Source organism: Undibacterium sp. Ren11W, assembly GCF_049340485.1.
Taxonomy (GTDB): Bacteria; Pseudomonadota; Gammaproteobacteria; order Burkholderiales; family Burkholderiaceae_D; genus Undibacterium.
Window position 1 is genome coordinate 125,155 of the sequence record NZ_JBMPPB010000001.1, and the last position, 45,759, is coordinate 170,913.

The following is a 45,759-nucleotide window of genomic DNA, read 5'->3' on the forward strand; positions in this document are numbered from 1 at the left end:
CAATCGCATCATCAATGCTGTCATCAACCACATCATCGACCTCTCTGCAGAAGGCATACAGGGCGGTGATGGCACGCCGCCTTTCTACAGGTAGGAATAAGAAACTGTAATAGAAGCTGGAGCCGCTCTGGGCGGCTTTTTGTTGGCAATATTCGTCTGGTGACATGCTGGCTGAAATGGCTAGGGCGGTTGGCTACCCAAACTCGGTAGCGATAATTCAGTATGTTAACCGAAGTAGCTCCAGCGCAGTGCGTCTGCGAGCAAAGTAGAACACATCTTCACTAGATGTTTGCACTAGGGTGAGGCGAGGAGCTTGCTGTACAATACTGAGAGCTCAGTATTTGATGTGACTATTTAAGCTTGGCGGCACTTGCGCGTTGATGAATTTTCCGCATGCCGTTGGCGGCTATTAGTTTTTAAGGCGATCTCTCACTTTCGGTTTGTGTAGTGACAGTTGCCACAGTCTATTTTAAAGGCAGAATTTATCTTGGTTACAGTAAAAAATCTCACAAAAAATAAGGCCCTGCTGATCGGCATGGGCGCAGTCTTGAGTCTGGCCGCTTGCGGTGGTTTTGTGTACACCACGGTAGGTGGTAATGTGACCGGACTCACAAAAGGCAGCTTATTAATACTGCAAAATGAAGGAAATTATACTGTTAACATGGTGGATAGTGGTCCGTTTAACTTTAAAGCGGCTAGTAATGCGGCCTATGTCATCAGCGTGAGAACCCAGCCAAATACCGATAATTGCACAGTGTTAAATGGTAAAGGGCAAATGACAGGTGATACACCCGTGACGAATATTGAAGTTAAATGCGTGCCGAATGTACCTATTTCCGGCAGCATCACAGGTTTGGTAGCAGATACCCGTTTGACGTTGGCCACTAAGAATGCACCGGTGATTGATGCAACGATTTTGCCTGTTAATCAAGGCGTTTACACAAAAAGCGACGGGATCACCTTGCCATACTTCATGGTGAGCGGATATAAATACGCAGTTTCTGTGTTGTATCAGCCCGCAGCGCAAGTCTGTAGCGTACAAGGTGGGGAAGGTACTGCCGACAACGCTAATATCGCTGGCATGCCTAAATTTGCTGTCAGCTGTGTTCCAGCTGTGACTGTTGGCGGCACCGTGACTGGCTTAAAAGCGGGATTATTTTTGACTTTGACCAATACGGCTAATCTGAATGGTGTTGCAGCCACTTACACTATGAGCACTTTTGCCGCCACTACTGCTGCTACGGCCTATGTGTTTAACGATAGCGTGCTTGATAATACTAGCTTTGATGTGAAGGTGACTACGCAACCAGTCGGTCAAACTTGTACGGTTACTAATGGCAGCGGAGTTGCTAAGCTCCCAAATTCGACAACAAATATCGCCTCAACTATTGCTGTGAATTGTATTTAAATTAGATTTTGATAGGAAAAAGAGGCTAAGCACATAGCGCTTAGCCTCTTTTTCCGTCTCGCATCGCAACTCACGTTTGCGTTAGAGCACCTCCAGCATCCCGGCCTGATTGAAAAAAAACACATCTTCATGTTTAAAGCCCCAGTTTCCCCCTTTTAGTCGCACGAAAGGTTCAAAACTGAAGAAGGGAATATCCCCCAGTTTTACCTGATTATTCGCCTCGATAAATTGACGGTCTTCTTTGCGCAGCGCAATGCTGTGTCCGACATTGCTTCTATAATCTAAATTGACGAAGCCACTTTCCCGAATGCAAACATTGCTCCATTCAAAGAGTTGCCCAAAACTGGTATCTGGATGCACTTGCTTTAGCATCTTGTGATGCAGTTGTTCTAGGAAACGCATGCCATTCATGAATTCAATATTTTCAGGTCGTACGGCAACTCTGCCATGCTCAACTGGAAACGAGCGTGCGCAATCGCCCCAGTATTGTTCATGCGTAGGACTAAGGTCGATGGTGATCAAATTGGATAAACCAACTTTTTCGTCACTGGGTTGATACGCTTTGCCCGATACCGACAGGCAACTACGCGAACCAAGTAGAACTAACGCAGGGCAGTGGTAATACCAGGTGTCCGGATAGCCCAACTCTCTGAGCATCTCATGCGCCTTGGTCGCTATGCTTTGTTCGCTGTCACGCGCAGTAATGACCTCTGGTAATCTGTCGAGTACAGATTTGGCCGCATTCTGGGCTTTGCGATGTTCGGCAATTTGCTGGGCTGTCGGCATAGTGTAAAAAATAGGGTAGAGGTAAACGCTGAGTTGGTATGACTATTTACTACTGCCGGTGACCGCGCCTACCCCAGCCTTGGTGACATCAATGGCCGTTCCTACTACTGCTCCGCCTAGTTTAACTGTTGTCGATACTGCTACATCGGCAATCGCTATGACCGTGCAGGCGTTTAGAGATAAGCTGCATATTAGTAGTGCAATATGGAATATACAAGTGCGCACGTAAATTACCCTTGATTTGCAAAAGTTGATGAGGAGCTAGTGTAAGTCGGGAGAGTTGTTTAAAGCAATGTGATTTTTTACAGTTTGTAAATGATATAAATCCACTTCTAAACCTGTCTTAATCTCAGGTCTTAGTGTTGGAGTTAGATTTGTCGCAGTGTTAGTTTTTTGATGACGTAATTACATTCTGATCGCACGCAACATGAGTAAAATCCAGTCGATCTTCCCCAATCTGGGGCGCTGTTTGAATATGTCGCCATCGATCTGATCGAGTCGTTCTAGTATTCGTAATCCACCTTGCACAACCAGGCGTAATTCCCAACCTATTCGACCCGGTAAGCGCTGGCAAAGCGGACTCCCTTGGATAAGCAAGCTGCGCGCTCTGTTTGTTTGAAAACGCATCAGCGCTATCCAGCTCGCATCGATTTTCGCTGCAGCGATTTGTTGTTCGCTTATGCCAAAACGTTGCAGATCTTCTTGCGGCACATACACACGCTGCTTTTCCCAGTCGATAGCAATGTCTTGCCAAAAATTAATGAGTTGTAATGCCGAGCAGATGGCATCCGAATCGCGCAAGTTTTCTGTGCTGCATGCACCATACAGGCCGAGCATGATGCGACCGACTGGATTGGCAGATCGATTGCAATAATCCAGTAATTCGTCGAAATTTTGATAGCGGGTCTTAACGACATCTTGCTTGAATGCTGAAATCAGGTCTCGAAATGGTGCTAGCGGTAAATGATGTTGCTCAATGATGTTACTTAAGTTTTTAAATAACTGAAGTTCGCTATCCTCACTGCATTCTATTTTGCTCAATTCACTTTCATATTGCTCAAGCGCGAATAAACGTTGTGTCGACGCGGCATCGCCTTCATCGGCAAGATCGTCGGCGCTTCTGGCGAAGGCGTATATACCCGCGACTGCTGGTCGTAAATGTGCGGGCATTAAAAGCGATGCTACTGGGAAATTTTCGTAATGATCTACGGACATGATTGGAATAAATAAATTAATGACTCAAAAGTCATTGAGGAAAAAAGAACACGCCCTTATAATTACTAACCTCTGAGTCAGTAATTTGATCTTGGTAAAAATTTAGTCGGCTGCTGGAAGTACACTTCATCCCATCAATAAGTAATCTCGGTTCTGTCACGATGTTTATTTGGTCACTGATTATCATTGATTAAGTGCTGTATAACATACGCTAAAGCCGGAATAGTAAAGGAAAACTCTCGTGCTCACATCACTAAAAGCCTTGCCACGCAAGCTAATACAAGAGCAAGACTATCGTCAGAGCTGCTTGCGCTACTCTTCCGCATTAAGTATGGCCGGCTTGTTAATGTTGACTGCCTGTTCTAAACAAATCGAGAAGGCCGAGGACATTCGCCCGGTTCGGGCGATTAAGGTAGCAGCGGACAATGCCGAGATAGCTGCAGAGTTCTCGGGCGAGGTACGTCCTCGCATTGAGTCAAAACTTGGTTTTCGTGTTGGTGGGAAAATTATTGCGCGCAAAGTTGACCTGGGTAGTGAAGTGAAACGTGGTCAGGTGCTGATGCAGTTAGACCCTCAGGATCTCGGTTTGGCACAAGCGCAAGCGAAAGCCGGCTTGAGTGCGGCAGAAAGTAGCCGTGATTTGGCAAAAACTGAAATGAAGCGCTATCAGGATTTAAGAGAGAAAAATTTTGTTGGTGCCGCCGTGCTAGATGGTAAAGAAGGTGCATACAAAGCGGCCCAAGCTAATTATGAGCAAGCATTGGCGGCGTTTAAGAATCAATCTAACCAGGCTGGTTATGCCACATTAGTGGCTGACGTTGATGGCGTTGTGACTGCAGTAGACGCCGAGACGGGTCAGGTAGTGGCGGCGGGCGTGCCAGTATTGCGCATCGCGCAGGCCGGAGAGATGGATGTCGTCATCGGAATTCCGGAAGATAAGGTGAACACTATCCGGCAAATCAAAGATATCAGGGTTCGTCTCTGGGCCAATCCGAATGAGTTAATTGCAGCAAAAATGCGTGAACTCTCACCAATCGCAGACCCGGTGACGCGTACTTATACCGCCAAATTGGCTTTGCCGGCAAGTGCTAAGGATGTCAAATTAGGCATGACAGCAGCGGTTACATTTGCCACTAAGAATCCCAGTGCCATGATTAAATTACCAATGACGGCTTTGTTTCAAGATAAAAACACGACCTCGGTTTGGATCGTGGAGAGTGGCGCCGTGAAGTTGGTGCCGGTTCAGTTGGCTGATGCTTCGGGGGCGGATATTTTACTGTCATCTGGGGTCGCGATAGGACAGACCGTGGTCACAGCTGGCGTGAATTTGCTCAAGCCTGGGCAAAAAGTAAGTGTGCTTGGGGTCGATTCTGTGCAAAGTACGACAACACCTAGCCCATCGAAAAAGCTTGCCATTGATGGCGCGAATGCTGGAGTGGCTAAATGAGTGACTCTTCCCGTGGGTTTAATTTGTCGCGTTGGGCGCTCGAACATATCCCGCTAACGCGTTACTTAATCGTCGCTTTGTTGCTGGGTGGGATTTTTAGTTATGCTCGGCTTGGGCAGGACGAAGATCCTCCGTTTACTTTTCGAGCAATGGTGGTGCGGGCGGTTTGGCCGGGTGCGACGGCTTTGCAAATGGCTGAGCAAGTCACTGACAAACTAGAAAAAAAACTTCAAGAAGTACCTAACGTAGACAAAATTCGCAGCTATTCAAAACCTGGTGAAACCCTGATTATTCTACAGGTGCGTGAATCTACTTCTCCAAAAGATACGACGCAATCCTGGTACCAGACCCGTAAGAAAATTGGCGATATTCGGCCTACTTTGCCGCCTGGCGTGCAGGGACCATTCTTCAACGATGAGTTCGGTGATACCTATGGTTCTATATTTGCCTTGTCTGGCGATGGTTTTACTTATGAGCAAGTGAAAGAGTATGCGGATTTCGTGCGTCAGGAATTTTTGCGTATTCCTTCGGTCTCTAAGGTCGAGTTGTTTGGTGTGCAGGATGAAAAAATCAATATAGAATTTTCGCAAAAAAAGTTCTCGCAATTAGGCGTTCCTTTTGATGCCATCGTCGGTCAAATCAATTCTCAGAATACGGTCGAGGCCACCGGTGTACTGACCACTGCGACCGATAACTTGCAAGTGCGCGTATCAGGCGCTCTGATGGGTGTGAAAGATCTAGAAAACTTGCAATTACGTGCTAACGGGACGACTTTCCGCTTGGGCGATTTTGCGACGATAAAGCGCGAATATAAAAACCCTCCGCAAGACAAGATGCGTTTCAATGGGAAAGAGGTAATCGGCCTGGGTATTTCTATGGATAAAGGCGGCAATATCATCGACCTTGGCAAGAATTTACAAGTTTCCATGAGTGCTTTAAAGGCCAAATTGCCAGTTGGAATACAGATAGAGCGGGTCTCAGATCAGCCAAAAATGGTGGCATCTTCAGTCGGCGAGTTTGTCAATACATTGATAGAGGCGGTAGTGATTGTGCTTGCGGTCAGTTTTCTGGCCTTGGGTTTGCATACCAAACCATTTCGCCTGGATATGCGTCCGGGTTTGGTGGTCGGTTTAACCATCCCTTTGGTGTTGGCGGTCACTTTTTTGTGCATGCGCTTCTTGGATATTGATTTACATAAAATTTCTCTGGGTGCTTTGATTATCGCCTTGGGTTTGCTGGTGGATGATGCCATCATCGCGGTTGAAATGATGGTGCGTAAGATGGAGGAGGGTTTTTCACGTTTTGATGCTGCGACTTTCGCCTATACCTCAACTGCCATGCCTATGCTGACGGGTACCCTGATTACCGCTGCTGGCTTTTTGCCGATCGGACTTGCGAAGTCTTCTGCTGGCGAATACACCTTTTCTATGTTCTCGGTAAATACTCTGGCGCTGATTATCTCGTGGTTGGTCGCCGTTTTGTTTACTCCGTATCTTGGTTACTTGTTGTTGAAAGTAAAACCCTCTGCTATGGCTGATGGTCATCACGAATTGTTTGATACCCCTTTTTACAATAGTTTTCGCTCTATCGTAAATTGGTGTGTTGAATGGCGTAAGACGACTATTGCGATCACTTTGATGATCTTTGGTTTGGGCGTGTTTGGATTTAAATTCATCGAACAACAATTTTTCCCTGATTCGAGTCGTCCCGAATTAATGGTGGAGCTTTGGCTGCCCGAAGGTTCCGCCTTCGCAGCCAGCGAGGCTCAGGCTAAAAAGTTTGAGGCCTTCATACAAAAACAAGACGGTGTAGAGAGTATCACCAGTTACGTCGGCACCGGCAGCCCTAGGTTCTATTTGCCGCTAGATCAGATTTTCCCGCAAACCAATGTTTCACAAATCGTTGTATTGCCTAAGGATTTGAAGGCGCGTGAGGCTTTGCGTTTGAAAATTACGCAGGCGTTCAAGACTGATTTTCCCGAGGTTCGTGGTCGTGTTAAGTTGCTGCCAAACGGGCCGCCGGTTCCTTACCCGGTTCAATTTCGGGTGACCGGATTGGAAGTAAGTAAGGTGCGTGAAATTGCGGATAGAGTGAAAGAAGTGATGCGCGCCAATCCGAATGCGATCGGTGTCAACGATAACTGGAATGAGTCCGTCAAGGTGATTCGTATCGACATGGATCAGGATAAGTTACGTGCACTGGGTGTGACCTCGCAAAGTGTGATGCGTGCCGCAAATACTATTTTGACCGGGACAACGGTAGGCCAATTTAGGGATGGGAATAAACTTATCGATATTGTTGTGCGTCAACCCGTGGAAGAGCGTTCTACTGTCACGGCCTTAGGTGGGGCGAATATTCCCACTGCGAGCGGCAAGTCGGTGCCGTTGTCGCAATTGGCTCGCATTAAGTTGGTCTGGGAGCCAGGCGTGGTGTGGCGCGAGGGACGGGAATGGGCTGTTACAGTTCAGTCGGACGTCGTTGATGGGATACAAGGCCCAACTGTTTCATCGCAAATTTCTCCAAAACTCGATGCAATACGAGCCAGCCTGTTGCCAGGTTATAAAATTGATCTGGCCGGCGCTGCAGCCGACAGCGGAAAAGCGCAGGGCGCCATTGCAGCGATTTTCCCCCTGGTTATTTTTATTATCTTTACTTTGCTGATGTTGCAACTGCATAGTTTTTCGCGCTCGCTGTTGGTATTTTTAACCGGACCATTAGGGATTGCAGGAGCTGCTGCCGCTTTGCTGATTTTCCAAAGACCCTTTGGCTTCGTCTCTCTTTTAGGTGTGATTGCTTTGTTTGGCATGATTATCCGCAATTCGATTATTTTGATTGATCAGATTGAGCAGGACATTCAAGCCGGTGCTGCGCCTTGGGATGCAATTGTCGAGTCTGCCGTAAGGCGTTGCCGGCCGATTATCCTTACCGCTGCGGCAGCAGTGTTGGCTATGATACCCTTGTCGCGCTCTGTTTTTTGGGGGCCAATGGCGGTGGCTATTATGGGCGGCTTGATCATTGCTACTGCCTTGACTCTGCTGTTTTTGCCCGCTTTGTACGCGGCTTGGTTTCGGGTAAAGCGAGCTGTTTAAGTTAAGTAAATTAGCCTATTCCATTGAGGAATAGGCTTGCTTAGCTTGCTATATTAAAATCTAAGCTTAAAGCGAAGAAAAATAGTGACGCGCCAGTTTAAAATCCAGTAGAATATGCGGCTGGAGTTGAAATGCAATAGTTACAGTTCTGGGCGACACTTGAATTTTAGGTCGCCCTTTGCTTTTGTGCTGGTTTTACGCCAGTAAGTATCTCATCCTGCGAGGATGGCGAAATTGGTAGACGCACCAGGTTTAGGTCCTGGCGCCAGAAATGGTGTGGGGGTTCGAGTCCCCCTTCTCGCACCACAGAATTTTTTTTATTTGGACGATTTTCATGGCAATTGCAGTCGAAACTTTAGATAAATTGGAACGCCGCCTTACTATCTCTTTCCCTGTTGCAGAAGTGCAATCTGAAGTGGAAAAACGTTTGAAAGTGCGTGCGCGTACCGCGAAGGCTCCTGGTTTCCGTCCTGGAAAAGTGCCTATGAAAATGGTTGCCGCTCAATACGGCTACCAACTCGAAACAGAAGTGCTGAATGATAAAGTTGGTCAAGCATTCAGCGCAGCGGCTAATGAGAATAAATTACGTGTAGCTGGCTATCCACGGATAGAGCCTAAGTCAGGCGAGGCTGCAGTTGAAGGCACTCTGGCGTTTGAAGCGACTTTCGAAGTTTATCCAGAATTCACAGTCGGCGATTTGTCTTCGGCAGAAGTCGAACAAGTTAAAACTGAAGTGTCAGATGCTGAGATCGACAAAACTATCGATATCTTGCGCAAACAACGTGTGCATTATCACGTAAAAGGCGAACAAGGCGAGCACGGTGATGGTGGTGCTGATTTGTCCGCTCAAACTGGCGACCGCGCTACCGTAGATTTCATCGGGACACTGGACGGTGTTGAGTTCGCAGGCGGTAAAGCAGAAGGCTTTGCGTTTGTCTTGGGTGAAGGTCGTATGTTACCTGGGTTTGAAACGGCAACAATCGGTTTGGTAGTCGGTGCAAGTAAGACTTTTCCCTTGTCGTTTCCTGAAGATTATCATGGTAAAGATGTTGCCGGTAAAACTGCAGAATTCACGATTACATTGAAGCAGTTGGAGTGGGCGCATTTGCCAGCAGTTGATGCTGAATTCGCGAAAACTTTGGGTGTTGAAGATGGCGATCTGGTTAAGATGCGTACCGACATCAAAGAAAACCTGGAGCGTGAAGTTAAAGGTCGCGTAAAAGCCAAGACTAAAGACAGCGTAATGGATACTTTGGTTAAGGCTGTTGAATTTGATGTGCCTAAATCATTAGTTGAGCAAGATGGTCAGCGTTTGGCTGAGATGACACGTCAAGACATGGCGCAACGTGGTATGAATGTTAAAGACGTACCATTTCCACCAGAATTGTTTACTGCGCAAGCAGAGCGTCGTGTGCGTTTAGGTTTGATCTTGGCTGAATTGGTTAAGTCAAATAATTTGCAAGCGACTCCTGAGCAAATTAAAGCACAGGTAGAAGATTTTGCTCAAAGTTATGAAGATCCTCAGCAAGTAGTTAAATACTATTTCAGTGATCGTAGCCGTTTAGCTGAAGTTGAAGCCCTTGTGTTAGAAGAAAACGTCGTTACTTATGTACTTGGTAAATCGAAAGTGACAGAAAAAATTCTGCCTTTTGATGAGTTAATGGGTAGTAACCAAGCGTAATTAATAAGGAAATCACATGACAGGTATCATCCGTAATTCTGCACTGGACACCAATATGCTGGGCATGGTGCCTATGGTGGTAGAACAAAGTGGTCGAGGAGAGCGTTCTTACGATATCTATTCTCGCCTACTTAAAGAGCGTGTGATTTTTTTGGTTGGTCCTGTTAATGATCATGCCGCAAATTTAATCGTTGCTCAGATGTTGTTTTTGGAGAGTGAAAATCCGGATAAGGATATTTCTTTCTACATTAATTCACCTGGCGGTTCGGTGTCAGCTGGTATGGCGATTTTTGATACGATGCAATTTATCAAGCCAGATGTTTCAACTTTGTGCACTGGTTTGGCTGCATCTATGGGTGCTTTCCTGTTAGCTGCTGGTGCAAAAGGTAAACGTTTTTCTTTGCCAAATTCACGCATCATGATTCATCAGCCTTCAGGTGGTGCGCAAGGTCAGGCCACTGATATCGAAATTCAAGCGCGCGAAATTTTATATTTGCGCGAACGTCTGAATGGTATTTTGGCTGAAAAAACTGGCCAAACTATAGAACAGATTGCTAAAGATACTGAGCGCGATAACTTTATGTCTGCTGAGTCTGCTGCAGAATATGGTTTAATCGATAAAGTTCTGACTCATCGTTCTTGATGAATTGAAATATCCAGAAACGCCCGCATCTTTGAGTTGCGGGCGTTTTTCTATTCTGCCCTATAATTGCCTTTCATCGCAAAGATGCCTGTATCTCTCATGACGAATCATGAATTTGCAGGTAATATTACATCCACTCCGTTAAATAATATTCCGTACCATGCCCGATAAAAAATCCTCCACTGGCGAAAAACTGCTTTATTGCTCATTTTGTGGCAAGAGCCAACATGAGGTTAAAAAACTGATTGCTGGGCCATCTGTATTTATTTGCGACGAGTGTATCGATCTTTGCAATGACATCATTACTGATGAAATAAGCAGTCTTGATACTATTGCAAGTGCAAAGACCGAATTGCCAACGCCGTCTGAAATTACCGGATTGCTAGATCAGTACGTGATTGGGCAAACCACCGCAAAAAAAATTCTAGCGGTTGCCGTGTACAACCATTACAAACGCCTAAAGCATCTCGGTAAAAAAGATGATGTGGAGCTGTCAAAGAGCAATATTTTATTAGTTGGTCCAACTGGATCTGGTAAAACCTTATTGGCGCAAACCTTAGCACGCATGTTGAATGTGCCGTTTGTGATTGCTGATGCGACTACCTTAACTGAAGCCGGTTATGTTGGCGAGGACGTAGAAAATATCATTCAAAAATTGCTGCAAAATTGTAATTATGAAGTTGAGCGTGCACAGAAAGGCATAGTCTACATTGATGAGATAGATAAGATTTCCCGGAAATCTGACAATCCTTCAATTACCCGTGACGTTTCGGGCGAGGGTGTGCAGCAAGCTTTGCTGAAGTTAATTGAGGGCACGATGGCTTCGGTGCCACCGCAAGGTGGTCGCAAGCACCCAAATCAAGATTTTATCCAAATTGATACGACTAACATCATGTTCATTTGTGGTGGTGCATTTGACGGCTTGGCTAAAGTCATCTCTGATCGCTCAGAACGCAGTAGTATAGGCTTCTCGGCTAGTGTAAAGAGTCAAACTGAAAAGAGTGCTAGTCAAATCATGCAAGATGCTGAGCCACAAGATTTGATTAAATTTGGCTTGATTCCTGAATTAGTTGGTCGTTTGCCTGTGATTGCTACGCTCAATGAATTGGACGAGGCTGCTTTGATACAGATTTTGCTTGAACCGAAGAATGCTTTAATCAAGCAATACTCCAAATTATTGGAGATGGAAGGCGCTGAACTGGAGATTCGTCCAGCCGCCTTGCAAGCGATAGCCAAAAAAGCGATAGCGCGCAAGACTGGGGCACGCGGTTTGCGCTCTATTCTTGAGCATGCACTGCTCGATATTATGTACGAATTACCAAACGAGCAAAATGTCGTCAAGGTAGTGATTGATGAAAATACCATCGCTAACGGAGCCAAACCATTGTTAATTTACGATGAGCAACCTAAGGTCTCTGGCGCCAAATCTTAAATGTTGAATGTTGAATAGTAGTCGGTAAATTTTTTTGCCGACCGCTGATTTAAATTAGCGGTACAATTTGTTTAAATAATAAAATTCAGGCTTCAATCGAAAAAGCTGCACGGAGCCCTCTCTGCGTGGCTTTTTTTATTGTTTTTTGGATGACGGGCTTGTGTTTTGGCCTAGTGCGCCAATCTAACTGTTAGAAATTTTGAAAAAGGTGCGCCATGACAACTTCCATAATTACAGAACGAACTGAATTGCCCCTGCTGCCTTTACGCGACGTTGTCGTGTTTCCGCATATGGTCATTCCTCTCTTTGTCGGTCGTCCTAAGTCGATTAAGGCCTTAGAGGCTGCGATGGAGCAAGGCAAGAGTATTATGCTTGCGGCTCAAAAGGCCGCTGCTAAAGATGAACCTTCGGCAGATGATATTTATGAAATTGGCTGTATTGCCAATATTCTGCAAATGCTGAAATTGCCTGATGGCACGGTTAAAGTGCTGGTCGAAGGCGTGCAACGTGCGCGAATTCACAAAATCACTGAAACCGAATCGCACTTCACCGCAGATCTGACACCTGTCGAGACTGAAATTGGCGACGACAGTGAAATCGAAGGAATGCGCCGCGCTATCGTTCAGCAATTCGATCAATACGTTAAATTAAACAAAAAAATCCCTCCTGAAATTCTGGCATCTTTGTCTGGAATTGATGATGCTGGTCGCTTAGGCGATACCATTGCAGCCCATCTTCCTTTGAAGTTAGAGCAGAAGCAAGTGATACTGGAGATTTTTAGTGTCGCGAAACGTCTCGAGCATTTGCTGGGGCAGTTGGAGGGTGAGCTAGATATCTTGCAAGTTGAGAAGCGTATCCGTGGGCGTGTGAAGCGGCAGATGGAAAAGTCACAGCGTGAGTACTATTTGAATGAGCAGGTAAAAGCGATTCAAAAAGAGCTGGGCGAAGGCGAAGAGGGCGCCGATATTGATGAGCTTGAGAAAAAAATTGTTGCGGCGAAAATGCCTAAAGAGGCGCGCGATAAGGCAATGAATGAGCTGAAGAAGCTCAAAATGATGTCTCCTATGTCGGCTGAGGCGACCGTGGTGCGTAATTATATTGACACTATCGTAAATTTGCCTTGGAAGAAGAAATCTAAGGTGAACAATGATTTAACCAATGCCGAAAAAGTATTGGAAGACGACCATTACGGTCTAGATAAGGTCAAAGAACGCATCTTGGAATATCTCGCCGTACAGCAACGTGTCGATAAGTTGAAGGCGCCTATACTTTGTTTCGTTGGTCCTCCTGGTGTCGGTAAAACGTCCCTTGGCCAATCCATTGCTCGCGCTACAAATCGTAAGTTTGTGCGTATGGCGCTCGGTGGCGTCAGGGACGAGGCCGAGATTCGTGGGCATCGGCGTACCTATATCGGCTCTATGCCAGGCAAGATCTTGCAGAGTCTGGCAAAGGTAGGTGTGCGCAATCCTTTGTTCTTGCTCGATGAAGTCGATAAGATGGGGGCTGATTTCCGTGGCGATCCGTCCTCTGCTTTGCTGGAGGTCTTGGATCCAGAGCAAAATCATACTTTTTCGGATCATTACATTGAGGTTGATTTCGATTTGTCAGATGTGATGTTCGTCGCTACTTCAAACTCATATAACATCCCGGCCGCGCTGCTAGACAGGATGGAAGTGATACGTTTGTCTGGCTACACTGAGGATGAAAAGACCAGTATCGCACAGCGTTATTTGTTGCCGAAACAGATAAAAAATAACGGTCTTAAAGAAGAAGAAATTACCATCGCAGAAACCGCAATACGCGACATTATTCGTTATTACACACGTGAAGCAGGGGTGCGTTCACTTGAGCGCGAAATCTCCAAGATCTGTCGCAAGGTCGTGAAGATGTTGTTGCTTAAGAAGACCGAAAAGAAAGCCACCATCAATTCGAAAAATATCGACAAATACCTTGGTGTGCGTCGTTATGATTTCGGTGTGGCAGTCAAAGACAATCAGGTTGGGCAAGTTGTGGGTTTGGCGTGGACTGAGGTCGGCGGTGATTTATTGACGATAGAAGCCGTAGCAATGCCGGGTAAGGGGGGCGTGATACGCACTGGCACCTTGGGTGATGTGATGAAAGAGTCGATCGAAGCTGCCCGTACAGTGGTGCGTAGTCGCGCTAAGCGCTTGGGGATTAAAGCGGATGTGTTCGAAAAAAGTGACATTCATATTCATGTTCCTGAAGGTGCTACGCCGAAGGATGGACCTTCGGCCGGTATCGCGATGACGACCGCTTTGGTTTCTATCTTCACTGGCATACCTGTAAGAGCTGATGTGGCGATGACTGGTGAGATTACCTTGAGAGGCGAGGTCTTGCCTATTGGTGGGCTGAAAGAGAAATTACTAGCAGCTCATCGCGGCGGGATCAAGACAGTGTTAATACCTGAGGAGAATGCGAAAGATTTGACTGATATCCCGGACAATGTCAAAAATAAACTGGAAATTATCCCAGTGCGTTGGATAGATAAAGTCTTGGAAATTGCCTTGGAACGTCAACCTGTGGCATTGACTGATGAGGACGTGGCGCTCGCCGCTACTGCAAAGCCAGATGCTGCAGTCGAGGCTTCGACAATTAAGCATTAATGCCGTATTGGGTCTGTGCTTGTATTGGCATAGGCATCAATGCCTAATAAAAAACGCCCGATAATTTATCGGGCGTTTTTTATTGACAGACTTACTTCTATTGAATGGATTGCTGTTTTAAAAGCGGCATGTCCGAAGCGCAATCTGCATGCGGGCCGCAGCATGCCTGGCTCGAAAGCCGCATGGATAGGGCGCCTTGGCGCTATGCCTCTTTAAGACCAACTGCGCAGTAGCCCAACGGCCAAGCCTTCCAGTGAAAAATCGGTTTCGGTGTCGCTGACTTTGATAATTGGATAATCTGGATTTTCTGGGATTAACTCTATGCCAGTGCTGGTTTTTTTGTAGCGTTTGACGGTGACGTCATCCCCTAGTCTGGCAACCACGATTTGTCCATTGCGGGCCGTATCTGATTTTTTCACAGCTAATAAATCGCCGTCCAAAATACCCGCGTCACGCATTGACAAGCCACGTACTTTAAGCAGGAAATCCGGTTTTGCGGAAAAAAGAGCTGGATCCACATTGTAGGTGGCCTCTACATGCTCAGTAGCGAGTATTGGTGAGCCAGCGGCAACTCGCCCAACCAATGGCAGGCTCAATTGCATCAGGGCTGGATGTGGCAATGCCATTTGTATTCCAGGCATGTGGCTAGATAGTTCGGATTCTAGGAGTCGTATGCCACGTGAGGTGCCTGCTGCTATTTCGATTACGCCTTTTCGCGCTAGTGCCTGCAGGTGTTCTTCTGCTGCGTTGGTCGAGCGAAATCCAAGTTCTGTTGCGATTTCTGCTCGCGTCGGCGGGAAGCCTGTGTTTTGAATGGCATCCTTGATCAGGTTCAGGATCTGCTCTTGGCGAGCGGTAAGTTTCAGCATGATGGTTCTTTCAATTAGCTGTATGTATATGCAGACTGTATTTTTATACAGTAAAGTCACTTATGCAAGTAAAACCTGTTAAAAACTCAGGAATAAATGATTTAACTGATACAGGCTCTGCTAGGGTGCTAGTTGAATTCTCCTCATTCATAGAACTAATTGTACAAAATTTGAAAATCGGTTACTATTGTCGGCTTTCCTCTTCCCGCACTCGTCTTGACGCCGAGGCGGGCATCTTTTTATTGTCCACAAGGAGAATATATGCGTCATTATGAAATAGTATTTATCGTACACCCGGATCAAAGCGAGCAAGTGCCTGCAATGATCGAACGCTACAAAGCTAGCGTTACTACACGTGGTGGTCAAATCCATCGCGTTGAAGACTGGGGTCGCCGTCAACTTGCCTACATCGTTCAGAAATTGGCTAAAGCTCACTATGTTTGCATGAACATAGAGTGTGATGCTGAAACTTTGCTTGAGTTGGAAACAGCATTCAAATTTAACGATGCCGTTTTGCGTCACCTCACAGTTAAAATGAAAAAAGCTGAAACAGCGCCATCTCCAATGATGAAAGCAGTTCAGAAAGAAGATGCAGCTAAGACGCAACGCGTTGAAGCACCTGCAGCTTAATAGTTTTAACGAAGGACGCGTAATTATTTGTGAATGAGCTTAAAGTCGTTGCTAGCATTGCAGAAAAATCAGCGCTGCGTTATACGCCAGCCGGAATTCCGATAGCAACTGCGGTATTAATGCATCACTCTAAGCAAGAACAGGCGAGCACCCAGCGCCAGGTTGAATTTGAAATCACTGCAGTTGCTGCAGGCGCTATTTCTAAGCGATTCCTGGAAATACAATTGGGTGTCACGATGTTATTCACAGGTTTTTTAGCGCGTAAAAATCGCAACAGCAAAAGTCTCGTTTTTCATATCACTGATTTTCAGGAAAATGAGTTCGAGACACCTTTACTAGATTAGGAGCCTAAAATGGCATTCGGTAAAAAATTTGATAAAAGCAAACTGAAGCAAAAGCGTCAGCAACAAAATCCATTGTTCAAACGCAAGAAGTTCTGCCGTTTTTCAGCAGGACATGTAGCTGCAGTTGATTATAAAGACATCGATACACTGAAAGACTTCGTGCAAGAAAACGGCAAAATCATGCCAGCACGTTTGACTGGCACTGTAGCCTTGTACCAGCGCCAAGTTGATACAGCGATCAAGCGTGCACGCTACCTTGCGTTGCTGCCGTACACTGATCTGCATACAGCGTAATTAGGAGAAAAATATGCAAATTATTCTGATGGATAAAGTCGTTAATCTCGGCAATCTGGGTGATGTAGTTCGTGTTAAAGATGGTTATGCACGTAACTTTTTGATTCCACAACGTATGGCTCGCCGTGCAACTGCTGCTGCAATCGCTGAATTCGAAGCGAAGCGCGCTGAGTTGGAAAAAGCTGCTGCTGCTAAATTGGCTGCCGCACAAGCGCAAGGCGAAAAATTGAGTGGTTTGACAGTTCAAATCTCACAAAAGTCTGGTGTTGATGGTCGTTTGTTTGGTTCCGTAACCAATTCAGACATCGCAGATGCATTGACTAAGCAAGGTTTTGCAGTTGAGAAATCACAAGTGCGTTTGCCATTGGGTCCTTTGAAGACTGCTGGCGATCACTCTGTATCAGTTGCGTTGCACACTGATGTCGTAGTAGATGTCATCGTTGCGGTATTGGGCGAACACGCTTAATTAATATACTTAATTAAGTACGCAAAAAAAAGCCGGGTTTTCCCGGCTTTTTTTATTTTTAGCTTTGATCTTGCGTAAATGCTTAAGTTTTTAATTGCAGAAAGTATTCAGATTTTCTCATTAATTTGTCAATTAGGTATTGCATAAATTTTTGCCGCAATGCATCTTTTTCCTTTTCTAATTTAGGCTAAATTAGGCCTACTTTCATTTGCTTTCGAGGGGGAATAAAAAGGTATAATGCGCGCCATGAAAGCACCTTCCGATCCGCAATTAGATAATCTTCGCATCCCGCCGCACTCCATAGAATCAGAGCAATCTGTTTTAGGTGGCTTATTACTGGATAACGCTGCTTGGGATAGAATCGCCGATTTTATCAATGAGGGTGATTTTTATCGTTATGATCACCGCATTATTTTTCAGGCTATCGTTAAACTGATTAATGCCTCGCGACCAGCCGATGTCATTACCGTCTTTGATGCGCTCACTGCCATCAATAAAGCGGAGGATGCAGGTGGATTGAGTTACCTGAATGCACTGGCGCAAAACACGCCATCGGCAGCAAATATACGTCGATATGCAGAGATTGTTCGGGATCGTGGCGTATTGCGTAAGCTTATTACGGTTTCCGATGAGATAGCCGGACAGGCATTCAATCCTCAGGGTAAAGAAGTGAAACAAATGCTGGACGAGGCAGAATCAAAGATTTTTGCGATTGCCGAGGAGGGCTCGCGCGGAGCCCAAGGTTTTAACGCGATTCAGCCTTTATTGACGCAAGTCGTCGAGCGTATTGATGAGTTGTATAACCGTGACCATACCAGTGACATCACAGGTGTACCCACCGGTTTTACCGATCTCGATAAAATGACTTCAGGCTTGCAGCCTGGTGACTTGATTATTGTGGCGGGTCGTCCTTCCATGGGTAAAACGGCGTTTTCCATCAATATCGCTGAAACGGTCGCAATTGAAAGTGGCTTGCCGGTAGCGGTATTCTCCATGGAGATGGGGGGCGCTCAGCTGGCTATGCGTATGCTGGGTTCGGTCGGACGTTTGGATCAGCATAGGTTGCGCACTGGTCGCCTGATCGATGAAGACTGGCCACGCCTGACTCATGCGATACAAAAAATGAATGATGCCCAGCTTTACATTGATGAGACACCTGCGCTTAGCTCAATAGAATTACGCGCCCGTTCCCGCCGTTTAGCAAGGCAATGCGGCAAGCTCGGTTTGATCGTGATCGATTACTTGCAATTGATGTCGGGCAATACTCAGGGCGAAAACCGCGCCACAGAAATTTCGGAAATCTCACGAAGCTTAAAGGGGTTGGCAAAAGAATTGCAATGCCCGGTAATCGCACTCTCACAGTTGAACCGCTCATTGGAGCAGCGCCCGAATAAGCGGCCAGTTATGTCCGATTTGCGCGAATCTGGCGCGATTGAGCAAGATGCCGACGTGATTTTATTTATTTACCGCGATCAGGTGTATAACCCTGATTCACCTGATAAAGGTACGGCCGAGATTATTATCGGTAAGCAACGTAATGGCCCTATCGGTAGCGTGCGCTTGACCTTTTTGGGCGAATATACCAAGTTTGATAATTACACCGGTTCCTTGTCTATTTACGGTGATAGTGAGTAAAAATAAAACGCAAGCGGAATAGAGAATTAATTTATTGATTCATTGGCTTCGTAAAATTTTGTAGTCCTTAGTAGTCGCAATGCGTGTGGTATAGCAGTATCCGGGAAGTCAGGTGATCCTTGCACTTTTCGGATCAATTCTAGAAATTTTCTATTTTCAGTGAGAAAAAAATGTTTGGACGATTCATGCCCACCGAGGGTAAATTCTTTGACTTATTTAATCAGCATGCGGAGTTATGCGTCAAAGGATCGAAAGAGATGGTCGCTTTGATGACCAATTTTGACGACTTGGAAATCCGGGTTCATGCAATAGAAGGCATAGAAAAACAAGCGGATACTGTCACTTACAATACGATAGAGCTGCTGCATAAAACATTTATCACGCCGCTGGACAGAGATGACATTCATAAGCTCATTACGCGCATGGATGATATTCTGGACTTGTTGGAAGACGCTGCACAGACAATCTCGCTCTACGATATCCGCGAAATCACTCCGGAAGCCAAGCGTCTGGCCGAACTGTGTCTGGCTTGTGCAGAGAAGGTGAAAGCAGCGGTTGCTCTGCTACACAATATGGATAACTCTCGCCAGATTTTGGCGATCTGCGAAGAAATAGACCGGTTAGAATCGGATGCTGATCACGTGATGCGTGCGGCTATGTCGAAGTTATTCCGTGATGAACCAGATGTACGAAATCTGATCAAGCTCAAAGCGATCTACGAAATTCTGGAAACGGTCACCGATCGTTGTGAAGATGTCGCGAACATCATTGAAGGTATCATCGTCGAAAACGCATAATTTTTGCGACGGCAAGCGGTCACAGGCTTGCCTTAAAAACGAGAGTATTGATTAGTATTAGCTCTATCTGAACTGATAGAGCTTAAAAGAGAAGTGATCCCTATGCAAACCTTCCATATGAGCATGTATGTCATTGTATTTCTGGTGATATTGGCTTTGTTATTTGATTTTATGAACGGCTTCCACGATGCGGCAAACGCGATTGCCACCGTGGTTTCTACTGGCGTACTCAAGCCGCAACAAGCGGTGGCTATGGCTGCCTTTTTCAACGTGCTGGCAATCGTCGTATTTCCTCTGACGGTAGCAACGACGATAGGTAAGGGTACCATTGACCCTGCAATCGTCGATCACTATGTAATTTTTGGTGCCTTGGTAGGCGCCACGTTTTGGAATTTTGTTACCTGGTATTTTGGTATTCCTTCGTCCTCATCGCATGCCTTGATCGGCGGCATGGTCGGCGCAGCCGTTGCTAAATCGGGTACTAGTGCCTTGATTTCAGCCGGTCTCTACAAAACGATTATTTTTATCGTGGTATCGCCATTGCTAGGGTTTTTCCTTGGGTCTTTGATGATGCTGATCGTTTCCTGGTTGTTCGTTAAATCAACGCCGATGAAGGTCGATAAATGGTTTCGTCGTCTACAGCTAGTATCTGCCTCAATGTTTAGTCTTGGTCACGGTGGAAATGACGCGCAAAAAACCATGGGCATTATATGGATGTTATTGATCTCGGCTGGTTACTCTAATCAGGCGGATAAAATGCCACCGTTGTGGGTAGTTATTTGCTGTTACACCGCAATCGGACTTGGTACCTTGTTTGGCGGTTGGCGCATAGTTAAAACTATGGGGCAGAAAATCACTAAGCTCAAACCCGTTGGTGGGTTCTGCGCAGAAACCGGCGGCGCCATTACTTTGTTTATGGCAACTGCTTTGGGTATTCCAGTATCGACTACTCATACCGTCACCGGTGCGATTGTTGGTGTTGGTTCGGCGCAAAAGATGTCGGCGGTGCGTTGGGGTGTGGCGGGGAATATTGTTTGGGCATGGGTCCTGACCATTCCAGCCTCAGCCTTTGTCGCTGCTATTGCATGGTGGGTGGGGACGAAGATTTTGTAAGGCCTGAATCACCGTGCGAAAAAGCCACTCAGTTTTGCTGAGTGGCTTTTTTATTGATAGTAATTTTTATAGTAATTTTGATAGTGCATTTTTGATCGTAGCCCCAGCGCGCAATAGGCATGCGGGTTTGCGGGGTGCCAAGTCTGAGAGCCGCATGGATCATGCGTGATACGGGTGCCTTGTTTGAAAAGCGCATGGAATATGCGTGTTCGGCGTATGCACCTTTTTTACTTACATTTGCTTGAAAAGGTGGACGAAACTGCGACTCACTTCCAGTTTCTCCGTTAAGCCTTTGATCTGTACCAGATGGCGGCCGCGCATGTCGCGCACGACGCCGGCGATGGCTTTGGCGTTGACCAAGGTGGAACGATGTATTTGCCAGAACAAGGCGGGATCTAGTTCTTCGCATAAGTCGCGCACCGGTTTGCGGATCAGGGCTTCGTAGTTGGCGGTCTGCACTCTCGTGTATTTTTCATCCGACTGAAAAAAAAGAATTTCCTCCGTTGGAATCAGGCGTAACTCCTGACCTATCGAGGCTTGTATCCATTGCAAATAGACGGGCTTGGCAGCGATTCCCATCTGCTTGGCTAACTGCGACAGCATAGCGCTCATATCATTGGGGTTGCTGGCCACGCTCAAGCGGGCCTTGAGCCTATCGACGGTGCGACCGAGCCGCTCTACATCGGCTGGTTTTAAAACATAGTCCACAGCACCCTGGTCAAAGGCTTCAATCGCATATTGATCGTAGGCTGTGATGAAGACGATGTGTGCTTTGCTGCCGATTTCTCTGGCGGCTTCCAATCCGGTTTTGACAGGCATACGGATATCCAAAAAAGCCAGGTCAGGTTGATGTGTTGTTACCATCTGTATGGCTTCCTCACCGTTCTTGGCTTCGGCAAGTATTTCTAGTTCGGGCCAGACCTGTTCCAGGCGTGACCGTAACTGGTCACGCATCATTCTTTCGTCGTCGGCAATAATCGCGGTAGGCATAGATAGTCGTATTTAGTTGGCTAATTCGTAAGGGATTTCTATGGTAACGCAAACGCCCGTCGGTTGGTTGGGTGTGATGATCATCTGTGCTTTTTCTTTGTAGATCAACTTGAGTCTTTCACGAATATTTTGCAACCCGAGACCCGTTCCGTTACTTGGTTTTGCGCCAAAACCAAGGCCAGTGTCCGAGACGGTGACACGTAATTTATTGTGAGCTACTTCTGCTCTAAATTGCAGCGTACCTCCTTCGGCTTTGACTTCCAGGCCATGTTTGATGGCATTTTCTACCAGGGATTGCAGCATCATCGGTGGGAAGGAGGCGCTACGTAAGCCATCAGGCATGATGAAATCAATCTCTAGCCTTTCTTCCATGCGCATCTTAAGGAGATCTAGGTAGGTTCTGACCATGTCGGCTTCACGTCCGAGATTCGTGGTGGTGGCATTTTCTCGCATCTGCGGCAACACCGCCCGCAAATACGAGATCAGACTACGTTGCATGGCGGCGGCACGCGGGGGATCGGTTTCGATCAAATATTCCACTGAGGCTAAGGTGTTAAAGAGAAAATGCGGTTCTACCTGCGCCTGCATCATCTGCATTTGGGCTTCGCTGACTTGGCGCAGTAAGGCTTCTTTTTCGGCGCTGTTATTCGCTTCTTTAGCTTTCTCTTCTGCGCGAACCTTGCCGCCCATTAAAGCTTTCATCCCGAACAAACCGAAAATGGCGAGCAGGACAAAATTAATAAACCATTGCGATGATTTTTTCTGGTAGCTGCGAACTTCCTGATCCGCTGCGTCAGCCACCGCGTCGTCGATTTCATCGCTAATTTTTTGCGCTATTTCCGGTGGCATTCTAATGTGGATCTCGTCTTGCCCTATGCTGACACCCGGGGTGTTTGGCATGTTAGGTACATTAGGTACATTAGGTACATTAGGTACATTAGGTACATTAGGTACATTAGGTAGGTTTGGAACGTTAGGCGCATTCTGCGTGCTTGATGTGACAGGCGATTTCGCCGAGTGATTGGAGTCTTTACTAATATGGACACCGTCGCCGTCGATTTCTATCTGCTTAGCGCCGCCAGTCGGATTGTTTTTGCGTATATGTATTCCTGTGGCATCAATTTCTACGTTGGTGTCACCGTCTATCGTGTGTTGCGATGTCAGTGGTTTTTTAGGACCATGTTTTTTGCTAACAATTACACTTTCTTCGCTTGTGAAAAAGGTGTCTTGCATAATCCCGCCAGCGGCAATGGTGAGGGTCGCAAAGATAAAAAACTTCCACCAGGATAGTTTGGTGACCCACGCGGCTGTAGTGTCAAAAGCTTTGCTGAGCCAGAGTAGGAAATTCGCACTGACTTCTTTGGCCGTTTGGAGGGTGTCTTGATTCATGATGGGCTTCTTTAAAAAAAATCCTAGGTTGTCACTTACTAGGTGGCTTATTTTGCGAGTCTTTAGTGCATGTAGGCACTCTAAAGTGCTAAGCAACATTTGGCGACTCGGTTGCGACAGTCTGCAAAATACTAGGAATAGAATGATTAAAATCCTTGCTGTGGCGAAAGTTGCGGTAAATCTTGGCGTAAGAATAGCTGCACCAACAATAGTCGTCAGAATGAAATGATGGGGTTAGCCACAACAGTGTCCGATTGACACTAGATGGTATGGCGTAGGTGCCAGCGGAAAATGAAATACACAAGACAAAGTGCAGTGAATTTCATTTCCTTTAGTTTGTCGCGTTAGTTTGTCTATTCAGCGATTGAAAAGCCAGACTGCCGCTTAGGCTAAGTTTTTTTGATTGTCCAGCCAGGGATAGAGGTCTTCTCTCGTCATAGGTTTTGCGTATAAATAGCCCTGCGCCAGGTAGCAACCGAAAGAAAGTAGGGTGTCGGTCTGGGTTTGGGTTTCTACGCCTTCTGCAATGATTGCCATTTCCAGGCTTTGTCCTAATTGCACCACCATTTTGGCAATACTGCCATTGCCACTGGCACTGTCTATTTCATTGACAAAAGCCCGATCAATTTTGAGTTTGTCTACATTGAGTTTTTGAAGGTGACTCAGGGACGAAAACCCTGTACCAAAGTCATCAATGGAAATGCGGATTCCTAATTGTTTAATCTGATGCAGGGTTTTGATCAGCAGCTCAGGATCTTTCATCGCCATTGACTCAGTGATTTCCAGTTCTATGCAGCCAGGAGGCGCCTGCGTGTCTTGCAAAGCTCTGTGGAGGGTTTGCATAAACAGGGGGTGGGAAAACTGCGCCTGAGAGACGTTAATTGCCATTTGAAAATCTGTATGACCCATACTACGTAGGTTCACCAGTTCATAGCAGGCGCTCCGCAAAACCCACTCACCAATATCAACAATTAAACCGGAATATTCTGCTATGGGAATAAATTGATCAGGTGGGACAAATTTCCCTTCTTCGGTCTTCCAGCGCAATAAAGCTTCAGCGCCTACGGCTTGCTTAGTGCGCATGTCGACCTGTGGCTGATAAACCAGAAATAGACGCTCACTTTCGAAGGCGCCACGCAGTGCATGCATCATCCTTACCCGCTCGCGTATCTCTACCCCCATGTCGCGTGTGAAATAGGCATGGCCTGAGCGTTGGTGTGTTTTTGCCCGTTTGAGGGCGATGTTGGTATCCTTTAATGCTTCAGATCCATCACCTTCATAATCACTTAATTTAATCAGGCCAATGGTGGCAGACAATTGAACGTCTTGATTATCAACCTCGAATGGCGCGGTAAATAACGAGAGAATTTCATCTGGGCAAACTTTTTGTTCGTCGCCGACGAGGGCAAAGGTGTCGCTACCAACGCGCGCTATTTGATAGTCATTGCCGAAGTGGTCGGATAGACGTCGCGCTACCGCACAAAGTAGTAGATCTCCAAAATGATGGCCTAATGCATCATTGGTTTCCGCAAAGTGATCAATGTCGATCAGGGATAGTGCAGTTTCTTGTTTAAGGGGAGATAGTAGTGTTTCGTTCAGCGTCTGTAGTAATTTGAGACGATTTGCCAAACCAGTTAATGGGTCGTAAAACGCGTAATTGTGCAGGCGAGAGTTGAGCATTACGTTATCTAGACCAACGGAAACGTTGCTACAGAACACTTCGAGTAGGCGTTTATCCATCTCGTTAAGGTGTGAGCCGGTATTGAGGTAGACGGTTAACTCTCTTTGCGCGACATTGCTAAAAAACAGCACGGTAGCCGCATTTTCGTAAATATTGTGGCGCGCCAGCAAAGTTTGCTGCACTAATGTCTGAATTTTGGCATCGGCTACAAGATCAAGGATTTCACCTACCCAATTATCGAAGCTTTGAGTAGCTGCAAGTACATGCAAACCAGAAGGGGTTTCTGGGCTGGAGAGAGAAGGTTCTAGTGGGCTGATCGCTTGTTGACTGCAGACAAATCCTTCAGTGTGCCCCCCTAAAAGTGCAACTAATTGCGCCAGCACTCCAGATGAGAAGTTTTGTAAACCTTGTCGCGCCATGAGCTCGGTGCTGGCGTGGATAATTAATTCTAAGCCGCGACGGCTCGCCGAGATGGCGCAAATTTGTTCATAGGAGCGGATCGCGGAAGTGACTGCAGTATAGAGCTTTGTTCGCGTTAATTCAGACTTGGTCTTGTAGTCGTTAATATCGTAATCGCGGATGGCATCAATTTCTGGTGCATAGCCAGGCTGGCCAGTGCGGAGAATGATACGCACGTCTGATAAGCCTAAGGTTGTGCGTATATGGCTTACTAGTTGCAATCCAGCATCTTCCTGTTCCATGACCACATCGAGCAAAATGATCGCTATGTCGGTTTCATGCGCCAGAATGTCGCGAGCTTCGGCTGCGGAGTATGCGTGTAGAAAACTGAGGGGGCGGTGTTGTATCTCTAGGCTGCCTAAGGCAAAGGTGGTTGCTGAGTGGACGTCTGGATCATCGTCAATGATCATGATGCGCCATTTTTTTGTCAATCTTGTCCTGTGCGAGGCGTCATTTGCCTCTGGCTCATCCAAAAAAACCAGATCATCTTCTGACGAATGAATCAATGCGCTCATCTGATGTACAACTCCAAGAATGTAATTATCTTTTTAGGTGCCGTTGTTGGCAGATCAGAAGGGTTCTGCACCTAGTCTCAGTATGGAGTATAAAACAAGAATGTGCCTAAAATCATTATTTAAGTCGTGAACTCGCTAGTTTTAAGACATATTTTGGTGAAACCGTTGATAAGCTGTGGCTGATCGGTTTTTGTGCTGCCTTATCACTGTTAAAATAAGCGTATTCCTGAATTTTGTATTGTAAATATTATGTCTGGTAATACTTTTGGTAACTTGTTTTCAGTAACTACATTTGGTGAGTCTCATGGTCCGGCGATTGGATGCATTATTGATGGATGTCCACCTGGTTTAGAACTGTCGGAGTCTGATATCCAGCCGGATTTGGATAGGCGCAAACCCGGGACTTCGCGTCACGTTACGCAAAGACAAGAATCAGATACTGTAGAAATTTTATCTGGTGTATATCAAGGAAAAACCACTGGCACGCCGATTGCATTGCTAATTCGAAATGAGGATCAACGAAGTAAAGATTATGGCAATATTACCGAGACCTTCCGTCCTGGGCACGCCGATTATACTTATTGGCATAAATACGGCATTAGGGATCCGCGTGGTGGTGGACGCTCTTCGGCTCGGTTGACCGCGCCAGTTGTAGGTGCGGCTGCGATTGCAAAAAAATGGCTATTTCAGCAATATGGCACGTTTTTTAATGGGTGCATGAGTCAGTTGGGCGAAATTCAGATTCCCTTTGATTCTTGGGATTTTGTTGCTCAAAATCCTTTTTTTGCGGCATCAAACGATTCGGTCCTGATTGCTCAGTTGGAAGATTACATGGATGCGTTACGTAAAGACGGCGACTCGATTGGCGCACGTATTGATGTTGTCGCTAGAAATGTGCCAGTTGGTTTAGGTGAGCCGATTTACGATAAATTAGATGCGGAAATAGCCTACGCCATGATGGGAATCAATGCTGTCAAAGGAGTGGAGATTGGTGCTGGATTTAAATCTATCGCCCAGCGTGGTTCTGAGCATGGGGACGAATTGACTTCGGATGGTTTTGTTGGAAATAACTCTGGGGGCATCTTGGGTGGGATTTCTAGCGGGCAAGATATTACTGTTTCGATCGCGATTAAGCCTACTTCGTCTATCCGAACGCCGCGGCGCTCGCTTGATAAAGATGGTAATCCAGTTATGGTGGAAACCTTTGGTCGGCATGATCCCTGTGTCGGAATCCGCGCGACCCCCATTGCTGAAGCGATGCTGGCGTTGGTGTTGATGGATCATGCATTACGTCATCGCGCGCAATGTGGCGATGTGAAGATAAATTGATTCAATTCTTTTGCTGTGCGTTGAAATAATCTGAATATAAACTGGAAAAAGCGGTACTTGCTCTTAATTTTCAAATGAAAATTTTGTATTTGGTGCTGTTTTTAATTTTTTATATTGAGCTTGTTAGGCCTTAAATTGATGTGTCTGTGCAGTTTTGCGTTGCACAATTGTGGCATAATCAAGAGCTAAACGAAATTTACGCTCAACGATTTACTCCATTTTAGACATCAGATCATGCTTAAGACGCTGTACGACAAACTTTGGGAATCTCATGTAGTTCATGAGGATCAAGATGGCACTGCCATTCTATATATTGATCGACATTTATTACATGAGGTCACGAGCCCGCAAGCTTTCGATGGTTTGCGCTTAGCCGGACGTCAGCCTTGGCGCCTGTCTGCAAATCTGGTAGTGGCAGATCATAATGTACCCACTACTAACCGCATTAACGGTATCGATGATCCGATTTCGCGTTTGCAGGTAGAAACCCTGGATGCGAATGCCAGGCAATATGGTCTGACCTATTTTGGCATGAATGATAAGCGTCAGGGCATTGTTCATGTGATCGGGCCTGAGCAAGGCGCAACCTTACCGGGCATGACCGTTGTTTGTGGTGACTCCCACACATCTACGCATGGCGCGTTCGGGTGCTTGGCGCATGGCATTGGTACGTCGGAAGTCGAGCATGTGCTCGCGACACAAACCCTGATCGCAAAAAAATCAAAATCTATGCTGGTCCAGGTCGATGGTGTCATGCCTGTTGGCGTGACTGCCAAGGATGTGGTTCTCGCGATTATCGGCAGGATAGGTACCGCTGGTGGAACTGGCTATGCGATTGAATTTGCCGGTTCGACGATTCGTAGCTTGTCTATGGAAGGCCGGATGACCGTATGTAATATGGCAATCGAGGCTGGCGCACGCGCGGGTATGGTCGCAGTCGATCAAATTACGATTGATTATGTTAAAGGCCGTCCTTTCTCTCCGGTTGGACCGCACTGGGATCGTGCAGTTGAATACTGGGCGAGTTTGCATACCGATATCGGCGCTAAGTTCGATATGGTGGTGACACTGAACGCCGCCGAGATTAAGCCTCAGGTTACTTGGGGAACATCACCGGAAATGGTCGTTGCTATCGATGCTCGTGTGCCGGATCCGGATCTCGAAAAAGATGCAGTGAAACGTGATGCGATGGAGAAAGCCCTTGCATATATGGAATTGCAGCCGAACATGGCTATCGAAGACATTCGTATAGATAAAGTGTTTATCGGCTCCTGTACCAATTCGCGGATAGAGGATTTGCGTGCTGCTGCGGCCGTAGTGCGCGGCAAGTTTCGCGCTTCCAATGTTAAATTGGCGATGGTCGTGCCCGGTTCTGGGTTAGTAAAGGATCAGGCTGAGCGTGAGGGACTGGACCAGATATTTCGTGATGCCGGTTTTGAATGGCGTGAACCTGGTTGCTCGATGTGCTTGGCTATGAACGCCGACCGACTGGAGCCGGGCGAGCGTTGTGCATCCACATCGAATCGTAATTTTGAAGGTCGCCAGGGACAGGGCGGACGCACCCATCTGGTTTCGCCAGCGATGGCCGCTGCCGCTGGTATTGCAGGTCATTTTGTTGATGTCCGCGCGTTACGCTAAACTTTTCTCGGGAAAATTACATGAAAAAACTATTTACACTCATTTTTTGCGTCGTGTTTTTGGCTGGTTGTAATACGGTCCATGGTTTTGGTCAGGACGTAAAAAAAGTCGGTGAGTCGCTCGAAGGTGCAAGTAAAAAATAATATGGAAAAATTTACCGTACTCAATGGCTTGGTCGCACCTATGGACAGGGCGAACGTAGATACCGATGCCATCATACCCAAGCAGTTTTTGAAATCCATCAAACGCAGCGGCTTTGGTCCGAATCTGTTCGATGAATGGCGTTATCTGGATCATGGTGAGCCAGGCATGGACAATAGTCAGCGCCCGTTAAATCCAGATTTCGTCCTGAATCAGGTTCGTTATCAGGGGGCCTCTATTTTATTGACTCGCAAAAATTTTGGCTGTGGCTCTTCTCGTGAACATGCGCCATGGGCGTTGGAGCAATACGGTTTTCGTGCCGTTATAGCCCCGAGTTTTGCCGATATTTTTTTCAATAACTGTTTTAAGAATGGTTTGCTGCCTATCGTTTTGTCTGAGCAAGACATTGATCATTTGTTTAATGAAGTCAAGGTTTTTCCTGGATATCATTTGGTCGTTAATCTGGAGAATCAAGTAGTCGCAACGTCTAACGGCAGTGTCAGTTATCCGTTTGAGGTCGATACTTTCCGTAAGTATTGCCTGCTAAATGGTCTGGATGATATCGGACTGACATTGCGTCAGGCCGACAAAATTCGTGCTTTTGAAGAGCGCCATGTCGCTATGCAGCCTTGGTTATCGAACACTATTTAACTTGACTCGACTGGATTTTAACTAAATATGAAAATTGCAATTTTGCCGGGCGATGGTATCGGCCCAGAGATCGTTGAGCAAGCTGTAAAAGTATTAAATGCGTTAGGTGAGTCCTTTGAGATGGAAACGGCTCCAGTTGGTGGTGCCGGTTACGAGGCGCACGGACACCCGTTGCCTGAAGCGACATTAAAACTGGCGCAGGACGCCGACGCAGTGTTGTTTGGCTCTGTCGGTGATTGGAAGTACGATACTTTAGAGCGCTCCTTGCGTCCGGAGCAGGCAATTCTTGGTTTGCGTAAAAACTTGAATCTGTTCGCAAACTTACGACCTGCAATTTTGTACCCGGAACTCGCTGGTGCTTCGACTTTGAAACCTGAGGTTGTTTCTGGATTGGATATTCTGATCATTCGCGAATTGACTGGCGATATTTATTTCGGGCAGCCACGTGGCGTGCGTGTTTGTCCTGATGGCCCTTTCAAGGGGCAGCGTGAGGGGTTTGATACCATGCGCTATGCTGAAGATGAAATCCGGCGCATTGCGCACGTGGCATTTCAGGCTGCGCAAAAGCGCGATAAGCGACTAACCAGTGTGGATAAGGCTAACGTACTTGAGACCTTTCAGTTCTGGAAGGATATAGTTATTGATGTTCACAAAGAATATCCTGATGTTGCTCTGGATCATATGTACGTCGATAATGCGGCAATGCAATTGGTGCGTGCTCCGAAAAAATTTGACGTTCTTGTTACTGGCAATATGTTTGGTGATATTTTGTCTGACGCTGCTGCAATGTTGACGGGTTCTATCGGTATGCTGCCATCGGCCTCGCTCGATGCCAATAATAAAGGCTTATATGAGCCATCTCATGGGTCTGCTCCTGATATAGCAGGTAAGGGTGTGGCAAATCCATTAGCAACTATTTTGTCTGCTGCGATGATGTTGCGTTATTCTTTGGCGAAAGCGGAACAGGCTGATCGTATAGAAAATGCCGTGAAAAAAGTATTGGCGCAAGGCTTACGTACCCCGGATATTTATGAAGCTGGCACCACCAAAGTCGGTACCGTTGAGATGGGTGCTGCCGTGGTACAAGCGTTGGCATAGTCGGGATGAAGGTTAACAGTAAGTGGTATTGAAATCCGCAGGTGATCCTGTAACTATTAGGGAAAGATGATGAAACTAGTTGGTCTGGTAGGTTGGCGTGGAATGGTAGGTTCAGTCTTGATGCAGCGCATGCAGGAAGAGGGTGATTTTGCCGATATCGAGCCAGTGTTTTTCTCTACATCCAACACGGGTGGTACAGCCCCTGCGATGGCGAAGAATGAAAAAACATTAAAAGACGCAAATGACATTGAAGCACTGAAAAAGTGCGACATTATTATTACTTGCCAGGGTGGTGACTACACCACGGAAATTTTCCCAAAATTGCGTGCGGCTGGCTGGAGTGGCTACTGGATTGACGCGGCATCGAGTCTTCGTATGGATGACGATGCCATCATTGTGCTCGATCCTGTGAACCTTGATGTCATTAAGTCCGGTTTGAGTCGTGGTGTGAAAAATTACATTGGCGGCAATTGCACCGTGTCCTGTATGTTAATGGGACTCGGCGGCTTGTTTCAGCACAATCTGGTCGACTGGATGTCTTCCATGACTTATCAGGCTGCATCTGGTGGTGGCGCAAAGCATATGCGCGAGTTGTTGACTCAATTTGGCTCGATACATGCGGAAGTGAAGTCTTTGCTGGATAATCCGGCTGCCGCTATTCTTGAAATAGACCGTAAAGTTTTATCTAAACAGCATTCTTTTGGCGCTGATGAGATCAAGCAGTTTGGCGCACCTTTGGCTGGTAATTTGATCCCTTGGATTGATAAAGATCTGGGCAATGGTGTTTCTAAGGAAGAGTGGAAAGCTGGCGCTGAAACTAATAAAATTCTTGGAACTGGCGAGGCATTTGGAACTGCCGCAATTCCGGTTGACGGTTTATGTGTTCGTGTTGGCGCTATGCGCTGTCACTCGCAGGCGTTGACGATTAAGCTAAAACGTGACGTTCCATTGGATGAAATCAATGACATGATTGCCCAAAATAATCAGTGGGTAAAAGTTGTGCCAAATGAGCGTGTCGCGTCTATGCAGCATCTTACACCTGCCGCGGTTACAGGCAGTCTTACTATTCCGGTGGGGCGTTTAAGGAAGATGCAGATGGGAGGAGAGTATCTGTCTGCATTTACGGTGGGTGATCAATTATTGTGGGGGGCAGCGGAGCCGTTGCGACGCATGCTGAGAATTTTAATTGCACATTAAATTTGTAATTTTCCAATAAATGTAATATGAATAGAGCCAGTGGAAATATTTTTCAGTGGCTCTTTTCATTTGCATAGCCATGAGTTTTTATTTTTTCTGCGTTTATTACTAACTTGAGGCTCTCAATTTGATGTATTTAATGGTCATTTGATGCAATTTATCGGTTTTTCTAGTGTATATTTTTTGAGAAATGTAAATGCTTTGTAAGTATTTGATTGCTTCTATGCCTTTATTCTTGGTGATCAGCTATTATGCGGAAACATTCTCTCAAAAAATGCGAAGCGCTTAATTTATAGTTTAAATCGAGAAGAGGCGCTTTTTTAATAGATTTGATTTCTGAATTTGGATTTCGCCATAATTCCTTAAATTGTTAAACCGCAACAACGATTTTTAATGTAATAAATAGTTTGCCTTCTTAATTTATTTACCATGGGCGGAAATCGGGTTAAGCTTGCGCGGCTAACTTTGTAATGTTATCTTAAGACAATAAGATAACAATTAGACGCGATTGATAAAAACTGCTATCGCTAACTGTAATTGCCAAAGATCAAAAAAATGTCCTATAAAATGCATAATTATAAACGTTTGCCAATGAGTTCACTAGGACGTAAAGTGTTGAGTGCTGCTGTAGCCTCCACACTTTTATTGTTGTCTGAAGTTCATGCTACTGGCCTTGGAAAGCTTACTGTGCTTTCAGCTTTGGGGCAGCCTTTAAGAGCAGAAATCGAACTGACGTCTCCCGATAAAGATGAAATTAGTTCATTGGTGCCCAAGCTGGCTTCGGCTGAAGCATTTAGGCAGTCGAGCATAGACTTTAATCCTGCCTTGTTGTCATTGCGCTTTGCCGTTGAATCTCGCGGCGCTGGTTATGTGATTCGCCTATCTTCAACTCAAGCAATGAATGAGCCGTTCGTTGATTTGTTGCTTGAAATGAATTCCAATAATGGTAAGCTGTTGCGTGAATACACTTTTTTACTTGATCCTGCTGAATTGAGAAGTAGCCAGTCGGCACAGATTGCAAATCCGGTAAGTGTCGCAGCACAAAATGCATCTACAAAGGCTGTATCGCAATCGAAATCCCAGGTAGCTCCAAGTCCGAACGCTACGCCGATAGCGTCAGTTGCTCAGAAAAAGCCCGTTGAGAAAGTACCTGTAGTCAACAAGGAGGATAAGTCATCCTCAGATTATCAAGTTAAAAGAGGCGATACGCTTGGTCGCATTGCCGAGGCGCACCGAAGTGAGGGGGTTTCTCTGGATCAAATGCTGGTTGGGTTATATAAGGCAAATCCACAGGCATTTTCTGGGAATAACATGAATCGTTTGAAGTCGGGGCAGATATTGTCTATTCCCGATGCGAATGCCATTCAAGCCAGCACGACAACTGAGTCTCACTCAGTTGTGATGGCACACGCTGCAGATTTTACTTCTTATAGGAATAAGCTGGCCGGACAGGTGGCTGATGCGCCTGCGCAGAGAGTGGCGGATAGTAAGCAAAACGTCAGTGGCTCTATAACTGCTAAGGTTAAAGAGGTGCCTACGGCTACTAACGAGTCCTTGGATAAACTGAAACTGTCAAAAGCGGTATCGACTGGATCCTCAAAAACTGCTACAGCAAAGGCCTCTGTTGAGGAGGACAAGCTTGCAAGAGATAAAGCCGTCGTAGATGCAAATGCGCGGGTAAAAGAGTTGGAAAAAAATGTCGGGGATTTGCAGAAAATTCTTGAAGTGAAAAACAAAGATCTTGCGGAGAAGCAATCTGCAGCAGCGAAAACGGTCACCACTGTTGTTGCACCTGTTAGTACGTCCAAACCAGTAGAGTTAACGTCCGCTTCCGCGGCTCTGGCGTCGAATGCGCCGGTCCCTGCCGCTCCTGCTTCCGTCGCTGCAGTGCCGGTTTCGCCAGCTCCTCCCGTTAAGAAGAAACTTGCTCCTCCACCGCCGCCTCCAGAATTAAATTGGTATGATAATTGGAGTGATTGGTTGTTGCCTGGTACGGCAATTTTGGCTTTACTGGGCGGCGTAGGTTTATGGTCAAGTCGTCGGAGTAAAAAAACTCAACAGTTTGATGATAGTGTTCTTACTGGCTCTAGCATGAAGGCGAATTCTATGTTTGGCTCTACCGGAGGTCAAAGTGTAGATACAAATAATAGTGTCTTTAATTCTAATTTTGCGCCTTCCGCTAGTCAATTAGATGCTAATGAAGTTGATCCAGTTGCCGAAGCCGATGTCTACATTGCCTACGGTCGAGATTCACAAGCTGAAGAAATTTTAAAAGAAGCATTGCGTACGCAGCCTGAGCGTCATGCTGTTCGTGTGAAATTACTTGAGATATATTTTAGTCGCAAAGATCCGAGATCATTTGAACGCCTTGCCAGTGAGCTGTATGGTATGACGAGTGGTGAGGGGGATGAGTGGGCCCAAGCTATCTCTATGGGGGTCACTTTGGAGCCGACTAACCCGCTGTACGCCGGCGGCAAGTCCCAAGCGGATTTTTCTACTAATACTGGTGCTCAAGGTGTCAGTGCTCAAACTCAAGATGATCTTGATCCAGAATCTCTTTTGGGGAATTCGCTATCTCAGGATATGCTTGACTCTATTAGTATTATAGATACTGCATCTGGATTGACTGAGGACCCAGATCATCCAAATGCTGAATTTGTAAGTACTAAAGATAGTCATCTTGAGCCAATATTGGATATCGATTCACTCGATTTTGATTTGGATATGTCAGATATCGCTTCAACTAATGAACTAGATATTGCGCCTATCGTGCCAGCGGAAATAAAAGAGACTGGTAAGTCGGTTGTTTCCGACTTGGCTGCGGAGTCGAACTCAGTCGATTTTGGTGTCATTGACTTTGATTTCGGATCAAGTGACGCTGACGCAAAAGTCGAGCCTAGTGCAAATGAAGTCGATCATCTAAATGCCGATGTTGCAGCGTTTCAGTCAGCGTTGATAGCAGATGAAAATCAACTGGCATTTGAATCGACTTCGCCTGCGAATGCTTTGGATTTCAAGAGCCCGAATGTCGAACATGATCTGAATCAATCTGCTGAGGATAGTGATGGGGCGGTTGCTTCGGTTCCATCTGCGTTTGAGTTTGATTTGTCAGGGATTAATCTGGATCTCGGTGCGGATGATTTGAAGCTTGATATTCCTGTTTCGACGAATGATGATTCGTCTTCCTATAATGCTGAAATGGCGACAAAATTAGATCTCGCGGTCGCATATCAGGAAATTGGTGATAAGGAAGGCGCCCGTGAATTGTTGGATGAGGTGCTGAAGGGCGGGACGTCAGATCAAATAGAAAAAGCGAAAGCTATGCTCGGTCAACTGATTTAAGTAAAAATTATTAACATGAACGGGCGCAGCGTGTAGCTTGCGCCCGTTTTACTTTTTAAGTAATAGAATATTCGAAATGAAGCGACTTGTATTCGGTGTGCAATACGATGGTAGTTGTTGGCACGGCTGGCAAACACAGCCTGGAGGGGAAACTGTTCAGGATGCTCTTGAGAAGGCGCTAGGCCTATTTGCACAATGTGAAATTGTAACAACATGTGCCGGGCGAACCGATGCTGGTGTTCATGCAATAGAGCAAGTTGTTCATTTTGATACTGTACTGGATCGATCTGAGCACTCGTGGCTAAATGGTGTTAATGCGTTCTTGCCTTCGTCCATCGTTGTTAGGTGGATTTGTGAGGTCGCATTTTTTGATCCTAGCAGTCAGGACAATTTTCACGCAAGATTTAGTGCGCATGCCCGCACCTATCACTATTTGTTGTACAACAATCGTATTCGATCTCCGATGTGGTCTAAGCGAGCGGGATGGGTATATCGCCCTTTGGATGTGGGGCAAATGCTGCTAGGTGCTCGTCATTTGGTTGGAGAGCACGATTTTACTGCGTTTAGAGCTGCGGCATGTCAGGCGAAGTCTCCTATAAAGCAGATGTACAAAATCGAGATTAAGCGGCAGGGCGATTTGATTGTTTTTAGCTTGCGTGCAAACGCTTTCCTGCATCACATGGTGAGGAATATTATGGGGGCTCTGATTGCAGTTGGTACAGGGAAAAAAGATCCAAAATGGATAGAGTATCTTCTGCAAAGTAGAGATAGAAGCTTGTCGGCACCTACATTTATGCCAGACGGGTTATATTTATCACGGATTGAATATGATAAAAAATGGCAATTGCCGCAGAATTTATGCCCAAATCAGCCTTGGTTCTTATCTTTGTTTGACGATGAACAGATGGTTGGCCTCTGAAATAAACTCTAATTGTAAATTTAGCCGCATTTCTCGATTATATTAGCGGTTGACAATAAGGCATTTTTTTACCTTTCCAGTATGAATAATCAGTTTTCTATTCGGAATTCCGGTAAAATGGCGTTTTGCATAATCCAAACTTGAGGCGCTCGCCTGGGATCTTTGCCCGGTTAAGGGCGCTTTTTTTGTAATCGGCTTTTTCTCTCCCTAATGAATAACATTCGTAATTTCTCCATTATTGCTCATATTGACCACGGTAAATCCACCTTGGCTGATCGTATTATTCAGCTATGCGGAGGTTTGTCCGATCGCGAAATGGAAGCGCAGGTTCTGGATTCCATGGATATTGAGCGCGAGCGCGGTATTACTATCAAAGCGCAAACTGCAGCTTTAACCTATAAAGCTAGAGATGGTCAAACATATAATTTGAATTTAATCGATACACCAGGTCATGTCGACTTTAGCTACGAAGTTAGTCGTTCGCTTTCTGCTTGCGAAGGTGCGTTGTTGGTGGTTGATGCATCTCAGGGGGTCGAAGCGCAAACCGTTGCTAATTGCTATACCGCAATTGAACTTGGCGTGGAAGTTGTACCGGTATTAAATAAAATTGATTTACCTTCTGCCGATCCGGATAATGCTATTCGAGAAATTGAAGAAGTCATCGGTATTGATGCAAGCGAGGCTGTCCATTGCTCCGCAAAAACAGGACTGGGAGTGCAAGATGTTCTTGAGTCTTTAATTGTTAAGGTTCCTCCTCCAAGTGGAGATCCGGATGCGCCGCTCCAAGCTTTGATTGTTGACTCTTGGTTTGATAATTATGTTGGTGTGGTGATGTTGGTGCGCATCATAAATGGGACCCTACGTCCTAAAGATAAAATTTTGTTTATGGCAACTGAGGCGCAGCACCTTGTTGAAAGCGTGGGCGTATTTACTCCGAAGTCTTTATCGAGAACGGCTTTGTCCGCTGGACAAGTTGGATTCATTATTGCTGGTATTAAAGAATTAAAATCTGCCAAAGTAGGTGATACGGTTACTCATGCCGCAAGACCTGCAACTGCATCTTTGCCTGGCTTTAAAGAGATACAACCGCAGGTATTTGCGGGTCTGTTTCCCGTCGAGGCAAATCAATATGATGCGTTACGTGATTCCCTAGAGAAATTGAAGCTCAATGATGCCGCGTTGATGTACGAGCCAGAGGTTTCACAAGCGTTAGGTTTTGGTTTTCGCTGTGGATTCCTTGGTTTATTGCATATGGAAATAGTGCAAGAGCGCCTCGAGCGTGAGTTTGATATGGACCTTATCACGACTGCCCCTACTGTTGTTTATGAAGTTATTATGGCAGATGGTAGTATTTTGATGGTAGACAACCCGTCTAAAATGCCGGAGCCATCAAAAATAGAAGAAATTCGTGAGCCAATTGTTACTGTTAATTTGTATATGCCACAAGAGTATGTCGGCTCAGTGATTACCCTGTGCACTTCGAAACGAGGAGTGCAATTGGATATGAATTATCATGGCAGGCAGGTTAAGCTGACTTATGAAATGCCGATGGCTGAAATTGTTTTGGACTTCTTTGATCGACTTAAGTCAACTTCACGTGGTTACGCGTCGATGGATTACGAGTTTAAGGAATATCGATCTGCGGATGTTGTTAAGGTTGATATGCTGATTAATAGCGAAAAAGTAGACGCCTTGGCAATTATTGTACATAGATCCAATAGTAATTATCGGGGGCGGGCAGTTGCGGCTAAAATGCGTGAACTGATTCCTAGGCAGATGTTTGATGTAGCTATTCAAGCTGCTATTGGAGCAAATATTATTTCGCGCGAAAACGTCAAAGCGTTACGGAAAAATGTTTTGGCGAAGTGCTATGGTGGTGATATTAGTCGTAAGCGCAAGTTGCTCGAAAAGCAAAAGGCGGGTAAGAAGCGTATGAAACAAGTTGGTTCAGTAGAAATACCACAAGAAGCATTTTTGGCAATTTTACAAGTGGAAGATAAATGAGTTTTCAATCAATTCTAGGAAATTTTGCTTTAATCCTTTTAATCCTTACCTTTGTTACGGGGATAATTTGGTTTTTAGATGTGTTTGTTTTGGCAAAACAACGTCGTATTAACGCGAATAAGGCCCTGGCCGACTTTGATGCACGTAATCAGAAATTGACGGCGGAAGGGATTCGTTTGCAAGAAGGCGGGCGAATTGAATTGGCAGCGCGCTTACTAAAACAGCCTGCATGGATAGAGTATTCAGGGAGTTTTTTTCCAGTAATTGCGATGGTGTTTTTTTTACGATCATTCTTGTACGAACCTTTCAAAATACCTTCGAGCTCTATGTTGCCAACTTTATACGTCGGTGATTTAATCTTGGTAAATAAGTTTACTTATGGAATACGTTTGCCGGTTATTAATAAAAAAGTGCTGTCCTTAAACGACCCTCAGCGGGGCGATGTAATGGTCTTTAAGTATCCTGAAAATCCAAGTTTGGACTATATTAAACGTGTAGTTGGAGTTCCTGGTGATAAAGTTGTTTATAAAAATAAACGTTTGTCTGTAAATGGACAGGAAATCACTTATGACGCTCTGCCAGATTTTTTGGATGAGGAACGTCTTAATTATTCAACTCAGTATCGTGAAAATTTAATGGGTGTTAAACATAGAATATTGAACGACGTTCAAAGACCGTCTTTTGTGAGTGATCCGCACCAGTTTCCGAATCGCCAGTTGTGCTCTTACGATGATGCTGGCTTCACCTGTACAGTGCCTAAAGATCAGTATTTCATGATGGGTGATAATCGTGACAATAGCTTAGATAGTCGTTACTGGGGATTTGTGCCAGATCAAAATATTGTTGGGAAAGCTTTTTTTATTTGGATGAACTTTAGCAGTCCAAAGCGTATCGGTGGATTTGAATAACTAAGGAACTGTACATGAAAAATCGTAAAAATTACTCTTTAAAGCGCCAACAGGGACTTTCTTTGGTGGGGCTGATATTGACCTTGGGCGTGCTGGTTTTTGCAGCTATGCTGGCCGCAAAGGTTGTTCCTACGGTAATAGAGTATTCATCAATAAAGAAGGCAATGGTCTCTTCTAAACAAACAGGTAAAACGGTAAGGGAAATACAAGAAGCGTTTGATAAGCAAGCGGACGTTGGCTATTTTGATGCTGTCAAAGGTAAGGAATTGATAATAGTAAAAAATGGCGAAGACATGGAAGTTAGTTTCGCTTACTCAAAAAAAATACCCTTGTTTGGGCCTGCAAGCTTATTGATGGAGTATGAAGGTACTACAGCAAAAAGTGGTGCAGTCGCTAAGGTGAAGGAATAAGCAGGCATGTATGAATGAGCAATTATTACAAAAAAGGCTAGGGCATCAATTTTCAAATGCAGCATTGTTGCAGCAGGCCTTGACGCATCGAAGTCATAGCGTTTTACATAATGAACGCTTAGAGTTTCTGGGAGACTCAATTTTAAATTGTGTGATCGCTTCTTTATTATTTGATAGTTTCGCTAATATAGACGAAGGGGATTTATCTCGTGTTCGCGCTAACTTAGTCAAGCAACAGTCTTTGTATGAAGTCGCGCAAAGAATAGAGTTGTCGCAATTTTTGCGCTTGGGGGAGGGGGAGTTAAAATCAGGTGGATTTCGGCGGCCTTCTATACTAGCAGACACTTTAGAAGCCTTATTTGGTGCTATTTATCTTGATGCCGGTTTTGATGTTGCACGTGAAGTAATAAAGTCATTGTATGCCTCTGTTTTGGTGACGATAGATCCGACTACCCTAGGTAAGGATGCTAAGACCTTATTGCAAGAATTTTTGCAAAGTAAAAAAATTGCACTACCTCAATACAATGTTGTTGCCACGCATGGGGCTGCACACAATCAAGAATTTGAGATTGAATGTTTGGTTCCAAAACTGGAAATTCAGGTTTTTGGTGCTGGTGGCAGTCGCCGTGCTGGCGAGCAGGCAGCAGCTAAACTAGCGCTGGAGACTGCGCTAGCCTTACTTTCTAAGACGCCGGCAGCAAGAAAGAAAAGCAAGCCTAGAACTTCTCAGTTGAAACTGACAGGTATTGCCACCATCCAGACAGATGTTTATAGCGGCAGCGAACCCGAATTTCAAAATTCAAAATCTCCACAGGGTGCTTTAAGTGGCACAAATAAACCTGACTTGGCAACGCAACATAACTTAGATCCGAAAACCGCATGACTGATACTTCCTTAGATAATTCTGAATTTCGATGTGGTTACATCGCGATTGTCGGCCGCCCCAATGTAGGTAAATCTACTTTGATGAATGCACTTATTGGTGCAAAGGTGAGTATTACCTCGCGTAAAGCACAAACCACGCGACATCGGATTACTGGAATTCAAACTAAAGACAATGCTCAGTATATCTATGTGGATACTCCAGGATTCCAAACTCGTCACTCAAACCCTTTGAATCGTACATTAAATCGTACTGTTACAAACACATTGACCGCTTCTGATGTGATTTTATTCATTATTGAGGCAGGTACTTTTGGCGCAGCGGATCAGCAGGTAATTGATCTGTTGCCAAAAAATGTACCTTGCATTTTGGTGATTAACAAGTCTGATCGGGTGAAAGATAAAGCTGTGATGATGCCGTTTGCTCGAAAAATTATGGCCTTGTTTCCTTTTGCCGCAGTGGTGCCTGTTTCTGCCACTTTGAGATTTCAGTTGGAAAACCTGGAAGGCGAGACTAAAAAATACTTACCGTTGAACTCTCCAATTTTTGGTGAGGACGACATCACTGATCGCAGCGAGAAATTTCTTGCCACTGAAATCGTGCGCGAGAAGCTATTTCGCTTTGTCGGCGATGAATTGCCATATACCAGTACAGTGTTGATAGAGAAGTTTGAGCAAGAAGGTAACTTACGACGTATTTTTATCGCCATCTTAGTTGAGCGTGATGGGCATAAATCTATGGTTATCGGCAATAAAGGCGCTCGCTTGAAGGATATCTCCACGCAATCTCGTCAAGATATGGAAAAACTGTTCGGTGGCCCAGTGTATCTTGAGATCTGGATTAAAGTTAAATCCGGCTGGGCAGATAACGAAGCTGGTCTGCGTGCCTACGGTTACGAATAATAGACATGATAGAGGCGCTTGTCCGTTCCGATTTTGAGGCGCAGCCTGAAGCGGTAGAGACCAAGACGTCGATCATTGCGCCGATACGACGTGTTAGCGCTGCTAGGCCAATTGGAAAAAGAGCCCCGCTACATGTCAACCGTTGTTTGGCTCAGCCTGGTTTCGTATTGCATTCCTATCCGTATAAGGAAACTAGTCTTATTCTCGACGTTTTTAGCCGGGATTACGGACGGGTCTCATTAGTAGCCAAAGGCGCTAAGCGTCCGCACTCGCAGCTACGCAACGTTTTGCAAAGTTTTCAGCCATTAATCTTGGGTTGGAGTGGCAAGTCTGAAGTGCGTACCTTGATTTCCGCTGAGTGGGTGGGGGGTATGCTCCCTTTGGAAAAGTCTGGGCTCTTATGCGGATTTTACCTCAATGAGTTAATGCTGAAATTTCTGGTAAAAGATTCCCCGCACGCGGAACTATTTGGACACTATGTCTCGACCTTAAACCAACTAGCACATAATGAGCCAGCTCAAATTGTCTTGAGGAAATTTGAGCTGCTGTTGTTGACCGAGTCCGGCTTAATCGGCGAACTCTCGATTTGTACGTCGTCAAAAAAACGGCTCCTTCCAAGTCTCTATTATGTCTTAGAGCCTGAAAGAGGCGCGCGTCCGGCTAGAGCAGAAGATAAAATACCGAAAGTACTCGGGAAGACCTTGCTAGATATGTGTAATGAAGATTATTCTGATCCGACTACTCAGTTGCAAAGCAAAATGTTGATGCGGTTTTTACTGGCACATCATTTACATGGCATCCCATTAAATACCCGACAAATTCTGATTGATTTACAGAAGCTATGAATATTCACAACCAGACACAATTAATTGACCTCGGCATTAATATTGATCATGTTGCCACCTTGCGCAATGCACGTGGTACTAGCTATCCGGATCCTTTGCAGGCAGCTAGAATGGCTGAAGAGGCTGGTGCCGATTGTATTACTTTACACATGCGCGAAGATCGTCGCCATATTAAAGATGAGGATGTGAGGAAGCTTCGCCCCTTAATACTGACACGTATGAATCTGGAAGCAGCCGTGACTGCTGAAATGATCGATTTTGCTTGCAATATTAAACCACAAGACGTTTGTCTGGTTCCCGAGCATCGCGATGAGGTGACAACGGAAGGTGGATTGGATGTTGTTAGATACTTTTCAAGAGTTCAAGCGGCGGTCAAGCAATTGCAGTCTGAAGGTATTCGTGTAAGTCTGTTTATCGATGCCGATGAGCAGCAGGTGCAGGCGTCTAAGGAGGTCGGTGCGACGGTGATTGAAATTCATACCGGTCGCTATGCCGATGCTCCTGATGTCATAACGCAGGCTAGGGAGTTGGAGCGCGTACGGGCGGGGGCGAATGAGGCTCTTAAGCGGGGACTCAAGGTTAATGCCGGTCATGGCCTGCATTACAGTAACGTGCAGGTAATTGCTGCTATACCTGGAATTTCGGAGCTTAATATTGGCCATGCGGTAGTTGCTCACGCACTCTTTGTCGGTTGGAGTAAGGCTGTTTGTGATATGAAAGCGATCATGGTGCAAGCAAGGTTAAGTGCCAAATGATTTTTGGCATTGGCACCGATATCGTTCAGATTTCGCGTATAGAGGCTGCCTTGCTGCGTAGCGGAGAGCGCTTTGCCGAAAAAATACTTGGTGACGATGAAATTCATATTTACCTAAAGCGGAAGGCAAAGTCACATGCCTTAGGCGTTAAGTTTTTAGCGAGTCGTTTCGCTGCAAAAGAGGCATTTTCTAAAGCTCTTGGGCTCGGAATGCGCGCCCCTATGAGCTGGCAGTCGGTTCAAGTTACTAACGAAATAGACGGGCAGCCAAGTGTCGTGCTTAGCGGGCCAATATCTGAGTGGGTGAGCGAGCGAGGCTTAGTTGCTAAACTGTCCTTGTCGGATGAAGTCGAGTACGCGCTTGCCTTCGTACTCATCGAACACCTAAACTTGCATTGATATGTCTGACTTAATAGTTGACGCAGACAACGATCCGACACACCAGGATCCACGTTCGGTGGTGCTTGAAACTGTCGCTAAATTACCCAATTTGCCAGGTGTTTATCGGTATTTTGATGTACAAGGCCATGTTCTCTATGTCGGGAAAGCACGCGATCTAAAAAAGCGTGTTTCCAGCTACTTTCAAAAGACCTTGAGTAGTCCTCGTATTGCAATGATGGTTGCAAAAATATCACATTTGGAGACGACTGTCACCCGTAGTGAAGCGGAAGCATTGATTTTAGAGAATACTTTAATCAAAACTTTGCGGCCTCGCTACAATATATTGTTTCGTGACGATAAATCTTATCCCTATCTAAAAATAACTAACGAGCAATCGCCTCGCATGAGCTATTACAGGGGAACTATCGATAAAAAACATCAGTATTTCGGACCGTTCCCTTCGGCTTGGGCTGTGAAAGAATCCATGCAACTCTTGCAGAAAATTTTTCTTTTGCGAAGTTGTGAAGATAGCGTATTTGCCAATCGTACCCGTCCATGCTTACTGCATCAAATTCAAAGATGCAGCGCGCCTTGTGTCAATTTTATTCCTCACGAAGATTACCTTGTGGATGTTGACAATGCCGCCAAATTTTTACGTGGTCGGCAATCTGAGGTGATGCAAAATCTGGAGTCGAAAATGTTGGATTTTGCAGCGCAACTGAAATTCGAACAGGCTGCATTGGTCCGCAATCAAATGTCGGCGCTCTCCAAAATATTGCATCAGCAAAGTATGGAAACCAGTGGTGACAGTGACATTGATATTATCGCGGTGATTGTTGATGGGGGGCGTGCTTGCGTCAATCTTGCCATGGTTCGTGGTGGTCGCCATTTGGGTGATCGCGCTTACTTTCCCAGTCAGGTGGCAGAGGTCGCAGCTACTTCCGATGAGTCTATTGACGTTGCGGTGCTAACTGCTTTTCTGGCGCAGCACTATGCAGATCAGTTTATTCCTTCACAGTTGATCTTGAATGTTGAGTTCGATGCCCCTGATTTGATGCTTGCTTTGATGGCGCAATGCGGGCATAAAATATATTGTTCGTTTCAGCCTCAGGAACAAAGGCGAGCATGGCTTGAGATGGCAATTAAGGGGGCGCAGTTGTCATTGGCTCGGATGTTGTCAGAGCAAGGCTCGCAGCAGTCGAGGACGCGTTCTTTATGCTTAGCGTTGGAATTGGAACCCGAAGATATTGATCAATTGCGTATAGAGTGTTTTGATATTAGCCACACACATGGTGAGGCTACGCAAGCCTCCTGCGTAGTATTCCACCATCATGCTATGCAAAATTCTGAGTACCGTCGATTTAATATTAAGGACATTACACCTGGTGATGACTATGCTGCGATGCGACAGGTCATCTACAGACGCTATGAAAAAATGAGAGGTCTAGAGTCTGATGATGGCGATGGTAGTTTAGTACCACAACTAAATATGCCAGATTTGGTTTTAATAGATGGCGGTAAGGGACAGGTGGAGGTGGCGCGTCAGGTGTTTGAGGAGCTGGGCCTTGATGTGAGTTTAATTGTCGGAGTGGCCAAAGGCGAGGGCCGTAGAGTTGGGTTGGAAACGCTGATTTTTGTTGATGGTCGCTCACCGAGAGAGTTGGGTAAGGAATCGGCCGCCCTAATGCTGATCGCGCAAATCAGAGATGAGGCGCATCGCTTTGCAATTACCGGTATGCGTGCCAAGCGTGCCAAGGCAAGGCAAACTTCTCAGCTCGAAGAGATAGAGGGCGTTGGTCCGAAACGTAGGCAGCGGCTGTTAGTCCGATTTGGCGGCTTAAAAGGTGTCGCTGATGCTAGTATCGAGGATCTAATGGCGGTTGAAGGGATCTCGCGTCTACTTGCAGAAGAAATCTATAAGCGATTGCGATAATATCTGTAGAGATTGCTTTCGATAGTCGCGATACATCAGTAAAATTGCTAAACATAGTACGCGGTATCAATTTTAATAAAACTTACTTTTTAGCTGCCTAGCTTTTTCTCCTGCTTGAGTCATCTCGTTTGAGGAATATGACTGGATTTAATATGACGATAAAATTTCTACGCCAAAAAAATGCCGTTTAATTTCCCCATTTTACTTACTTGGTTACGCGTTGCCTTGATTCCTTTGGTAATGGGGGTGTTTTATTTGCCTAAGTCTTGGCTGGGGTCGATTGATCCTGGCGCTGCATCCACCGCGGTTTTTATAATTGCTGCGGTCACTGATTGGTTTGATGGATTTTTGGCGCGGCGATGGAATCAAACTTCTGCGTTTGGCGCTTTTCTTGATCCTGTGGCGGATAAACTGATGGTGGCGGGGGCCTTGTTGGTGTTAATGGAATTTCGTCAAATCGAGTATATCGCCATCATCGCTTTTATTATTATCGGTCGTGAAATTACGATTTCTGCGTTACGTGAATGGATGGCTCAGATCGGTGCGTCTAAGTCCGTTGCAGTCAGTTCTATCGGTAAAATTAAAACGACTGCACAGATGATTGCTATTCCTATGCTGCTGTTCGACAAGGTATTGTTCGGCGTGATAAATACGCATTTATGGGGGCAGTTCTTGTTATGGATTGCTGCCGCGTTGACATTGTGGTCTATGTTTTACTATATGCGCAAAGCATGGCCATTGATTAAAGCAAATGCCGAACAATGATCGAGTCTGTGCCCGGGCAAAAGTCTTGACAGAAAAGCTGGGTGCTATATAATGTGGGGCTGTTGTTCATGCGGGAGTAGCTCAGTTGGTAGAGCGCAACCTTGCCAAGGTTGAGGTCGAGAGTTCGAGCCTCTTCTCCCGCTCCAGATTTT

The 45,759-nt window shown here is 45.7% G+C and carries 39 protein-coding genes and 2 tRNA genes (1 of these 41 only partly in view); 34 read left to right on the forward strand and 7 right to left on the reverse strand.

Annotation, left to right across the window (positions count from 1 at the left end; all coding sequences use genetic code 11):
* Nucleotides 1-166 carry the beginning of a presqualene diphosphate synthase HpnD gene (gene hpnD / locus ACO0K8_RS00665; protein WP_422944702.1) on the reverse strand. 668 nt of this gene lie to the left of the window's left edge, so 166 of the gene's 834 nt are visible here — the first part of the coding sequence; the start codon lies at nucleotides 164-166; the stop codon falls past the left edge of the window.
* A gap of 321 nt (nucleotides 167-487) precedes the next feature.
* Here hpnD and ACO0K8_RS00670 point away from each other — a divergent pair, with 321 nt between their 5' ends.
* Entirely contained in the window at nucleotides 488-1,408 is a 921-nt protein-coding gene (locus ACO0K8_RS00670; RefSeq protein ID WP_422944703.1) for a hypothetical protein, read from the forward strand.
* Between the two features lie 81 nt (nucleotides 1,409-1,489).
* On the opposite strand, the gene ACO0K8_RS00675 is transcribed toward ACO0K8_RS00670, so the two are convergent.
* Both ACO0K8_RS00675 and hpnC read right to left on the reverse strand, forming a co-directional pair.
* Entirely contained in the window at nucleotides 1,490-2,194 is a 705-nt protein-coding gene (locus ACO0K8_RS00675; protein ID WP_422944704.1) for a M24 family metallopeptidase, read from the reverse strand.
* A 405-nt stretch (nucleotides 2,195-2,599) separates the two neighbouring features.
* A complete protein-coding gene (gene hpnC, locus ACO0K8_RS00680) occupies nucleotides 2,600-3,409 on the reverse strand; it encodes a squalene synthase HpnC (RefSeq protein WP_422944705.1) in 810 nt (269 codons plus the stop codon).
* 241 nt (nucleotides 3,410-3,650) lie between these two features.
* On the opposite strand from hpnC, the gene ACO0K8_RS00685 reads away from it, so the two are divergent.
* From ACO0K8_RS00685 to lon, 7 genes are all read left to right on the forward strand, one after another.
* Nucleotides 3,651-4,856 carry an efflux RND transporter periplasmic adaptor subunit gene (locus ACO0K8_RS00685; RefSeq protein ID WP_422944706.1) on the forward strand — a complete coding sequence of 402 codons (1,206 nt, stop codon included), beginning with the start codon at nucleotides 3,651-3,653 and terminating at the stop codon, nucleotides 4,854-4,856.
* Nucleotides 4,853-7,945 carry an efflux RND transporter permease subunit gene (locus ACO0K8_RS00690; RefSeq protein WP_422944707.1) on the forward strand — a complete coding sequence of 1,031 codons (3,093 nt, stop codon included), beginning with the start codon at nucleotides 4,853-4,855 and terminating at the stop codon, nucleotides 7,943-7,945. The genes ACO0K8_RS00685 and ACO0K8_RS00690 overlap by 4 nt, the downstream gene beginning before the upstream one ends.
* A gap of 219 nt (nucleotides 7,946-8,164) precedes the next feature.
* Nucleotides 8,165-8,251 (forward strand) — tRNA-Leu (locus tag ACO0K8_RS00695).
* 28 nt (nucleotides 8,252-8,279) lie between these two features.
* Nucleotides 8,280-9,626, forward strand: a complete 1,347-nt coding sequence (gene tig / locus ACO0K8_RS00700; protein ID WP_422944708.1) for a trigger factor — start codon at nucleotides 8,280-8,282, stop codon at nucleotides 9,624-9,626.
* Nucleotides 9,627-9,642: 16 nt separating this feature from the next.
* Nucleotides 9,643-10,269, forward strand: a complete 627-nt coding sequence (gene clpP / locus ACO0K8_RS00705) for an ATP-dependent Clp endopeptidase proteolytic subunit ClpP (RefSeq protein WP_295755721.1) — start codon at nucleotides 9,643-9,645, stop codon at nucleotides 10,267-10,269.
* Nucleotides 10,270-10,429: 160 nt separating this feature from the next.
* Nucleotides 10,430-11,701 carry an ATP-dependent Clp protease ATP-binding subunit ClpX gene (gene clpX / locus ACO0K8_RS00710; RefSeq protein WP_422944709.1) on the forward strand — a complete coding sequence of 424 codons (1,272 nt, stop codon included), beginning with the start codon at nucleotides 10,430-10,432 and terminating at the stop codon, nucleotides 11,699-11,701.
* Between the two features lie 215 nt (nucleotides 11,702-11,916).
* Nucleotides 11,917-14,325 carry an endopeptidase La gene (lon, locus tag ACO0K8_RS00715; protein ID WP_422944710.1) on the forward strand — a complete coding sequence of 803 codons (2,409 nt, stop codon included), beginning with the start codon at nucleotides 11,917-11,919 and terminating at the stop codon, nucleotides 14,323-14,325.
* Between the two features lie 212 nt (nucleotides 14,326-14,537).
* On the opposite strand, the gene lexA is transcribed toward lon, so the two are convergent.
* Complete coding sequence (gene lexA / locus ACO0K8_RS00720) at nucleotides 14,538-15,194, reverse strand: transcriptional repressor LexA (RefSeq protein WP_422944711.1); 657 nt, start codon at nucleotides 15,192-15,194, stop codon at nucleotides 14,538-14,540.
* Between the two features lie 261 nt (nucleotides 15,195-15,455).
* On the opposite strand from lexA, the gene rpsF reads away from it, so the two are divergent.
* From rpsF to ACO0K8_RS00755, 7 genes are all read left to right on the forward strand, one after another.
* Complete coding sequence (gene rpsF / locus ACO0K8_RS00725) at nucleotides 15,456-15,824, forward strand: 30S ribosomal protein S6 (RefSeq protein ID WP_422944712.1); 369 nt, start codon at nucleotides 15,456-15,458, stop codon at nucleotides 15,822-15,824.
* Between the two features lie 29 nt (nucleotides 15,825-15,853).
* Nucleotides 15,854-16,168: a primosomal replication protein N gene (gene priB / locus ACO0K8_RS00730; protein ID WP_422944713.1), complete on the forward strand. Its 315-nt coding sequence runs from the start codon at nucleotides 15,854-15,856 to the stop codon at nucleotides 16,166-16,168.
* A gap of 9 nt (nucleotides 16,169-16,177) precedes the next feature.
* Nucleotides 16,178-16,462 (forward strand): 30S ribosomal protein S18, encoded by a 285-nt coding sequence (rpsR, locus tag ACO0K8_RS00735; RefSeq protein WP_126126169.1) that lies wholly within the window; start codon nucleotides 16,178-16,180, stop codon nucleotides 16,460-16,462.
* Nucleotides 16,463-16,475: 13 nt separating this feature from the next.
* Nucleotides 16,476-16,928, forward strand: coding sequence for a 50S ribosomal protein L9 (gene rplI / locus ACO0K8_RS00740; protein WP_422944714.1), 453 nt, complete (start codon nucleotides 16,476-16,478; stop codon nucleotides 16,926-16,928).
* A 246-nt stretch (nucleotides 16,929-17,174) separates the two neighbouring features.
* Nucleotides 17,175-18,563, forward strand: a complete 1,389-nt coding sequence (locus ACO0K8_RS00745; RefSeq protein ID WP_295755816.1) for a replicative DNA helicase — start codon at nucleotides 17,175-17,177, stop codon at nucleotides 18,561-18,563.
* 170 nt (nucleotides 18,564-18,733) lie between these two features.
* Complete coding sequence (locus ACO0K8_RS00750; RefSeq protein WP_422944715.1) at nucleotides 18,734-19,360, forward strand: DUF47 domain-containing protein; 627 nt, start codon at nucleotides 18,734-18,736, stop codon at nucleotides 19,358-19,360.
* Nucleotides 19,361-19,462: 102 nt separating this feature from the next.
* A complete protein-coding gene (locus tag ACO0K8_RS00755; RefSeq protein WP_422944716.1) occupies nucleotides 19,463-20,473 on the forward strand; it encodes an inorganic phosphate transporter in 1,011 nt (336 codons plus the stop codon).
* Nucleotides 20,474-20,704: 231 nt separating this feature from the next.
* Here the strand turns inward: ACO0K8_RS00755 and ACO0K8_RS00760 are convergent, their stop codons facing one another.
* From ACO0K8_RS00760 to ACO0K8_RS00770, 3 genes are all read right to left on the reverse strand, one after another.
* Nucleotides 20,705-21,463 carry a LytR/AlgR family response regulator transcription factor gene (locus ACO0K8_RS00760; protein WP_422944717.1) on the reverse strand — a complete coding sequence of 253 codons (759 nt, stop codon included), beginning with the start codon at nucleotides 21,461-21,463 and terminating at the stop codon, nucleotides 20,705-20,707.
* A gap of 12 nt (nucleotides 21,464-21,475) precedes the next feature.
* Nucleotides 21,476-22,852, reverse strand: a complete 1,377-nt coding sequence (locus ACO0K8_RS00765) for a sensor histidine kinase (RefSeq protein ID WP_422944718.1) — start codon at nucleotides 22,850-22,852, stop codon at nucleotides 21,476-21,478.
* 384 nt (nucleotides 22,853-23,236) lie between these two features.
* Complete coding sequence (locus ACO0K8_RS00770) at nucleotides 23,237-25,507, reverse strand: EAL domain-containing response regulator (RefSeq protein ID WP_422944719.1); 2,271 nt, start codon at nucleotides 25,505-25,507, stop codon at nucleotides 23,237-23,239.
* Nucleotides 25,508-25,756: 249 nt separating this feature from the next.
* On the opposite strand from ACO0K8_RS00770, the gene aroC reads away from it, so the two are divergent.
* From aroC to ACO0K8_RS00865, 19 genes are all read left to right on the forward strand, one after another.
* Nucleotides 25,757-26,836 carry a chorismate synthase gene (aroC, locus tag ACO0K8_RS00775; RefSeq protein ID WP_422944720.1) on the forward strand — a complete coding sequence of 360 codons (1,080 nt, stop codon included), beginning with the start codon at nucleotides 25,757-25,759 and terminating at the stop codon, nucleotides 26,834-26,836.
* Between the two features lie 234 nt (nucleotides 26,837-27,070).
* Entirely contained in the window at nucleotides 27,071-28,474 is a 1,404-nt protein-coding gene (gene leuC / locus ACO0K8_RS00780; protein WP_422944721.1) for a 3-isopropylmalate dehydratase large subunit, read from the forward strand.
* A gap of 20 nt (nucleotides 28,475-28,494) precedes the next feature.
* Complete coding sequence (locus tag ACO0K8_RS00785) at nucleotides 28,495-28,617, forward strand: entericidin A/B family lipoprotein (protein WP_422944722.1); 123 nt, start codon at nucleotides 28,495-28,497, stop codon at nucleotides 28,615-28,617.
* Nucleotide 28,618: 1 nt separating this feature from the next.
* Nucleotides 28,619-29,266: a 3-isopropylmalate dehydratase small subunit gene (gene leuD / locus ACO0K8_RS00790; RefSeq protein ID WP_422944723.1), complete on the forward strand. Its 648-nt coding sequence runs from the start codon at nucleotides 28,619-28,621 to the stop codon at nucleotides 29,264-29,266.
* 27 nt (nucleotides 29,267-29,293) lie between these two features.
* Entirely contained in the window at nucleotides 29,294-30,364 is a 1,071-nt protein-coding gene (gene leuB / locus ACO0K8_RS00795; RefSeq protein WP_422944724.1) for a 3-isopropylmalate dehydrogenase, read from the forward strand.
* A 69-nt stretch (nucleotides 30,365-30,433) separates the two neighbouring features.
* On the forward strand, nucleotides 30,434-31,561 hold the full coding sequence (gene asd / locus ACO0K8_RS00800) for an aspartate-semialdehyde dehydrogenase (RefSeq protein ID WP_422944725.1): 1,128 nt from the start codon (nucleotides 30,434-30,436) through the stop codon (nucleotides 31,559-31,561).
* Between the two features lie 555 nt (nucleotides 31,562-32,116).
* The gene (locus tag ACO0K8_RS00805; RefSeq protein WP_422944726.1) at nucleotides 32,117-34,903 is read left to right on the forward strand and encodes a FimV/HubP family polar landmark protein; all 2,787 of its coding nucleotides are present in this window, start codon (nucleotides 32,117-32,119) and stop codon (nucleotides 34,901-34,903) included.
* Between the two features lie 76 nt (nucleotides 34,904-34,979).
* Nucleotides 34,980-35,822, forward strand: a complete 843-nt coding sequence (truA, locus tag ACO0K8_RS00810) for a tRNA pseudouridine(38-40) synthase TruA (protein ID WP_422944727.1) — start codon at nucleotides 34,980-34,982, stop codon at nucleotides 35,820-35,822.
* Nucleotides 35,823-36,032: 210 nt separating this feature from the next.
* Nucleotides 36,033-37,826, forward strand: a complete 1,794-nt coding sequence (gene lepA, locus ACO0K8_RS00815; protein WP_422944728.1) for a translation elongation factor 4 — start codon at nucleotides 36,033-36,035, stop codon at nucleotides 37,824-37,826.
* The gene (lepB, locus tag ACO0K8_RS00820; RefSeq protein WP_422944729.1) at nucleotides 37,823-38,734 is read left to right on the forward strand and encodes a signal peptidase I; all 912 of its coding nucleotides are present in this window, start codon (nucleotides 37,823-37,825) and stop codon (nucleotides 38,732-38,734) included. Before lepA ends, lepB begins: the two co-directional genes overlap by 4 nt.
* 14 nt (nucleotides 38,735-38,748) lie before the next feature.
* Entirely contained in the window at nucleotides 38,749-39,144 is a 396-nt protein-coding gene (locus ACO0K8_RS00825; RefSeq protein ID WP_422944730.1) for a DUF4845 domain-containing protein, read from the forward strand.
* A gap of 10 nt (nucleotides 39,145-39,154) precedes the next feature.
* Nucleotides 39,155-40,027 (forward strand): ribonuclease III, encoded by an 873-nt coding sequence (rnc, locus tag ACO0K8_RS00830; RefSeq protein ID WP_422944731.1) that lies wholly within the window; start codon nucleotides 39,155-39,157, stop codon nucleotides 40,025-40,027.
* On the forward strand, nucleotides 40,024-40,929 hold the full coding sequence (era, locus tag ACO0K8_RS00835) for a GTPase Era (RefSeq protein ID WP_422944732.1): 906 nt from the start codon (nucleotides 40,024-40,026) through the stop codon (nucleotides 40,927-40,929). The genes rnc and era overlap by 4 nt, the downstream gene beginning before the upstream one ends.
* Before the next feature lie 5 nt (nucleotides 40,930-40,934).
* Nucleotides 40,935-41,774: a DNA repair protein RecO gene (recO, locus tag ACO0K8_RS00840; protein WP_422944733.1), complete on the forward strand. Its 840-nt coding sequence runs from the start codon at nucleotides 40,935-40,937 to the stop codon at nucleotides 41,772-41,774.
* Nucleotides 41,771-42,529: a pyridoxine 5'-phosphate synthase gene (gene pdxJ / locus ACO0K8_RS00845; RefSeq protein ID WP_422944734.1), complete on the forward strand. Its 759-nt coding sequence runs from the start codon at nucleotides 41,771-41,773 to the stop codon at nucleotides 42,527-42,529. Before recO ends, pdxJ begins: the two co-directional genes overlap by 4 nt.
* Nucleotides 42,526-42,927 carry a holo-ACP synthase gene (gene acpS / locus ACO0K8_RS00850; RefSeq protein WP_422944735.1) on the forward strand — a complete coding sequence of 134 codons (402 nt, stop codon included), beginning with the start codon at nucleotides 42,526-42,528 and terminating at the stop codon, nucleotides 42,925-42,927. Before pdxJ ends, acpS begins: the two co-directional genes overlap by 4 nt.
* Before the next feature lies 1 nt (nucleotide 42,928).
* Nucleotides 42,929-44,842 (forward strand): excinuclease ABC subunit UvrC, encoded by a 1,914-nt coding sequence (uvrC, locus tag ACO0K8_RS00855; protein ID WP_422944736.1) that lies wholly within the window; start codon nucleotides 42,929-42,931, stop codon nucleotides 44,840-44,842.
* 180 nt (nucleotides 44,843-45,022) lie between these two features.
* The gene (gene pgsA / locus ACO0K8_RS00860; RefSeq protein ID WP_422944737.1) at nucleotides 45,023-45,607 is read left to right on the forward strand and encodes a CDP-diacylglycerol--glycerol-3-phosphate 3-phosphatidyltransferase; all 585 of its coding nucleotides are present in this window, start codon (nucleotides 45,023-45,025) and stop codon (nucleotides 45,605-45,607) included.
* A gap of 70 nt (nucleotides 45,608-45,677) precedes the next feature.
* Nucleotides 45,678-45,753 (forward strand) — tRNA-Gly (locus ACO0K8_RS00865).
* Nucleotides 45,754-45,759 lie beyond the last annotated feature (6 nt).

Coding starts and splice junctions, on each gene's coding strand:
- rnc (WP_422944731.1), top strand. CDS start 39,155: ATGAATGAGCAATTATTACAAAAAAGGCTAGGGCATCAATTTTCAAAT.
- leuB (WP_422944724.1), top strand. CDS start 29,294: ATGAAAATTGCAATTTTGCCGGGCGATGGTATCGGCCCAGAGATCGTT.
- rpsR (WP_126126169.1), top strand. CDS start 16,178: ATGGCATTCGGTAAAAAATTTGATAAAAGCAAACTGAAGCAAAAGCGT.
- era (WP_422944732.1), top strand. CDS start 40,024: ATGACTGATACTTCCTTAGATAATTCTGAATTTCGATGTGGTTACATC.
- tig (WP_422944708.1), top strand. CDS start 8,280: ATGGCAATTGCAGTCGAAACTTTAGATAAATTGGAACGCCGCCTTACT.
- ACO0K8_RS00770 (WP_422944719.1), bottom strand. CDS start 25,507: ATGAGCGCATTGATTCATTCGTCAGAAGATGATCTGGTTTTTTTGGAT.
- acpS (WP_422944735.1), top strand. CDS start 42,526: ATGATTTTTGGCATTGGCACCGATATCGTTCAGATTTCGCGTATAGAG.
- ACO0K8_RS00760 (WP_422944717.1), bottom strand. CDS start 21,463: ATGCCTACCGCGATTATTGCCGACGACGAAAGAATGATGCGTGACCAG.
- clpP (WP_295755721.1), top strand. CDS start 9,643: ATGACAGGTATCATCCGTAATTCTGCACTGGACACCAATATGCTGGGC.
- ACO0K8_RS00750 (WP_422944715.1), top strand. CDS start 18,734: ATGTTTGGACGATTCATGCCCACCGAGGGTAAATTCTTTGACTTATTT.
- ACO0K8_RS00755 (WP_422944716.1), top strand. CDS start 19,463: ATGCAAACCTTCCATATGAGCATGTATGTCATTGTATTTCTGGTGATA.
- ACO0K8_RS00825 (WP_422944730.1), top strand. CDS start 38,749: ATGAAAAATCGTAAAAATTACTCTTTAAAGCGCCAACAGGGACTTTCT.
- pgsA (WP_422944737.1), top strand. CDS start 45,023: ATGCCGTTTAATTTCCCCATTTTACTTACTTGGTTACGCGTTGCCTTG.
- uvrC (WP_422944736.1), top strand. CDS start 42,929: ATGTCTGACTTAATAGTTGACGCAGACAACGATCCGACACACCAGGAT.
- ACO0K8_RS00765 (WP_422944718.1), bottom strand. CDS start 22,852: ATGAATCAAGACACCCTCCAAACGGCCAAAGAAGTCAGTGCGAATTTC.
- hpnC (WP_422944705.1), bottom strand. CDS start 3,409: ATGTCCGTAGATCATTACGAAAATTTCCCAGTAGCATCGCTTTTAATG.
- truA (WP_422944727.1), top strand. CDS start 34,980: ATGAAGCGACTTGTATTCGGTGTGCAATACGATGGTAGTTGTTGGCAC.
- rpsF (WP_422944712.1), top strand. CDS start 15,456: ATGCGTCATTATGAAATAGTATTTATCGTACACCCGGATCAAAGCGAG.
- leuD (WP_422944723.1), top strand. CDS start 28,619: ATGGAAAAATTTACCGTACTCAATGGCTTGGTCGCACCTATGGACAGG.
- lexA (WP_422944711.1), bottom strand. CDS start 15,194: ATGCTGAAACTTACCGCTCGCCAAGAGCAGATCCTGAACCTGATCAAG.
- lon (WP_422944710.1), top strand. CDS start 11,917: ATGACAACTTCCATAATTACAGAACGAACTGAATTGCCCCTGCTGCCT.
- leuC (WP_422944721.1), top strand. CDS start 27,071: ATGCTTAAGACGCTGTACGACAAACTTTGGGAATCTCATGTAGTTCAT.
- ACO0K8_RS00805 (WP_422944726.1), top strand. CDS start 32,117: ATGTCCTATAAAATGCATAATTATAAACGTTTGCCAATGAGTTCACTA.
- rplI (WP_422944714.1), top strand. CDS start 16,476: ATGCAAATTATTCTGATGGATAAAGTCGTTAATCTCGGCAATCTGGGT.
- aroC (WP_422944720.1), top strand. CDS start 25,757: ATGTCTGGTAATACTTTTGGTAACTTGTTTTCAGTAACTACATTTGGT.
- recO (WP_422944733.1), top strand. CDS start 40,935: ATGATAGAGGCGCTTGTCCGTTCCGATTTTGAGGCGCAGCCTGAAGCG.
- pdxJ (WP_422944734.1), top strand. CDS start 41,771: ATGAATATTCACAACCAGACACAATTAATTGACCTCGGCATTAATATT.
- lepA (WP_422944728.1), top strand. CDS start 36,033: ATGAATAACATTCGTAATTTCTCCATTATTGCTCATATTGACCACGGT.
- clpX (WP_422944709.1), top strand. CDS start 10,430: ATGCCCGATAAAAAATCCTCCACTGGCGAAAAACTGCTTTATTGCTCA.
- ACO0K8_RS00675 (WP_422944704.1), bottom strand. CDS start 2,194: ATGCCGACAGCCCAGCAAATTGCCGAACATCGCAAAGCCCAGAATGCG.
- lepB (WP_422944729.1), top strand. CDS start 37,823: ATGAGTTTTCAATCAATTCTAGGAAATTTTGCTTTAATCCTTTTAATC.
- ACO0K8_RS00690 (WP_422944707.1), top strand. CDS start 4,853: ATGAGTGACTCTTCCCGTGGGTTTAATTTGTCGCGTTGGGCGCTCGAA.
- ACO0K8_RS00785 (WP_422944722.1), top strand. CDS start 28,495: ATGAAAAAACTATTTACACTCATTTTTTGCGTCGTGTTTTTGGCTGGT.
- ACO0K8_RS00745 (WP_295755816.1), top strand. CDS start 17,175: ATGAAAGCACCTTCCGATCCGCAATTAGATAATCTTCGCATCCCGCCG.
- asd (WP_422944725.1), top strand. CDS start 30,434: ATGAAACTAGTTGGTCTGGTAGGTTGGCGTGGAATGGTAGGTTCAGTC.